The sequence below is a fragment of the Paucibacter sp. KCTC 42545 genome, from assembly GCF_001477625.1.
Taxonomy (GTDB): domain Bacteria; phylum Pseudomonadota; class Gammaproteobacteria; order Burkholderiales; family Burkholderiaceae_C; genus Paucibacter_A.
In genome coordinates this window covers 623,753-681,423 of sequence record NZ_CP013692.1, presented here as the reverse complement: position 1 = coordinate 681,423, position 57,671 = coordinate 623,753, and the positions used below count along the sequence as shown (strand labels likewise).

Below are 57,671 nucleotides of genomic sequence, written 5' to 3'. Positions count from 1 at the left end.
ATTGGCGATGCCGTTGCGGCCGTGCACATTCTTGTAGTAGTCCCAGGTCACCGCGGTGCCGTACTGGGCGTCCACGCCGATGGTGGCGGTGTCGCTCACGGTGTTGTTGCCCCAGACATTGTCAGCATCGGTGAAGATGGTGCCGCCCGAGGTGCGGTTCTTCATATTGAGGGTGTACTGATTGCCGCGCGTGGGGTCGCGCAGCTCGAAACCACTGGTGAGGGAGTTGGTGGTCAGGGCCACATTGCCGCTGAAAAAGCTCTTGCCCGTGCCGGCCGCAGCGCCGGTATGGATGTCGTCCCAAGCATCGAGCTGTGCGCCAGTGTGGGCATCGACGATGACATGCATCTCGCTGGGCGTGCCATCGGCCTTGGTGCTGAAAGCGCGCACTTCCCAGGCCAGGCGGGGCTGGTCGCCGCGCGCGTAAATCATCAGCTCAGGGCTTTGGCCCTGGTTGTCGCTGCCATGCTTGGCGCTGCTCAGGCGAAGGGCCTCGTTGGCGCTGACGCCCGGCTTGGTCGTGAGGTTGAGGTTCTGGCGCAAGGTATGGCGAATGTCTTGCAAGGCGCCTTGGCGGCCGCCATGCACGATCAGGTCGCCGCCCAAGACGCGCAAGCCTTTGTAGTGGCGATCAAAGCGGGTGTGGCTGGCGCCATCGGCGTCGATGAGCACATCGCGGATCTTGTAGCTCTGGTCGGCACCATGCAGGCTGCGGCCTTGGAAGCGCTCGATATGCGTCAGCGCGTTATTGATGACGGAGGCGGATTTCGCCGCCTCCAGGCTTTGCGATTGGGCGGCGGCGCCTGTGCCAACACCCATCATCAATATGCCAAGGGCAAGGGTGACGGCTGTTTGCTTGCTACGGGTTTGGACCTTGGGAGAAAGGGAGTTCATACGGCTGTGCTCCGGGTAGAGGGATGAAGCTTGCCGCCGCCAATGGCCGGGATAGGGTCACCGCGACGACAAGAAATAAATGTGCGACTGGCGCCCAAACGCAGACATCCAGTCTTTCCCTAGCCCGGGGCCTCCTGTTATCCAATCGACACAATTTCGTGCTGTCAGCTCTGACAGCTTGTTTGTGGCGCCGGTCTGTGCCAGGCAGCTCAGCTCCTAATTCCGATTTTTGACGGCACTTGGCGGGCTGCACAGGCCACGCCCACGGTGCGATCAGCAATCAGCAATCAGCAATCAGCAATCAGCGACCAGGGCTTTGGCCTGCACAAGCGCGCGGCCATTCACTACGCACACTTCAACAACGCCAAAGCAAAAAGCCCGAACCGTTGCCAGTTCGGGCTTGGAGGGATCAGTCAGAAAAGCTCGACTTGCGAGCAGACGAGCGATGAGGCCGCCCTGCCCGCCACGCCTCAGCGGTTAAGACGCAGTGAGCTGCTTCAGGTAGAGATGAAGCGCACGGAGATCGGTGTCATTCATGGTCTTCAAGGACGAGAACGGCATCACCGCAATCGTGCTGCCGTCCTCCCGCTTGCCGCTGCGCATCATGGCCAAGAAGACGTCTGCGCTTTGATAGAGCGGCATCACACTGCCCTCGCCCGGGGCGAGGCGCGCAGCGGCCGGCCAGTCGGGCGGCGCGCCAACGATGTTGCCGCCCCGCAGGCCAACACGATGGCAGCCCACACACATCTGGGCGATATAGGCGCCATGCTCGACGCTCACGCCCTCGGCCACCGGTGTGGAAGGCGGCAAGCTGTGGTCGATCTTCATCGCCGCCTCGGGAATCTTGCCCAGGCCGTACATCACCCGGCCCGGCAAAGGCAGCTGGATGATGCCCTGCTCACGCCCCGTCTGCGCGGGAAACTGGCGCACATAGGCGACCAAGCTGGCCAGATCCGCATCGGTCAGCCGGTTGTAGTCTTCGCTCGGCATCAGGCGCAGCGCCCGACCATCGGTGCCCACCCCGTGGCGAATGCTGCGCACCCAGTCCACCGCTTGATAGGCCGCCATGCGCGGGCTGCCCGTGGTGAGATTGGGCCATGCCAATTTGAGGCCCTTGCCGTCGTCGGCCAGCGTGGCCCCAGCACCATTGGCACCATGGCAGTCAACACAGCCACGCGAGCCATACAGATACGCGCCGCGTTCGATGGCGGCAGCATCGCTGCGCAAGGCGACCGGCGCCACCATGATGTCCAAGCGGCGGGCTGCGCGCTGCTCACCCAATAACAACCCGGCAGCCACCAAGGCCCCCAGCCCCAGCAGCAGGATCACGACCAGCCACGCACCACGTTTTAGCCATCGATTCATCAAGGCCTCCAAGGCTAGGGCAGCAATTCCGCCCGCATTCTGTGCCTTGGCGATAGCCCCGCCAAGCGAGTGTTTGCCCGTAGCCTACCCGGCGCGGCGCGCCGCCCAAGGCAGCCGAATCACGGGCAAGATCGAAGCACTCCCTTGACGCGAACACCAAAGAAAAAGCCCGAACCGTTGCCGGTCCGGGCTTTTCTGCCGCTGCGAAAAAAAGCGCGCTTACTTCTTCGCTGGTGGCAAGTCGGTGCAAGAGCCATGCGCCACTTCCGCCGCCATGCCGATGCTTTCGCCCAGCGTGGGGTGCGGGTGAATGGTCTTGCCGATGTCCACGGCGTCGGCGCCCATTTCGATGGCGAGTGCAATCTCGCCAATCATGTCGCCGGCGTGGGTGCCGACGATGCCGCCGCCCAGGATCTTGCCGTGGCCATGGGCTTCCGGCGAGTCATCAAACAGCAGCTTGGTGAAGCCTTCGTCGCGGCCGTTGGCAATCGCGCGGCCAGACGCCGTCCAGGGGAACAGACCCTTCTTGACCTTGATGCCTTGGGCCTTGGCTTGGTCTTCGGTCAGACCCACCCACGCCACTTCAGGGTCGGTGTAGGCCACGCTCGGAATCACGCGGGCGTCGAACTGGCTCTTGGACAGATGGGCGTCACCCAGGATGGCACCGGCGGCGACTTCGGCCGCCACATGGGCCTCATGCACCGCCTTGTGCGCCAGCATGGGCTGACCCACAACATCGCCGATGGCGAAGATATGGGGCACATTGGTGCGCATCTGCACATCGACGTTGATGAAGCCACGGTCGGTCACGGCCACACCGGCCTTGTCGGCGGCGATCTTTTTACCATTGGGCGTGCGGCCCACGGCCTGCAAGACCAGGTCGTAGACGCCTTCGCTCTTGGTCCCGTCCAGGCCTTCGAACTGCACCTTGATGCCCTCAGGCGTGGAGGTGGCGCCGACGGTCTTGGTCTTCAACATGATGTTGTCGAAGCGCTTGGCGTTCATCTTCTGCCAGACCTTGACCAGATCGCGGTCAGCGCCTTGCATCAGGCCGTCCAGCATTTCCACCACGTCCAGGCGGGCGCCCAGGGTGCTGTAGACCGTGCCCATTTCCAGGCCGATGATGCCGCCGCCGATGATCAACATCTTCTTGGGCGTGCCCTTCAACGCCAGCGCGCCGGTCGAATCAACGATGCGCTCGTCATCCGGAAGGAAAGGCAAACGCACAGCTTGCGAGCCGGCCGCGATGATGGCCTGCTTGAAGTGGATGGTCTTCTTGGCGCCGGTCTTCTCTTGCGCAGCACCGGTGGTTTCTTCGACTTCCACATGATTGGCGTCGAGGAAATGGCCGTAGCCGCGCACGGTGGTGACCTTGCGCATCTTGGCCATGGCCGCCAGGCCGCCGGTCAGCTTGCCGATGACCTTTTCCTTGTGGCCGCGCAGCTTGTCCACATTGACGGTGGGCGCACCGAAGTCCACGCCCAGATCGCCCAAGTGCGAGACCTCGTCCATCACCGCCGCCACATGCAGCAAGGCCTTGGACGGGATGCAACCCACGTTCAGGCAAACGCCGCCCAGGGTGGCATAACGCTCCACCAAGACGACATTGAGGCCCAGATCGGCCGCGCGGAAGGCCGCCGAATAGCCGCCAGGGCCGGCGCCGAGCACCAGCAGATCGCAATGCAGATCGGCACTGCCGCTGTAGCTGGCTGCGGCGGCGACGACAGCTGCCGGCGCAGCGACTGGGGCGGCAACAGGTGCGGCTTGCGCGGGAGCAGGCGCGGCCGCCACTGCAGGCGCAGGGGCGTTGACAGTCCCCGCAGCAGCCGCTTCCAGCACCAGGATCACGCTGCCCTGGTTGACCTTGTCGCCCAGGGCGATTTTGATCTCCGCCACCACACCGGCGTGCGAGGACGGGATTTCCATCGAGGCCTTGTCGGACTCAACCGTGATCAGGCTTTGCTCCACAGCCACGGTGTCGCCCACCTTGACCAGCAACTCGATCACGGCCACGTCTTTGACGTCGCCAATATCAGGAACGAGAACATTCACTTGTGCCATGACTCAGCCCCCGATCAAAGAACAATCCGGCGGAAGTCCGCCAGCAGCGATGCGAAATAGACGTTGAAGCGCGCGGCTGCAGCGCCGTCGATCACGCGGTGATCCCAGCTCAGGCTCAGCGGCAGCATCAGGCGCGGCTGGAAAGCCTTGCCATCCCACTTGGGCTCGATCTGGCTCTTGCACACACCCATGATGGCCACTTCAGGCGCATTGATGATGGGTGTGAAGTAGCGGCCACCGATGCCACCCAGGGAAGAGATCGTGAAGCAGCCACCGCTCATCTCTGCGGGACCCAGCTTGCCGTCGCGGGCCTTCTTGGCCAGCTCGCCCATCTCGGCGCTGATCTCGAAGATGCCCTTCTTGTCGGCATCCTTGATCACCGGCACCACCAAGCCATTGGGCGTGTCCGCCGCGAAGCCGATGTTGTAGTACTTCTTCAGCACCAACTTTTGCGCGTCGCCTTCACCTTCCAGCGAGGCATTGAACTCGGGGAACTTCTTCAAGGCAGCCACGGCGGCCTTGATCATGAAGGCCAGCATCGTGACCTTGACGGCGGCCGGGTTCTTCTCGTTTTCCTTGTTCGTTTGAACGCGGAAGGCTTCGAGCTCGGTGATGTCGGCATCGTCGTGGTTGGTCACATGCGGGATGACCACCCAGTTGCGATGCAGATTGGCGCCCGAGATTTTCTTGATGCGCGACATGTCCTTGCGCTCGACCGCGCCGAACTTCTCGAAGTCCACCTTGGGCCAGGGCAGCAGGCCGGGGAAGGCGCCGCCCGAAGCGTTGGCCGAAGCAGCAGGTGCCGCAGCCTTTTGTGCCAAGGTCTGCACCGCACCGCTCATCACGCTCTTCACAAAGCCTTGCACGTCTTGCTCGGTGATGCGGCCCTTCATGCCGCTGCCGGCAACTTCCGTCAGCGGCACACCCAGCTCACGCGCCAGGCGGCGGATGCTGGGCGAGGCGTGAGGCAACTTGCCCGTGGGGGCAACGGTGGGGTTGTGTGCAGCAGCGGGCATGGCCACGCTGGCAGTTGCTACCACCGGGGCGGCGACAGCAGCGGCAGCCGGAGCTGCAGCAGCCACGGGTGCAGCGGCTGCAGCAACAGGCGCGGCGGCCGGTGCAGGCGTAGCAGCACCCGCCACTTCCACGACAGCCAGCAGCGACCCCTTGGCGATCTTGTCGCCCAGCTTGACCTTGAGTTCGCGGATCACGCCAGCGTGCGAGCTAGGGATCTCCATGGAGGCCTTATCGCTCTCCACGGTGACCAGGCTTTGCTCCATCTTGATGGTGTCACCCACCTTGACGAAGACCTCGATGACGGCGACCGAGTCGAAGTCGCCGATGTCGGGCACCACGACTTCGATGAAGCTGCTGGCAGCTGCAGCAGCGACCGGCGCGGCGGCGACGGGCGCAGGGGCGGCAACAGGCGCTGCCGCCACGGCAGGCGCGGGCGCAGCGGCAGCAGTTGCTGCACCGGCAGCTTCCACCAGCAGCACCAAACTACCTTCATTGACCTTGTCGCCGATGGCGACCTTGATCTCCTTCACCACACCGGCGTGGGTGCTCGGGATTTCCATGGAGGCCTTGTCGCTCTCCACGGTGATCAAGCTTTGTTCCAGGGCGACCGTGTCACCCACCTTGACCAGCAGCTCAATCACTGCCACGTCTTTGACGTCACCGATGTCCGGGACCTTGACTTCTACCAATGCCATGTTTGTTCTCCACTAACTCATCGCTTGCAAGCCATGCCCGGCGAAGCCAGGGCATCCATCCAGCTGAGCCCACGGATCCGGCTCTGCCGGTCCGTGTCGGGCTCTGCCCCCTTCTTTCAAATCAGGGGGGAGGCGCGTCAGCGCTTCGGGGGTGGGTTATGCGTACAGAGGGTTGATCTTGTCAGCCTTGATGCCGTACTTCGCGATCGCTTCGGCCACCTTTGCCTTAGGCAGCTTGCCCTCGTCGGCCAGGGTATTCAGCGCGGCCACCACGATGTAGTGACGGTTGATCTCGAAGTGCTCACGCAGCTTGGAGCGGAAGTCCGAACGGCCAAAGCCGTCGGTACCCAAGACCTTGTAAGTGCGACCGGCCGGCACGTAGGCGCGGATCTGCTCCGCGTAGTTCTTCATATAGTCGGTCGAGGCAATCACCGGGCCGCTGGTCTGGCTCAGCTGCTGAGCCACGAAGGACACGCGTTGCTCGGCGGTGGGGTGCAGCAGGTTGTAGCGCTCCACATCCTGGCCGTCGCGGGCCAGTTCGTTGAAGCTTGGGCAGCTCCACACATTGGCGGCCACGCCCCAGTCCTGCTCCAGCAAGTCCTTGGCGGCCAGGCTTTCGCGCAGGATGGTGCCCGAGCCCAGCAGGTTCACCGTCAGCTTGGCATCGGCGTTAGCGGCAGCCGGATCCAGCAGATACATGCCCTTCAGAATCTGCTCTTCCGTGCCGGCACGCAGGCCAGGCATGGGGTAGTTCTCGTTCAGCAGGGTGATGTAGAAGTAGATGTTCTCTTGGTTCTCCACCATGCGCTTCAGTCCGCTGTGCAGGATCACCGCCACTTCGTGCGCGAAGGTCGGGTCGTAGCTCACGCAGTTGGGGATGGTGCCGGCCAGAATGTGGCTGTGGCCATCTTCGTGCTGCAGGCCTTCGCCGTTCAGCGTGGTGCGGCCCGAGGTGCCGCCCAGCAAGAAGCCGCGCGCTTGCATATCGCCGGCCGCCCAGGCCAGGTCACCGATGCGCTGGAAGCCGAACATCGAGTAGTAGACGTAGAACGGGATCATCACCCGGTTGTTCGTCGAGTAGCTCGTGGCCGCAGCGATCCAGCTGGCCATGCCGCCGGCTTCGTTGATGCCTTCTTGCAGGATCTGGCCGTCCTTGGCCTCGCGGTAGTACATCACCTGGTCTTTGTCGACCGGCGTGTAGAGCTGACCCTTGGGGTTGTAGATACCGATCTGGCGGAACAGGCCTTCCATGCCGAAGGTGCGCGCTTCGTCAACCAGGATGGGCACGGTGCGCGGGCCCAGATCCTTGTCGCGCAGCAGCTGCGTCAGGAAGCGCACATAGGCTTGGGTAGTCGAGATTTCACGGCCTTCGGCGGTCGCGTCCAGCACGGCTTGGAAGGTGCTCAGGGGCGGAACGGTGAAGGTCTCGTCGGCCTTGACGCGGCGCTTGGGCAGGTAGCCGCCCAGGGCCTGACGGCGCTCGTGCAGATAGCGCATTTCGGGCGTGTCGTCGGCCGGCTTGTAGTACGGCAGCTTGGGCAGCTCGCTGTCAGGAATCGGGATACCGAAGCGGTCGCGGATGTACTTGATGTCCTCATCCGTCAGTTTCTTGGTCTGGTGAACGGTGTTCTTGCCTTCACCGGCCTTGCCCATGCCATAGCCCTTAACCGTCTTGACCAGCAAGAGCGTGGGCTGACCCGAGTTGTTGTTGTGGGCCGCATGGAACGCAGCAAAGACCTTCTCGGGCTGGTGGCCACCGCGGCGCAGCTCGAAGATCTCTTCGTCGCTCATGTGCTCGACCAGCTTGGCGGTCTCGGGGTACTTGCCGAAGAAGTTCTTGCGCACAAAGGCGCCGTCATTGGCCTTCATGGCTTGATAGTCACCGTCCACGGTTTCCATCATCAGCTGCTTCAACTTGCCGCTCTTGTCGCGAGCCAGCAGCTCGTCCCAGCCCTTGCCCCAGATCAGCTTGATGACGTTCCAGCCGCTGCCGCGGAACTCGCCTTCCAGCTCTTGGATGATCTTGCCGTTGCCGCGCACTGGGCCGTCCAGGCGCTGCAGATTGCAGTTGATGACGAAGACCAGATTGTCCAAACCTTCGCGCGCGGCGAGGCCAATGGCGCCCAGCGATTCCGGCTCGTCCATCTCGCCGTCGCCCATAAAGGCCCAGACCTTGCGGTTCTCGGTATTGGCAATGCCGCGAGCATGCAGATACTTCAGGAAGCGCGCCTGGTAGATGGCCATCAAAGGGCCCAAGCCCATTGAGACGGTGGGGAACTGCCAGAACTCGGGCATCAGCTTGGGATGCGGGTAGCTGGACAGGCCTTGGCCGTCCACTTCCTGGCGGAAGTTGTCGAGCTGCGCTTCGGACAGGCGGCCTTCCAGGAAAGCGCGGGCATAGATGCCGGGCGCGCTGTGGCCTTGGATATAGAGCAGATCGCCGCCGTGGTTTTCACTCTCGGCATGCCAGAAATGGTTGAAGCCGGCGCCCAACATCGAAGCCAGTGAGGCGAAGGAGCCGATATGGCCGCCCAGGTCGCCGCCGTCAGCCGGGTTCAGGCGATTGGCCCGCACCACCATGGCCATGGCATTCCAGCGCATATAGGCGCGCAGGCGCTTTTCGATTTCGATATTGCCGGGGCAACGCACTTCCTGGTTGGCAGGAATGGTGTTGACGTAAGCCGTATTGGCCGAGAACGGCACGTCGATGCCGGCTTGGCGGGCATGATCGATCAGGCTTTCGAGCAAGAAATGCGCACGCTCACCACCCTCTTCACCAATCACGGCGGACAGCGCGTCCAACCATTCCTTGGTTTCCAGCGAATCGGTGTCAGTGGCGGCTGCGCCTAGAAAAGACTGTGGCTGCGCGGACATGCATGTCTCCAAACTTTGGGGTATCGGGCCAGTTGCGCCAGCTTCTTTGCTGGCCACATTCTCGCCATTTGACAAACCGCTTGGCCGGGCAAATTCAGGCCGGACCAAGCGCCAAGGGCAAACGTCTCTTGCTTTTGGCTTTTCGCGTTTGCGCGCAGTGTCTCACAACTTTGCGCCACTCTCAAATTGTGCGAGAGCATTTCGTAATGTGGAATTACGTACGTAAAACCCGCCATGGATCGCACAGGCTGCCGGGCTCGCTTTAATCTCGATCGGCACTTCAAGGGCTCTGATAATCGCGCCATGCCCTTCCCGTTCAAACTGAAAAACTATCGCAGCCCCCTGGTGGGCCCACTGCAGCAAAAGGCCATGGTTTGGTGGCGCCGTCAGTCGCCCTCGCGGCAAGACCGCTTCGCGACCTTAGGCCCGCTGATTTCGGTGCTGCTGTTCCTGATGGCCATCATCTTGGCCTTTTGGTATTTGCGGAACGAGGAAGTTGAGCGCGAGACTGAAGCCGTTAAGCGCGACACCGAAATTGCCCAGCAGCAAATTCGCCTGCGTTTGATCGAGAACCAAGAGCAGTTGGTGCGCATCGCCCGCGAGATCGCGACCCGCGCCACGGACGCGCAAGAGTTCTCGACCCAGGCCGCCACCTTCGCCCGCGAGCGCCCCGAGATCACCCATGTGACCTGGTTGTCTAGCCGGCGCGATCGCCGCGCCAGCGTCAGCGCCGCCGGCTTTCAGGCCGACAGCCTGATGGTGCCGGACGGCAATGACCCCTCCATGCCCATGGCCAACCAGTCCAATGCGCCAACGCTGGCCTTCGAGGCCGCACGCGAACGCCGGGCACCGGTCTACTCGGCCCCTTTCCGCGACGCCAACAACACCACCGTGTTCCAGATTCAGGTGCCTTTGCTGGATCGCAATGGCTTCTCAGGCGTGGTGATTGCCGAGTACTCGGTAGAGGCCTTGCTGCGCTATTACATCCCCAGCGAGGTCGCCTCGCGCCATGTGGTCAGCGTACTGGACTCGGGCGAGCAAGTGGTCTCCAGCACCGTCACCCCCATGCCGGGCAAACCGACCAAGCTGCCGTCCATCCTGCATGAGGTGCCGCTGGCCCCGGCGCTGAACGGCTTGGTGCTGCGCGGCGAGGGCTATCGAAGCAGCTTCGGTCTGATCAGCAACACCTTGTTCTGGATGGTGGTGGCGCTGTCGACCCTGACGGTGTGGATGCTCCTGGGCACCTGGCGCCATATGCGCCGGCGCCTGCAGATTCAGAACGCCTTGAGTTCGGAGATGAACTTCCGCCGCGCGATGGAGAATTCCATGCTGACCGGCATGAGGGCCATGGACATGGAGTCACGCATCTCCTACGTCAACCCGGCTTTTTGCGCCATGACCGGCTTCTCGGAAGCCGAGTTGGTGGGCCGCAAGCCGCCCTTCCCTTTCTGGCCGCCGGACCGCTTTGAAGAAAACGGCCGCCTGCTGGCGCAAGAGATCAACGGCCGCAGCCCGGCAGGTGGCGCCGAGGTCAAGATCATGCGCAAGGACGGCAGCATTTTTGACGGCCGCATCTACCTCTCACCCCTGGTGGATGCCAAGGGCAAGCAAAGCGGCTGGATGACCTCGATGACCAATATCACCGAGGCCAAACGCGTGCGCGATCAGCTTTCCGCCTCGCACGAACGTTTCACCACGGTGTTGGAAGGCCTGGACGCGGCCGTGTCGGTGCTCTCAGTGCAGCAGGGCGAGTTGCTCTTCGCCAACCGCAGCTACCGGCTCTGGTTCGGCGCCGACCCGGCCGGCCACGCCCAGCTCTCCGGCAGCCAGCTGGGCCGCAGCGCCGGGCCGGATGTGGATGAGGAGGTGGACGACTACTCCGGCCTGCCCGCCCAGCATCTGACCGAAACCGGCTCCGACCCGCGCGAGGTCTATGTCGAGTCGCTGGAGATGTGGTTCGACGTGCGCAGCCGCTATCTGCAATGGACCGATGGCCGCTTGGCGCAGATGCTGATCGCCACCGACATCACCACCCGCCGCAAGGCCGAGGCCCTGGCCGCCAGCCAGGCCGAGAAGGCGCAGATGACCAGCCGCCTGATGACCATGGGCGAGATGGCGTCCAGCGTGGCGCATGAGCTGAACCAGCCGCTCACCGCCATCACCAATTACTGCAACGGCATGGTCAGCCGGGTGCGCAACGACGCGATTCAAAAAGAAGACCTGCTGGCCGCGCTGGAGAAAACCGCCAAGCAAGCGGCGCGCGCCGGGCAGATCATTCACCGCATCCGCAACTTCGTGAAGCGCAGCGAGCCCAAGCGCGAAGCGGCCAATGCCTACGACATCGTCGAGGACGCGGTCGAGTTGGCCGGCATCGAGCTGCGGCGCCGCAATGTCGCCATCCACACCTATATCGCGCAGCGCCTGCCGCAGCTGATGGTGGACCCCATCCTGATCGAACAGGTCTTGATGAATCTGCTGAAGAACGCGGCGGAAGCGATCGACAACGCCGGCCTGCCGGCCTCGCGCCGCCACATTGAGCTGCGCGTGGTGCCCAAGCACACGCCCGAATTGGGCGGGCACATAGACTTCAGCGTCACCGATATGGGCCCGGGCATGCCCGAAGAAGTGATCTCCAGAATGTACGAGGCCTTTTTCTCCACCAAGTCCGACGGTTTGGGCATCGGCCTAGGGTTATGCCGGTCTATCGTCGAGTCTCACCAGGGTCGGATCAGGGCTGAGAACTTATACAATGGGGACGCAGTTGTAGGCTGCAGGTTCGCCTTCAGCATTCCAGTAGACATCTCACGCACTGAGGTCCCCACAGGGGCATCGGTCAGCGGCACAAACCAAATAGCGACACCATGAGTCTGATTCCGAAAAAGGGTAATGTCTACGTTGTCGATGACGACGAGGCCGTACGCGATTCCTTGCAATGGCTGCTCGAAGGCAAGGATTACCGCGTCAAGTGCTTTGACTCCGCCGAGTCCTTCCTGAGCCGCTACGACCCCCGCGAAGTTGCCTGCCTGATCGCCGACATCCGCATGGAAGGCATGAGCGGCCTGGAGTTGCAAGACCGCCTGCTCGAGCGCAAGAGCCCCCTGCCCGTGGTCTTCATCACCGGCCACGGCGATGTGCCCATGGCCGTGCAGACCATGAAGAAGGGCGCGATGGACTTCATCGAAAAGCCCTTCAAGGAAGACGAATTGGTCAACCTGGTTGAGCGCATGCTGGACCAGGCCCGCAACGCCTTCTCCACCCACCAAGAAGCCGCCAGCCGCGACGCCCTGCTGTCCCGCCTGACCACGCGTGAAGCCCAGGTGCTGGAGCGCATCGTCGCCGGCCGCCTGAACAAGCAGATCGCCGACGACCTCGGCATCAGCATCAAAACGGTGGAAGCGCACCGCGCCAACATCATGGAAAAGCTCAATGCCAACACGGTGGCCGATCTGCTCAAGATCGCACTCGGCGCCCCGGCCAAGGCCTGAGCCCCACCCGCCCCGCCAAAACGGCCGCTGATTGTTCAGCGGCTTTTTGCATTTTCAAAGTCCAAGTTTTTACGTCCAGCATCACCGGAGTCCACAGCCATGACAGCCCAACTCATCGACGGCAACGCCCTGTCCCAACAAGTCCGCGCCGAAGTGGCGCAGCGCGCTGCGGCGCTGACCGCCAAGGGTGTGAAGCCCGGCCTGGCCGTGGTGCTGGTGGGCGACAACCCGGCCTCCCAGGTGTATGTGCGCAACAAGGTCAAGGCCTGCCAAGACGCCGGCCTGCACTCGGTGCTGGAGAAGTACGAAGCCACGATGAGCGAGGCCGAACTGCTGGCCCGCATCGACGCACTCAACAATGACCCCAGCATCCACGGCATCTTGGTGCAACTGCCCCTGCCCAAGCACATCGACGACCACAAGGTCATCGAAGCCATCTCTCCGGCCAAGGACGTGGACGGCTTCGCGATTGAGAGCGCCGGCGCACTGATGGTCGGCGAGGCTGGCTTCAAGGCCTGCACCCCTTACGGCTGCATGAAGATGCTGGAGAGCATCGGCATGATGGACCTGCGCGGCAAGCACGCCGTGGTGATCGGCCGCTCCAACATCGTCGGCAAGCCCATGGCCATGATGCTCTTGCAGGCCAATGCCACCGTAACGGTCTGCCACAGCGGTACCACTGACTTGGCCCACCACACCCGCCAAGCAGACATCGTCGTAGCCGCCGTGGGCAAGCGCGATGTGCTGACCGCCGATATGGTCAAGCCCGGCGCTGTGGTCATCGATGTGGGCATGAACCGCAATGATGAAGGCAAGCTCTGCGGCGACGTCGACTTCGCCGGCGTCAAGGAAGTGGCCGGCTGGATCACCCCGGTGCCCGGCGGCGTTGGCCCCATGACCATCACCATGCTCCTGGTCAACACCATGGAATCGGCTGAACGAACTGCAGCCTTGGCCGGCTAAAGCTAGACTGGCCCAGCCCCACCTCGCCCGCTCAAAGCAAGCAAGCAGGCACGCCCCACGACCATCCCGAAAGCATCGATGAGCAACCCACTGCTGAGTACCGCCGCCCTGCCCGCCTTCGCCAGCATCCGGCCCGAACATATCCAGCCCGCCATCGAACAATTGCTGGCCGAGGCCGATGCGGCGCTGGCCCTGGCCACCTCCGAGCAAACCCCGGCGGACTACGACGCTCTGTCGGCCTGCTTGGGCGTGGCCACCGAGCGCCTGGGCGCGTCCTGGGGGGCGGTGAGCCACCTGAATGCCGTGGCCAATAGCCCCGAGCTGCGCGAGGCCTACAACGCCGCCCTGCCCGCCGTCACCGAGTTCTTCACCCGCCAGGGTTCGGACGAAGCCTTGTACGCCAAGTACAAAGCCATCGCCCAAAGCCCGGCTGCGGCGCAGCTGAACCCGGCGCGCAAGCAAGCACTCAAGCTCTGGCTGCGCGACTTCGTGCTCTCAGGCGCCGAGCTCAGCGGTGCGGCCAAGGAGCGCTTTGCCGCCATTCAGGAGCGCAGCGCCGAGCTGGCGCAAAAGTTCTCCGAGCATGTGCTGGACGCCACCGATGGCTTTGCCTACTACGCCACGCTGGAAGAGCTGGCCGGTGTGCCCGCCGACGCAATCGAGGCCGCGCGCAGCGCCGCCGAGGCTGAGGGCAAGCCAGGCTACAAGCTCACCCTGCACTTCCCCAGCTATTTGCCAGTGATGCAGTACGCCGAGAACCGCGCCCTGCGCGAGCGGCTCTACACCGCCTATGTCACCCGCGCCAGCGAGCTGGGCGACAAGCCCGAGTGGGACAACAGCGCCATCATCGAAGAGCTGCTGCAACTGCGCCAAGAAGAAGCCGTGCTGCTGGGCTTCAAGAACTTTGCCGAAGCCTCGCTGGCGGCCAAGATGGCCAGCTCCCCCGCGCAAGTGCTGGAGTTCTTGCGTGACCTGTCCGCCCGCGCCCGCCCCTATGCCGAGCAAGACCTGGCCGAGCTGCGCAACTTTGCCGCCGCCGAGCTGGGCCTGGCCGAGCTGCAAGTCTGGGACAACGCCTACGCCTCCGAAAAGCTCAAGGAAGCCCGCTACGCTTTCAGCGACCAGGAGCTGCGCCAGTACTTCACCCTGCCGCGCGTGATGCAAGGCCTGTTCGACATCATCGAGCGCCTGTTCAACGTCAAAATCGTTGAGCAAGCCGCCGAGGTCTGGCACGAGTCCGTCAAGTTTTACCGCTTGGATCGCGGCGGCGAGCTGGTCGGCCAGTTCTATTTGGACCTCTACGCCCGCGCCGGCAAACGCCCCGGCGCCTGGATGGACGAAGTGCGCAGCCGCTGGGCCCGCCCGGAAGGCAGCCAGCAAACGCCGGTGGCGCAGCTGGTGTGCAACTTCTCTTCGCCACAAGGCGACAAGCCCGCGCTGCTGAGTCACGACGACGTTACTACCCTCTTCCACGAATTCGGCCACGGCCTGCACCATCTGCTGACCCAGGTGGATGAACTGGGCGTGTCCGGCATCTCCGGCGTGGAGTGGGACGCGGTGGAGTTGCCCAGCCAGTTCATGGAGAACTTCTGCTGGGAATGGGAAGTCTTGCAGCAACTCACCAGCCATGTGGACAGCGGCGAGGCGCTGCCGCGCGCGCTGTTCGACAAGATGCTGGCGGCCAAGAACTTCCAGAGCGGCCTGCAAACCCTGCGCCAGATCGAGTTCGCTTTGTTCGATATGCGCTTGCATGCCGAGCCGGGCACCGAGAAGGCCGTGCAAGCCGTGCTGGACGAAGTGCGGCAAGAGGTCTCCGTGATCCCAGCGCCCGCCTTCAATCGCAGCCAGCACAGCTTCTCGCACATCTTCGCGGGCGGCTACTCGGCCGGCTACTACAGCTACAAATGGGCCGAGCTGCTCAGCGCCGATGCCTGGAGCGCGTTCGAAGTGGAAGGCGTTTTCAACGCCGCCACCGGCGCACGCTATCTGCAAAACATTCTGGAAGTGGGCGGCTCACGCGAGGCGATGGAAAGCTTCAAAGCCTTCCGCGGCCGCGAGCCACAGATCGACGCCTTGCTGCGCCATCAAGGCATGGCCTGAGCGAGGCCTGCTTTGCGCGGTACGCTGAAACTGCGGCTTAGCGCCGCAGCGGCAGCCGCGCTCTGACCTGATGGCGCTGGCCTTCTTGAGCGAACGAAAGCTGGCCGCCCAGGCGCACCACCGTTTGTTGCACGATGGCCAGCCCCAAGCCAAAGCCCGGCAGATTACGGCTGGCATCCCCCCGGGCAAAGGCTTCCAGCAAATGGCCGCCCCCACCCGGCGGCAGACCCGGCCCCGCATCCGAGACAAGCAGCATGGCGGCATCGTCGCCATGCCATGCGATCACCACCACCACCGGTATGCCGCCATGCTTGAGCGCGTTGTCGATCAAGTTGACGATCAAGCGCTCAATCAACAAACCATGGGCACGCTGCAACAGCAAGGTGGGCGGCGCCCGAAGGGCCAGTTCAGTCACCGGCCGCTCAAAGCCAGCCACCGCCCGCTGCGCCACAGCAACCAAATCAACCACCTCATCCAAGTCGACGGCACTGGCGCGCACAAACTCCAGAAAGCTGGCGGTGAGGCGGTCCGCATGATCAACATTGCGCGTGATGCTGGCCACGCCGTCGGCATTGTCGGCCGACTCCGGCAGCATCTCGGCGGCCAAACGGATGCGGCTCAAAGGGCTGCGTAAATCATGTGAGACCCCCGCCAACAGCAGTGCACGCTCGCGTTCATTGCGTTGCAGGCGTTCGGCCAAGGACTGATAGGCCGTGGCGATCGCCACCAACTCCGGCGGCGCGCGACCGGCTTGCGGGCTGAGCTGCAAAGCCGCCGGCTGATGCCCGCTCTCGGCATGCGCCTGCATGCGCTCCCGCAGTTGCGCTAGCGGCCCGGTCAGATTGCGCGCCAAGCTACGGCTGAGCAAGGCAATCACCGTGATGAGCATGAGCATGCCAACCGTCATGCGCGGGGCCCAATGCGGTAGCGCTGTGGCGGCCAGCCCGCTCAACCAGACGCCCTCCGTGTCGGCCAGACGCGCGTGGATCCAAAGCCTGGCATGGCCCTCGCTGTGGTTCAACCTGACTTGATCAACGGCGATCCCGAGGCGGGCCAACTCCCGCACAAACTCACCTACTGCCGGCAAGGCCGTCACCTGCAGGCTGAAGTCCTCGGGTGGCCCGGCATGCCTGTGGATGCCCGACACCAAACCGTAGGCGGGCACGATCTCCCGATCGGGGGAGCGGATCGTTTCGACAATCTGCGGCGCCAGCAAGGCGGCAAATTGAGGTGCCAGCACCTGATTGCGCTCCACCACGAGCAGGCCACCAAAGACCAGCACAAAACTGCCCAGCAACAAGACCTGGGCCAGCAGCAGACGCAGGAACAGCGAGTCGATGCGCTCAGGAAGCATCGTCACCTGCGCCCTGCCCCAGCACACCGCGAGGCACGAAGGCATAGCCCTCACCGCGCACGGTTTCGATCCAATCGCTGCCGGGGATGGCCTGCGCGAGACGCCGGCGCAGGCGCCCGACCTGCACATCCACCGTGCGGTCTTGCGGCCGGTAGCGCCCCGCCTGCACCGCATCACTGAGCTGCTCCCGCGACACCGCTTGGCCGGGCGTGCGAATCAGCTCCAGCAAGAGCCTGAACTCAATGCCCGTCAACGCAATCACCTGCTCATTCACCAGCACTTCGCGGCGCAGCAAATTGACGCTCAAAGGGCCAAAGTTCCAATGCGTGGGCGGCTGGGCCGCGACGGGCGTTTGCCGCCTGATCAAAGCGCGCAAGCGCGCGACCAGCTCGCGCTTCTCAAACGGCTTGGCCAGATAGTCATCCGCCCCCAACTCCAAACCCAGCACACGGTCAAAAGGATCGCCGCGCGCCGTCAACATCAAGATACCCAAACTCGGATAAGCGGCTCGCCAGCGCCGGCACAAGTCCATGCCGCTGGCGTCGGGCAACATCACATCGAGCAAGACGACAGCCGGCAAACCGGCCGCCAGGGCTTGCTCCGCCTGCGCAGCGTTGAGAGCGGCCCGCACCGACCAGCCCTCGGCCTGCAAGAGGCGCAGCAACATGGCGGAGAGCTCGGCGTCGTCATCGACAAGGAGCAAAGAAGGTTGCGACATCAAGTGCGCCGGCTGAGTGAATAGGAATGCGTGCAGTGACTGCAAGGCGCCCGATCGTAAGCCAAATGGCCCACAAGTCCGCATGACATTGCCGCAGCAAATGCGACAGCGCTGTCATGAATCGTCGCCTTATGTCGCACACGCGGGACGCGATTCTTCAGACACTGCCTTCGCTGCGTACCCACGCCTTGCTTGCCCAAAGTCAAGACCGATTCAGGCGCATTCACCGGGCGAATCAGCAAGCGCCATCAATCGCAGCGCCCGCGAACGGGCTGCCATCCAGACATACACATCCAGGGATTCGATATGAACAAGCACGCATGGCCCATTCCTCATCAAGCAAAACCGTCGCGGCACATAGCAGCAGGCAAGCTGCGTGTGTTGCCCACCTGCTTGGCCATTGCAGCGATGTGCAGCGCGGGCCTTGCGCAAGCCAATGACTTCACCTGGAAGGGCGGCGCAGGGTCGGGCACGCAAAACATGAGCAATGCCCAGAATTGGACGCCGAGCTTCCGCCCACCCGGCCGTAGCGACGTCATCCACTTCGGCACATCGACTTTCACGACGGTCGTGAGTGACCTGTTTTCCTGCTGCAACCAAGTTGTCTTTGACGTGGGTGCGAACGCCTTCACGCTTCAGGGCGCGAGCAACACCCTTTGGAACCTCGACAACGGCATTGTCAACAAGAGCAGCAAGGTGCAAACGATTGATTGGGGAAGCAAGGTGGGCTTCGCCATCCAAGCGGATCAGACCTGGGACGGCGGCACGGCCGGCATGCTCATCACCGGTGACATGATCCAGCGAAGGAATCTGACACTGTCCAACAAGGTCGTCTACAAGAATTTCGCCTCCGCCTCCATCAGTGACGACGCCAATTCGACCGTCGGCTTGACCATCAATTCCGGCAGCAGCTACAGCACAGCGGGGACCTTCACCGTTAGCGGCGGCTTCCCGACCAGCAGCGGCTCCATCCAGGTGCAAGGCGTGGGCAGCAGCTTGCTCGTCGGCACAGAACTGAACCTGGGCGACGTCGGCAGCGGCACCTTGCTGATCGACTCCGGCGCCAGCGCCTCCAGCAAGAACCTGACCTTGGGTAGGACCGGGACCGCAAAGATGACGGTGGACGGCGCCGGCTCGAGCTTCGAGGCTGGCAATGTGGCACTCAGCAACAGCGACTTGATCGTCTCGGGCGGTGGCACCTTCACCACCACCGGCAATATGGGCTCCGGCCAGACCAATGTGAATTTCAGCATCACGGTCAAGGACAAGGGCACGCTATTCAAGGCAAACACAGACCAAAGAGGCCTCTATCTGGGCGGCCAAGGCAATGGGCTGATGCAGCTCAGCAATGGCGCCGCTGCCGACATCAACGCCCTTTTTATGGGTCAAAAAGGCAATGGCGGTTTTGGCGTCATTGAAGCGACAGGACTTGGAACCACATTGAAAACCGGCTTCGTCGAGGGCAACGCGGGCCTTCTGAACGTGTCCAACGGCGCCAAGTTTCAAGTCTTGAATTCGATGACGATGGGGCTGGCAGGAGACTCCAGCTTCGTGGCTGCGGTGGCAGGCAGCGGCGCGCTTTTGAGCGTGGCTCAGGCCATCACCGTGGGCGCCGATGGTGCCGGCCGGCTGGATGTTCTGGACGGCGGCGTTGTCGATGTCGGGCAACTGGTGATTAACAATCTTGGCGTCGTCAATCTGCAGGGCGGCCTCCTCAAGCTGGGGTCGGGCAAGATAGCCGGCAGCTTGAACTGGGAGTCCGGCACGCTCAATTTCAAGTCGAACTACGCCACGGGCGACTTCCTGGGCCACGACATGGTGCTCAGCGCCGGCCAGATCCTCAAGGGTGACGCCCAAATCCGTGTGGGCGCGGGCGATAGCCTCACCTTCGCAGGAGGGGCGCTGCAGGCGATTGATTTCCAAATGGATGTGAATGCCTCCGCCACCGTGGGCCGCGCCAGCAGCCTGGCGGCCAACACCGTCAAGAACTACGGGCGCCTGATGCTGGACGGCGGCTCGGTGAACGGCGCCGTGCTCAACGCCGGCACCATGACCGGCTCGGGCACTATCCGCGCCAACGCGGCTCAGGCAGGCTTCACCAACAGTGGCCGGTTTGACCAGGGTGACTATGTTGAACTGGCCAATTCAGGCAGCAACGTCAATACCGGCGTTTGGGCCTTGAGCAGGGGCGGCGCCCTCCAACTGAGATCAAGCAACCTGAATAACCAGGGCTTGCTGACCTTGGCCGGCGCCAGCATCGGCGCTTTTGATGCCACCAGCGTCCTGAGCAATGAGGCGAGCGGCACGATCAGCGGCAATGGCGTCATCAGCGCCAAGTTTGCCAACCAGGGCAGCCTGATCGTCGATGGCGGCAAGCTCGCCATCGACAAGAGCTTTGCCAACGGCGGCCAGATCCTCTTGACTTCGCCCATCGCCAGTCTGAGTGGCGGGGCGATCGACAACACGGGCCGCATCGAAGGTCTGGGCCAGATCGGCAATGCCATCAACAACCAAGGCTTTGTCAGCGCCAAGGGCGGCACCTTGACGCTCGCCGCTGCGGTGAGCAACGGCGGTACGCTGACCGTGGGCCGCGACGCGACCCTGCTCCTGACCCAGGGCCTGCAGCCGAACATGGGCAAGATCCAGCTCGCCGGCGGCAGCTTCGACAACAACGGCAAGTCCCTGCTCAATCAGGCCTCCGGCGTGATCAGCGGTTTCGGTGAAGTGCGCAGCGGCCTGCTCAGCAATAACGGCAAGGTTTTGCTGAGCGGCGGCAACTCGACGATCTACGCTGACGTGCTCAGCACCGCTGCCAGCCAGATCATTCTTTCTGGCAATAGCAATAGCACCTTCTACGGCAATGTGGATGTGCAAAACGGCGCCGAACTGCGCGTGTCGACCGGCTCGGTCGCGACCTTTTTCGGCACCGTTCAACAGCGCACCGGCGCCAAGTTCAGCGGGGCGGGCGCCAAGCGATTCGAAGGCACGCTGACTGTGGGTGCATCGCCGGGCCTGGGCAGCGATGAGGGCGATGTGGAGTTCGGCGACAGCAGCACCTACTTGGCCGAGATTGGCGGCATCACCGCTTGCACCTTGCGCTGCGGCAGCGATGAGGCGTTCAAGAACAGCAGCTTTGACAAGTACATCGTGGCCGGCAATCTGAGCCTGAACGGCACGCTCAAGCTGACTTCTTGGAACGGCTTTGTGGCGCAAAAGGGCCAGAGCTTTGACCTGCTGGACTGGGGCACGGTGACCGGAACTTTCGCCGACATCGATGCCAGCGGTTTCAAGCTCGCTGCGGGGACGGCCTTGGACTACAGCCAGCTCTACACGAACGGCGAAATCAAGGTGGTGGCCGCTGCGGTGCCCGAGCCCGAGAGCTATGCCTTGATGTTGGCCGGGCTGGTGATGCTGGCTTGGCGCCGCCGCAAGCTGAGCTGAGCTGATGCTCAGTTGAAGTCCAGGGCCGGCAGCCGGCCCATCCATCCCAGACAACCCTTGCCAGCCAGGAGCTGCCATGCTTTCACTTTCAACAAGCCCTGCCGCGCGCAGGCTGAGCGCGCCCTTGCTGGCGGCGCTGAGCTTGGCGCTGCCGGGCGGCGCGGCCATCGCGCAGACCGGCGCGCCAGCCAATTCAGCCCCATCCACTCAGGCCATCGAGCAAGTCGTCATCAAGCTGCTCAAGAGCCGGCCCGAGCTGGTGCGCGAAGCGCTGGACGAGTTGCAGCGCCGCGAGCTGGCTGGCCATGCCCAGCAGGAAAGCAAGGCCCTCGCCGCTTCTGCCAAAGCCATTGCCGACGCATCCGACGCCACGGTCTTAGGCAACCCGGCCGGCGATGTGACGCTGGTGGAGTTCATCGATTACCACTGCGGCTACTGCAAGAAGCTGGCCCCCAGCATCGAGGCCTTGATCCAGCGCGATAGTCAGCTGCGCGTGCTGGTCAAGCACCTGCCCATCCTCGGGCCTGAGTCGATTGCGGCGGCGCAGCTGGCCTTGTCGGCAGGCCAGGGCGCCACGGCGCAGCAGGTGCACAAGGCCTTGCTGAGCGCTGATGCCATTGACGCCGCCAGCCTGCAGGCCATCAGCCGCCAGTTCGGCCTCAAACCGGTGGACGTGGTGGCAGTGAACCGCCAGCTCGGTGAGGTACGCGTGCTGTCGGAGCGGCTGGGTATCCAGGGCACGCCGGCCATCGTCGTCGGCGATGTGATGTTTCGGGGGGCCGTCGGCACCGAGCAACTCGCCGCAGCGATCGACGCGGCACGGCGAGCTCAGTCTGCCAAGTCAGCCAAGGCGGGAAGCAAGCCGGGGGCTGAAATCCGCCGCGTGGCGCGCCCCACTTGATCGTCACCCTCTTGCCCTCATCGGAGTCATCACCATGAATTGGTTTTCTCGCTTCTTGATCACGCTGCTGACGACCGGCGCCTTCGCGTCGGCGCACGCCGCTGATACCTCCTACAACGTCGTTGCCAGCAATGGCCAATGCCTGGACAGCAGCGGCGTTCTCAGCCCATGCGGCAAGACCGAGCAGCGCTTCGTCTTCGGCGCTGACGACACGGTCTATCTGCCCGGCAGCGACGGCAAGCGCTATTTGCAGGGCAATCTGTTTGCGAGCAAGACGGTCAGCTTCAGCACCGCGCTGTCCACCGGCAACGCCAGCACCTACTGGAGCCGCCCCGGCGGCAATCAACTGCAACTCAGCCAATCCCGGGCGATGTCGGCCATGTGCTTGTCATGGCAGTTGGTGGGCACTGTGAAGCCAGGCGTGCTGAGCGCCGAACTCGCGCTGTGCTCGGCCACGGCAGCCAACCAGAAGTGGAGCTTGGCCAACCCCTTACCCGTCGATTTGGCCGACGCCAGCAAGACCCAGGTCAGGAGCAGCACGCGCAACTGCTTGCAGCAGGTGGATTTCACATCGCCGCTCTCGACCAGCAAGTTGAACGTGTCGGCATGTACGGGGACGGCAAAGAGCGAGTACTTTCGCTTCACCAACCAGGGCGCCATCGTGTTGAATGGCTATTGCCTGACGACATCGGGCGATGCGGGCTCCGCCGTCGGCCTGGGCAGTTGTGGCGAGACCGGTGTGCCGCCCGCACCCAATCAGAAGTGGAAGCGTGGCAGCAACTCCAGCATTGTGTCGCCCAGCGGCCTGTGCCTGAGTCAAAAAGGGACCGGCGTCGTCCTTCAGACCTGCGATGCCGGAAATGTGTTCCAGTACTGGAGCACCAGCAGCGTCGTGGCCAACAACTGGCCGCAGGGCCTGGCCGACAAGCCCACCACCTATGTCAAGGACCAAACCTTGAGCGCTGGGCAGGTGACGACGATCGTCAACTGGATTCAGGGCGAAACCTCGATCAGCAGCACCCCGTTCTGCTACAAGACCGCTGCCTACGACCGAGGTGTTGGCATCTTGCCCGGTTGTGCCGACGGCCAGTATCAGGACGGCGCTCTGTGCTATTCCAACTGCCGCAGCGGCTACCACCCCGTCGGGTCGGTGTGCTGGAGCGACCGCAAGCTCTCCTACCAGCCGGGCAACCACTGCACGGCGCGAGACGCGTTGGGCACCTGCTGGGCCTGGGCGATGAACAGCTGCGACGAGGGCTATACCGGTGACCGGATTGCCACCTGCTGGCTCAACAAGCCCTCGTATCAAAACGGCGCCGGCAGCTTGCTGAAATCGTGCAAGTCCAATCGCGAGTTGCAAGCCGGTCTGTGCTATCTCAAACCCCGCGATGGCTATCAGTGCAACGTCACCAACTGCAACCAGCGTTGCGCCTCGGGCCTCGCCGATTGCGGCGCGGCAGCTTGCGCCAGCAACGCCAACCAATGCGTCAACACCATCAGCAATATGGTGGTCAGCACGGCCATGATGATTGGCAGCTTTGCCACGGCGGGCGCGATGGGCGAGGCCAAGGTTGGGGCGATGACCGCCAAAGAGGCCTACAAAATTGCCGACACCGCTGAGAAGTTGGCGAGTGCCACCGTCGCGCTGTCGAGCAACATCAACAATTTCATGAACCTGGCAGAGAAGAATTTGGCTTCGATTTCGAGCACCGACATCGAGGCCAAGATTGCCGCCAGGTACCCACGAGATTCGGCCGACTATCGGCACATCGCCCGTGAATGGGCGGCGCGGCAGATGCTGTTCTACATCTCCGACTTGATCAAGGATCTCGACACCATCATCATCACCTCGGTGGACCCGAGCGGCATCACCGGTGTCGTCGATGCCTTTGCCAAGCCGCCCTGCAAAGACCACACGCCCATGCCCTGATGGATGAGCGCCATGCGCCCGACTTCAGGGTGCATGGCCATTGCACAGGGCTGCAGGTCCGACGCCGAAGCGCGGCATTCAATGCCAACAAGGGGACGCCATGGACCTTGTGCCCGAAGCCTTGCCCTGGTTGCTAGCCCTGGCCGGCTTGGTCTTGTTCTGCGCGAGCCTGGAGGGCCTGCTGCGCAGCTATGTGCTGCAGCTGCCCTACGACTGGCGGGCTTTTGCAGCGTCCATGGCCGATTTTGCGGGCCGTCGCTTGATCGATGGACTCGGCCTGACCTTGGCTGCGCCGCTGCTGAACTGGGCCTATGTGAACCGGCTGCAGACGCTTGAACTGGCCGGACCGCAGGCCTACCTGCTGCTCTTTATCGGACAAGAGTTCTGCTACTACGGCTACCACCGCGCAGCCCACCGCGTGCGCTGGTTCTGGGCCACGCATGCGGTGCATCATTCATCCAACGAGCTCAACCTCTGCGCCGCGGTACGCCTGGGCTGGACCGGCAAGCTCAGCGGCACGGCGGTATTCTTTGCGCCCTTGATCTGGCTGGGCTTTGCACCGATGGCTGTGGCGGCGGCGGTGGCGGCCAATCTGCTCTATCAGTTCTGGCTGCACGCCAGCTGGATACCCAAGCTGGGGCCGCTTGAGTGGGTCTTCAACACGCCCTCTCACCACCGCGTGCACCACGGCAGCAATACCGAATACCTAGACGCCAATTTCGGCGGCGTGCTGATCGTGTTTGACCGCTTGTTCGGCAGCTTTGTGGAAGAGCGGGCCGATATCGCCATCCGCTATGGGCTGAACCCTCCGCTGCTCAGCCACAACCCCGTTCACATCGCCACCCACGCCTGGGTGGCCTTGGCCCGAGACCTATGGCACGCCGGCAGTTGCTGGCGCGCTGTGAAGATGCTTCTGGGGCCGCCGGGAGGCCGGCCCAAGCCTTGAATCCCCTCAGTGACCGCCGCCCAAATACGCCGCCTTCACCGCCGGGTCATCACGCAGCTTTTCTGCCGGGCCGTGCAGGGAGATGCGGCCGTTTTCCAGCACATAGCCGTAGTCGGCCACGCCTAACGCGGCTGCGGCGAATTGTTCGACCAGCAGCATGGTCACGCCCTGCTCCTTGAGCCGCGCGATGATGCGAAAGACTTCCGCCACCAGAATCGGCGCCAAGCCCATCGATGGCTCGTCCAACAACATAACGTCCGGGTTCAACATCGTGGCGCGGGCCATGGCCAGCATTTGCTGCTCGCCACCTGAGAGCGTGCCGGCGAGTTGCTCGCGGCGCTCTTTCAGGCGCGGAAAGAGTTCCATCGCGCGTTCCAGATCGGCCGCCACATCGCCCTTGGGCCGGCTGCCGGTGTAGCGCGGGAAGGCGCCCAGGCGGAGGTTGTCGGTCACCGTCATGGTGGCAAACACGCGCCGGCCTTCGGGTGAATGGGCCAGGCCGCGGCGGGCGATGTCGTAGGACTCCATACCGTCGATGCGCTTGCCGTTCAGGCTGATCTCACCCGCCGTGGGCGCGATCATGCCGCTAACGGCACGCATGGTGGTGGTCTTGCCGGCGCCGTTGGAGCCGATCAGCGTAACGACCTTGCCCTTGGGTACGTGCATGGAAATGCCGTGCAGCACTTGCACCTTGCCGTAGCCGGCGCTGAGGTTCTTGATTTCAAGCATGTCAGAAGTCCTTCAACTCACGAGGCTTGGCCGCCGAGGTAAGCCTCGATGACTTTTTCGTCCGCTTGCACCGCAGCGGGCAGGCCCTCGGCAATCTTCTGGCCGAAGTCCAGCACCGAGACGGTGTCGCACATGCTCATCACCACATCCATATGGTGCTCGATCAAGATCACGGTCACGCCATGCTCGCGGATCTTGCGGATGATGGCGATCAGCTCCTTGATGTCGGGCGCGGTCAGGCCGGCCGCCGGCTCGTCCAGCAAGAGCAGTTGCGGGTCCAGCGCCAGCGCGCGGGCAATTTCCAGCAGGCGCTGCTTGCCGTAAGGCAGGTTGCGGGCCTCTTCGCCGGCCAGGTCGGCCAGGCCCACAAAGCGCAGCAGGCCCAGCGCACGCGCGGTGTTCTCGCGGTTCTCACGCAAGTAACGCGGCAGGTGCAAGGCCACATCGAGCAGATTGCTCTTGAAGCTGTGATGCAGGCCGACCAGCACGTTCTGCAAGGCGCTCATCTCACCAAAGAGCTGCACGTTCTGGAAGGTGCGCGCAATGCCCGAGAGCGCGATGTCTGACGAGGTGCGCCCGCCCAGGCTGCGGCCACCGAAGCTCACGGTGCCAGCGGTGGGCACGTAGATGCCGGTCAGCACATTCATCATCGTGCTCTTGCCCGAGCCATTCGGGCCGATCAGGCCGTGGATGGTGCCGCGCTTGATCGACAGGTCCACATTGTTCAGCGCCTTCAGGCCGCCAAACTGCATCAGGATCTCCTTGGCTTGCAGCAACTCGTCACCGGCGGTGCCGCCGGGATGGCTCAGCGCATCGCCCTTGTTGGGCAGGTTGACCGCGTCATCCGCATCGCTGGCGGCGTGGCCGCGCAGGTTCAGCGCGTTGCGCACAAAGCCGACGATGCCGTCTTGCAGGTAGTACACAACGAACAAGGTGATCAGGCCGAACACCGACAAGCGCCAGTCCGTCATGGTCTGCAGCTTGAAGGACAGCGCCGCCAGCGCCACGCTGCCCACCACCGGAATGGCAGCCGCCTGCAGCGTGGACTTGCCACGCTTGAGCGCCACGCCCGAGGCCACCATCACAATCACCGCCAGCACCACCGAGACGATGCGGAACAACTCCAGGTCATCCAGCAGCTTGGGCAGCATCACGATAATGGCCGCACCTAAGAGCGCACCTGTGCGGGTCTTGCGTCCGCCCATGATGATGGCCAACAGGAACAGCACCGTCTGCTCAAAGTTGTAGGTATTGGGCGAGATGTACTGCTCGGAGTAGGCATACAGCGCGCCCGCCAAACCGGCTAGGCCCGCGCTGATCACAAAGGCGTACACCTTGTAGAGATACACCGACACGCCCATGCAGTCCGATGCCACCGGGCTACCACGCAAGGCCTCAAACGCCCGGCCCAGGTGCGAGCGCAGCACGCGGTGCACAAACACCAGCGAAGCCAGCAGCATCACCGCCACCACCCAGTAGTACTCGGTCTCATCCAGCTGATGGCCGAAGAGGCTGGGCTTGGTCAGCGTGATGCCCATCGGGCCTTCGGTCAGGAAGGTCATCTCGTTGATGAGGATCTGAATGATGGTGCCGAAGGCCAAAGTGACCATGGCCAGATACGGCCCCATCACCCGCAGCGCCGGCAACGCCAGCAAGGCACCAAAGCCCGCCGTCACCAGAATCGCCGCCGGCAGCGTGATCCACAGTGGCGCCGCCAGCTTGAACACCAGCACACCGGCCGTGTAGGCGCCGATGCCGAACAGGCCCGCATGGCCCAGCGACACCTGCCCCGTGTAGCCCACCACAATGTCCAGGCCGAACAGCACGATCGCGTAGATCATGATGGTCTCGACCAAATGGATGTAGTACGGGTTGCCGGAGATCAGCGGGAAGGCAGCCAGGGCCGCGATGGCCACGGCGCCGGCAATGAATTTCTTAGCATTCAACATCGCGTCAGACCTTTTTGATCGCTGTCTTGCCGAACAGACCCGCCGGCTTCACCGCCAGCACGATCAAGAGCAGCACCAAGCCCGGCACATCCTTGTAGCCGGTGGACAGGTAGAAGCCCGTGGTGGTCTCCACCACGCCGAGAATCACGCCGCCAACGATGATGCCCATGCCGCTGGTCAGGCCGCCGATGATGGCCACCGCAAACGCCTTCAGGCCCAGCACCGCGCCCATGGTGGCGCCGGTCAGCGTCAGCGGCGCAATCAACACGCCGGCAAAGGCCGCCGTCATCGACGACAAGGCGTAGGAAAAAGTGATCACCAAGCCGGTGTTGATGCCCATCAGCTTGGCCGCATCGCGGTCATTGAAGGTGGCCACCACGGCCTTGCCGTAGATGCTGCGGCGGTTGAACAACTCCACCGCCAACATCATCAAGAGCGCGCCCACCACCACCAAGATTTCCATCGGCAGCACATTGGCGCCCAGGAAGTGCAGAGGCGACTCAGGCAGCGGCGAAGGGAACTTCAAGTCGTCGCGGCCCCAGACGTTTTCGGCCACGTTCTTGAAGATGATGCCCAGCGCGATGGTGGACATGATCCAGCCAAACTCCGACTTCATCTTGATGGCGGGCCGCACACCGATGCGTTCCACCACCGCGCCTTGCAAAGCGCCGAACAGGCAAACCAGCGGAATCATCATCCAGTAGTTCACGCCCCAACCCACCAGCGACAAACCCACCAACGCGCCCAGCATCAGGGCGTCGCCCTGGCCGAAGTTGAGGGTGTCAGAGGTCGCGAAAGTGAGCTGATAACCGAAGGCGATGACGGCGTAAATCATGCCCAGGGCAATGCCGCTGAACACGAGTTGGGTCAAGATTTGCATGGCGTGGCCTTGCGTTGAAGAAAAGGGATCTGAAAGAGATTCAAAGCTGAGCAAGCAAACAGATACAGCCGAAAACTTAGCCAGCGGCGGCAGCGATGGGCTTCTGAAACCCACGCTGCACACCGGCTAGCCTTCAACTGATTGACTGCCTACTTGCTCGCTTGCTGACTCAGCACCGCGCTTGCGTCAGCGCGAGCGGGCTGACTCATCACTTCTTCTGGCTCAAAGCGCCCTTGGCGTTGACGTCTTTGACGCGCACTTCGGAGGCCTTCTTGAAGTCAGCCTCGTAGGCGTAAACCACGCGCTGGCCCTTGACCTCGCCGAACACCGGGATGTTGGCGGTAATGGCTTCATGGTCCGTCTTGGTGAAGGGCTTGTTGTAGGTGGTGACCACACCTTCCACCGGCGCCTTCAAGTCTTCCAGCGCGGCCTTGACCTTGGGGCCTTCGGTGCCGCCGGCCTGCTTGATGGCTGCGGCCAGCAGGTAGATGGAGTCGTAACCCTGCGCGGCCGAGACCGGCGAGTCGATGCGCGCGTTCTTGGGGTTGAAGGTCTTCAGGTAGTTGATGATGAAGCTCTGGCGCTTGGGCGTTGTGGGCTCCTGGATGAAGGTTTGCGGCATGCGCGCGCCTTCTCCGCCGGGGCCGGCGTTGTCGATGAAGTTGGCCATCGACAAGGTCCAGCTGCCGATCATCGGCACCTTCCAGCCCAGCTTGGTCATGCCGTTGGCAATCTGCGCCAGCTCAGGGCCAATGGCGTACGTCAGGATGGCTTCCGCACCCGCTTCCTTGGCCTTGAGCAGCTGGGCGGTCATGTCCACATCCTTGATGTTGAACTTCTCCACCGCCACTGGCTTCACGCCCTTCAGGTCCAGCGCCTTTTCCAAGTCAGCGCGGCCAAGCTGGCCGTAGTTGGTGGAGTCCGCCAGGATGGCCACTTTCTTGTAGCCGCGGCGGCCAATCGCCTCTTCCACAATCATCGGCGCCTGAATGCTGTCATGCGCGGCATTGCGGAAGATGTAGTTGTCCGGCTGGTTGGCAAACTGCTGGGTGATCAAGGAGCCGGTGGCCACATTGTTCATCACCGGGATCTTGGCTTCTTGGTAGAAGCGCTGCGAGGCCAGGGCCACGCCGGTGTTGATGTAACCCACCGTGGCGGCGACCTTCTCTTTGTTGATCAGCTCTTGCGCGATCTGCACGCCGCGTTCGTTCTTGGCCTCGTCGTCGCGCTCCACCAGCAGCAGCTGGCGGCCCAGCACGCCGCCGGCCTTGTTGATTTCATCGGCGGCCAGGCGCACGCCGTCGCGCATGCTCACGCCCATCGACGAAGAGCCGCCGGTGAACGGGCCGGACACACCGATCTTGATCGGCTCCGCAGCCAGGGCTGAGAAACTGAAGGCCGCCAAGGCCACAGCGGTCAATGTCTGAGTGATGTGTTTGCTCATGGTGCTTGTCTCTTCCGTGTTGATCTATAGCGCTTCGCAAACGGCCCGCAACAACCGGGGCGGCGGATGCTAGGCAAAGTATGAGCCCGCGGCTTTCAGCTAGCTGACACTGGGCTTGCTGCTTCGGTACAAACCATGCCCAGACAAACCCTGATGGAGCCTGCAGGGACAATGCGCCAATGAAGACACCCAAAAGACTGCAGTCCCTCCTGGAAGAGGGTTTGATCGACAGCGTGCAACGCCAACTGATGAGCGGCAAGGAAGCGCAGGTGTTCGTGGTGCGCTGCGGCGATGAAACCCGCTGCGCCAAGGTTTACAAGGAAGCCACCCATCGCAGCTTCCGCCAAGCGGTGGACTACACCGAGAACCGCAAGGTCAAAAACAGCCGTGAAGCCCGCGCCATGGCCAAGGGCAGCAAGTTCGGCCGCGAAAAGCAAGAAGAAGCCTGGCAAAACGCCGAGGTCGATGCGCTCTACCGCCTGGCCACCGCCGGCGTGCGCGTGCCCAAGCCCCACCTCTTCTTTGAAGGCGTGCTGCTGATGGAACTGGTGTGCGACGCCGACGGCGCCGCCGCCCCGCGCTTGAACGACAGCCAGTTCACGCCCGAGCAGGCACACCAACACCACGCCAGCCTGATCCGAGAAGTGGTGCGCATGCTGTGCGCGGGCGTGGTGCACGGCGACTTATCTGAATTCAACATCCTGCTGGCCGCAGACGGCCCGGTCATCATCGACCTGCCCCAAGCCGTGGACGCCGCCGGCAACAACCACGCCCAACGCATGCTGCTGCGCGACGTAGAAAACCTGCGCAACTTCTTCGGCCAGTTCGCCCCCGACCTGCTGCAAAGCGACTACGGCAACGAGATCTGGGCGCTGTACCAGCGCGGCGCCTTGACCGTCGAATCCCCCCTGACCGGCCGCTTTGAGCGCAATGCCAAACCCGTGGATCTGCGTGGCGTGATGCGCGAGATTGACGACGCGCGGGATGAGGATGCGGCGAGGCGGTTGAGGATGCAGACGAGGGAGTGATTGAGTGGCCTGGCGGGCTCGGGTGGCTGATGCGGGATGGCAGTTGCCGGGCCGGATTGAAGTGGATTGAAGACCAACTCCGGCACGCTAGACCTTCAACCGCTAGGGCAGCCCGTCCAGGCGACAGCCCCACTCAACGACACGGCACCTGTCCCACCTAGGGAAAGCACCGAGAAAAGTACGCGCGCGCCATAACGTTTTATTGCAGCGGTACTGGCAACATGCTGCCAGTTGCGGCTCACATGCATTTTCAATGCATGTGCCACTTTTGCTGGAAATTCAATGCCAATTGAGTTGCGCAAAAAATTGCTTCTCCAATTTTCCAACAATCTCTTACTTGCCCGACAGCACGGACTTAAACGGCAGCATTCCGACTTAAGAAGCAATGACTGTCGCCACAGAACACGTTAGATCTAGCAAAAATTATCTGCATCCTCTAAATGAAATAAGAAGGATGCAATAAGTTATGGCAAAAACAATATGTCAGATGTGAATTACCAAAAACAAGCACAGGACTATTACAGTAAGGCCCCACTTATCATCCTGGGCAGCGGTGCATCTGCTGCCCATGGCATGTCTGGCATGTGGGGGCTTGCAAGACACTTAGTTCTAAATACGGACACGTCAGAATTATCCGAAGGCGAGGTAGAAGCCTGGAGGAAATTCTGTGAGGTCTTAGATGCCGGCGTTGATCTGGAATCAGCGCTGCATCAGGTGGCTGTAACAGATGAACTGACTTCCAGAATTATCAAAGCAACCTGGGAGCTCATCAACGCTGAAGACATTAAAATATTCAAAGAATGTCTACAGAACCAGGGGATGTTTCCGCTTAGTCGACTGCTACGCCACATGTTCAAGAGCAGCCTTACTAAATTAAACATCATCACTACGAACTACGACAGACTGGCCGAATATGCCTGCGACCAAGAGCGAATTCACCATTATTCGGGCTTCACGCACGGTTTTTTTCGGCAACTAGCTGCACCGAATGAGATAAATTCCACCCGCAGGGTAAACATCTGGAAGGTACACGGTTCGCTAGATTGGTTCAAATCGCCACTCGAAGACATTGTGGCGATTTCAAATATTCAAGGCATCCCTATCAACTACAAGCCAGAAATCGTAACCCCAGGCACACAAAAATATCAAACAACGCACTTAGAGCCATATCGCTCAATCATCAACAATGCTGACCTAGCCATTACTGCAGCGAACTCCTACCTGTGCATTGGCTACGGCTTCAATGATGAGCACATTCAGCCAAAACTCATGGCCAGATGTCAGCGCCAGAATACCCCGATCACGATTATCACATATGGTCTTTCAGATGCTGCCAGGAGGCTAATTACTGACGGCAGAGCACGAAATTACCTAGCAATAGAGCGGGGAGCAACAGACGACCAGTCGATTGTCTACTCATCTTTGGATAAGACTCCGGTAACTGTTGAGAGAAACTTATGGAGCCTTGACGGTTATCTGTCACTCATCATATAGGAAGAAGAAATGCCGATATTTAATTTCAAGGATGAGGACGCGCTTGGGAAGGTAGCCTCCGTCGATACGACAAACGTTATTGTGGACGTAGAAAATATCGACCAACTTAAAAGGTTGCAAGTCAACCATTTGGCCGTACTCCAGAGCAGCAGGCCTGGGCAGCATCTCATAGGGCTCATTACCCAGGTGACCCGAAAGCGGGGTGTCGAAGACATTGCCAACGACGGTATCAGCGAGCAGACCTCAGAATTGAATCTGTGCAAAATCGCCTTGATTGGCACCATGCTGGATCGTGATGGAGACAGAGAAAAAGTTTTTCGCCGCACTCTTGAAAGCGTCTCAGAAATTGACGCAAATTGCTTTTCTCTAGAGGGCGAAAATCTAACCGCCTTTATGCGTACGCTCTCTAGTGTTTCAGCAGATGGCAATGCCCTGACTCTGGGAAAATACACACTGGACGAACACGCGGTTGCCTATCTCAACGGTAACAAGTTTTTCCAACGCCACGCCTTCATCGGCGGCAGCACCGGGTCGGGTAAGTCCTGGACGACAGCCAAGATTATTGAGCAGATGGCAGGACTCTCTACGGCCAACGCCATTGTTTTTGATCTTCATGGTGAATACTCGCCATTGGTGGGTGATGGTATTCAGCACTTCAAGGTGGCCGGACCCGCAGACGTGGAGGCAAACCGTACTATTCAAGATGGTGTGCTTTACCTGCCATATTGGCTGCTTTCGTATGACGCGCTCGTATCGATGTTTGTTGAGCGGAGTGATCAGAATGCGCCCAACCAAGCCATGATCATGTCCCGCGAGATCAACCAGGCCAAAAGAAAGTACCTAGAGGATGGCGACCAAAAGGAAATTCTCAAGCACTTCACCGTAGATAGCCCGGTTCCATTTGATCTGGATGTTCTGATGGGCAGGCTCAATGATATCAACGTGGAAATGGTTCCGGGGGCTTCTGCTGGTAAGGAAAAGCAGGGTGATTTTTTTGGAAAGCTCGCCCGAATGATTTCTCGCCTTGAGAACAAAATCTCGGATCGACGTTTGGGTTTTATGTTCAATGGCGGCGGAGACGTTCTAGATTTCTCCTGGCTTGAAAAGTTCACCACCGCCGTGCTCGGCAGTTCAGGAGAAAACGGCAAAGCCGGTATCAAGATCATCAATTTCTCCGAAGTACCATCAGACGTTCTTCCGCTGATCGTTTCCCTTGTTGCACGGGTTACGTTTTCCATCCAACAGTGGACACCTTCCGAGCTACGCCACCCGATAGCACTTTTGTGTGACGAAGCGCATCTTTATATGCCTCAGCGAAACATGGCAGAGTCAGCCGACGATATCTCCTTAGATATTTTTGAGCGCATTGCCAAGGAAGGCCGCAAGTACGGCGTCAGCCTTGTCGTGATAAGCCAGCGTCCGTCCGAGGTGAATAAGACAATGCTCAGTCAATGCAGTAACTTTGTTTCTATGCGGCTGACCAACGCAGAGGATCAGGGCGTTATCAAGAGGCTTCTTCCCGATAGCCTAGGTGGATTCAGCGATATCCTGCCGACCCTAGATACAGGAGAGGCCTTGGTTGTTGGTGATGCGAGCTTGCTGCCAAGCAGAATTAGGATCGACGAACCAAAAAACAAGCCGAATAGCGGAACTGTCAATTTCTGGGATGAATGGCAGAAACCAGTCAAGGACAAGCGCCTGTCAATTGCCGTTGATAACTGGCGCAAACAGAACATTCAATAGCAAGAGTCACGGCCTTCGCCGCGGACGCTCATACTTCGTAATTCCCCGGTAAGGCCAAATGGGCGTTCGCTAACACTGCGTTAGGTGTTGCGTCCCGTGTGATCATTTTCAATTCCAGCCCGGAGATCTGATGCCCTTGCCCTCCCACCTTGCCGCCAGCGCAGTACTGGCCTTTCTCTGCTGCACAGGCAGCGCATTGGCGCAATCTGGCGAAACTGCGGTGGACTTTGTCCTTTCCGAGGCGGTGCAGGAACGCTTGCGAGCCCATGTGCCTGCGCAGCGCCCGCCCAGCCCGCTCGCCTCACTGTCGGCTCAACAGGTGATCGATCACAAAGGGAACTTTGGCAGAAAGGTCGGCGTCAAGATCGAGTTCGTGATGAGCCGTCTGGAGAATGGCCTGACGGGTTCGCAATCCTCGGTGGTCATGGATGGCGGCAAGGGCATGGGCCGAGGCACCGGTCTGTCGCTGTGCGGGCTGATTGGCCTCTTGAGCGACTCGCAGTCCACGACGGACACGTCTTTGACCAGCGCCATACCGATTGGCAAGGTCATCTTGCCCTTTGGCATCAAGTCGAGCGTGGACTTCGCTAGCCGGCGCCGCATCGTGGCACTTGAAACCAATGCGCCCTCGCTCTGCATGCCGACGAGCGGGCTGGAGTTCACTTTCAAGACCGAGGAAGAGGTAACGATCAAAACATCGGGGCTGTTCGGCCGCACGAATCAGATCAAGCGCGTGCAAGAGTCCAAGTGCCGCGCCGCTGTGGACTTGCAACCCGCGTCGCAACTGGGGGCCGCACTCGTGGGCGACTACCGTGAGGTGAGCTGCGAAACTGTCTCAGGGGATGGCAAGCTGAGCAAGACCCGCTACGCCCATTTGCTGGCCTCCAGCTTTTACTTACCCATCGAAGAAATCGATGAGTGGCAAACCGCAACGACGCTCTATCCGAAGGTGTCGTACACCCAGGCTGAGTAAGGGGCCATATCGCCTAACTCGAACTAGCTGCCAGTGAGCATGCAGTCGCATGCCCAGAGTGCGGATTTCAGCGATCCCGGACAGTCATTTCAGCGTGATGGCGGACAGCGTTTCAAACTGATCGCGGACAGTTTGGGTGCGCGCAAGTGCCTGGGTTGATGGTAGCTCAGGTGTCCGCGATCAGCCTGAATTGGGCTGGCCCGGACGGTTCTGCGGTGGTTGGTTTGGTGCTCATACCGAGTCCTGTTTCTTGCGCAGCGACTCGCCCTTGAGCGCGATCTTTTGTGCCGAATGGACGATCCGGTCCAAGATGGCATCGGCCAATGTCGGGTCATCCAACCATTGGTGCCAGTTTGAGACGGGTAGCTGACTGGTGATGAGCGTCGAGCGGCTGCCGACCCGGTCGTCGAGCAACTCCAGCAGGTCGTTACGGTCGGCCGCCGTGACCGGTGCAATCGCAAAGTCATCGATGACCAGCAGGTCAATGCGCGCCAGTTGTGCCAGGCGCCGGCCGAAGGAGCCGTCGCCGTGGGCCACCCGCAGCTCTTCCAGCAGCCTCGGCGCCCGCGTGTACAACACCGCGAATCCCTGGCGTGCCGCCTGCTGGGCCAGCGCGCATGCGAGCCAGGTCTTGCCGCAACCCGTGGCCCCGGTGAGCAACACGTTGTGGCCGTGGCGCAGCCAGTCGCAGCCCGCCAGTTGGGTGATGAGGCTGCGATCCAGCCCGCGCGAGCCTCGCCAGTTGATGTCCTCGATGCAGGCGCTGCTGACCTTGAGCTTGGCCGCCTTGAGCAGCCGGGCCAGGCGTTTGCCGTCGCGCCAATCGACCTCGCGTTGCACCAGCATGGCCAGCCGCTCCTCGAAGGACAGCTCGGCCGCTGCCGTGCGGGTGGCGCCATCGGTAAGCGCCTGCACCATGCCGTCTAGGCGCAGGCTGCGCAGTTGATCCAGGGTGTGTTCGTTGAGCAAGAGCTTCTCCTTCTTCAGTGGGGTCAGTGGTAGTAATCGGGGCCGCGCACGTTGTCATGCAGCGGGAGTGCGGCCTGCGTGGCTTGGGCCGGCGCGGCTTGCCGGTCCAAGCCGGTGGCCAGGATCGACTTGACGCTTTGGTAGGTCGGCGAGCGAATCGACATGGCGCGAACGCAGGCCGCTTCCAGCCGCTCGTGGCCGAACTGGCGCGCCAGGCTTTGCAGGCCGAGGCAGGAGCGGTAGCCTTGCTCGGGGTGCGGCCGGTGTTCCATCTGCCAGCGCACCACGGCGGCTGTGGCCACGCCGATGTGCTCACCCCAAGCGATGAGCTTGGCTGGGGTCCACTCTCGGTGCGCCCGGTGGGAGGCCGGCATGTGCTCGGGCGCCGTCGTGTGCGCCCCGCGCCGGACGCTGTAGGCGTGCACGGCCACGCGTTGCTGGCCCGCCAGAATCTCCACCGTGGTCGAAGTGATGCGCAACTCGACCTGCTCGCGCACCAGCCGGTGCGGCACGCTGTAGTAATGGCCATCGAGTTCAACGTGATAGTCAATATTGACCCGGGCGCGCTTGAAGCGGGCGATGGGCATGCGCGCTGCCGGCAGGGGTTTGAGCAGCGGCCGATCCAAGGCCGCGAAGGCGCTGGCCCGACAGCCGGGTAGCTTCTTGAACGGCCGAGCGTTCAGGTCCACCAGCAACTCCCGGACAGCGGCGTTGAGCTCAGCCAGGGTGAAGAAGCGCCGGTGCCGCAGCCGCGCCAGAATCCAACGCTCGACGATTTGCACGCCGACCTCCACCTTGGGCTTGTCGCGGGGATGAGCAGGACGCGCGGGCAGCATCGCCACGTCGTAGTGGTCGCAGAACTCTTCGACCAGACGGCTAGGCGTGGCCTCGTAGCGGTCGGGCCGGGCGATCAGGGCGCGCGCCTGATCCGGCACGATCAGCCGGGGCACGCCACCCATGAACTCCAGCGCATCCATGATGGCGCCGACCCAGTCGGCTGCTGTCTGTGTCGGCGTGGCGCAGGCGAAGGTGTAGTTCGAGGCGCCGAGGACGGCCACGAAGATCTGCGCTTGCCGGATCTCGCCGGTGGCAGCGTCCACCAAGGGCACAGTCTGGCCGGCGTAGTCAATGAACAGGCGCTCGCCGGCCGGGTGGACCTGGCGCATCGAGCGCTTGAGGCCGGTGACCCAGGCGCGGTACTTCACGCAGAAGCTGGTGTACTTGTAGGCTTGCGAGCCGGCGTCGGTCAGACCGCGCTGGTACTCCTCCCAGAGCAATTGCAAGGTGACGCCGGGGCGCTTGAGTTCCTGGTGGACGAGGGCGAAGTCGGGCTCAAGCTGGGTGCTGGACCGAGGCACAGCGGGGCCGTACAAGCGAGCCTCCAAGGCGGCATCGTCCAGCGTCTGGGCGGCGGCCCAGTCCACACCGGCGGCGCGGGCCTTCATAACGACGCTATTGACGGTCGACTTGGCGATGCCAAGCACGCGCGAACACTCGCGCATGCTCAGGCCAGATTCAAGGTGAAGTCGAAGGGTTTGTCGAAGTTGGCGCATGTGAATCCTGGGAGTGGGCATGACGGACCGAAAAATCGGTCAGCATGCCTACGGCTCAGGTCACTTGCGCGCGCCAGGGGTGTCCGGGATCAGTTTGAAACGCTGTCCGCGATCAGCCTGAAATGGTGTCCGCCTTCGTCTGAAACGCTGTCCGCGTTCCGCTGAAATGGGTGGCCGGGATGGGCTGAAATACGCACCCAGAGGAACGCGGAATAGGGTCTGAGGAAACACAGAAACACAGGATCAGCCCTTAAATCTGCAGCGATGCTGGCGCAAGGCCGCCATCACGCCAGCCCGACATCCCGGCATCCGTGAGGCTGATCTTGCTCGTGCTGCGGTGGAGCAAGCGCGCACCAAACCAGTCCTCGATGGCGGTGAGATCGCGGCTGAGCATCGCCACCGACCTCCTCAGAGGCCCAGCGGTCTGAGTCAGGCTCCTCGATCCGCGACTTCGACAAACAAACACATGCACAGCGGTCGGTCGGTCGGTCCATTCGATCGATTCATGCAACAAACAATCAATGATCGGCGGCTTTATCTGCGTTTAGCGAAAAACTAAAGTTCATCCTGTCCCAAGCAAGCAAACAAGCAAGCTTCCATTCACGGAGAACTCCATGTTTAAGCTCAACAGCATCGCCCGTTTAGTTTTGCCAGCCCTGACGCTCGGCGTTTTGGCAGCCACCGGCGCTGCGGCGCAGACCTCGGCGCCCTTGGCGGTAAAGGTCTACAACGCCGACGGCAACAGCTTCAACGTCAATGCCGTGGTCGTCAGCGGCCAGACCGAAGCCCTCGTGATTGACACCGGCTTCACCCGTGCCGACGCCCTGCGCGTGGCCGCCAATGTGCTCGACAGCGGCAAGACCCTGAAGACCATTTTCATCAGCAATGCCGATCCTGACTTCTACTTCGGCGCCGAAGTGCTCAAAGGCATCTTCCCCAATGCCCAGGTGCTGACCACCCCGGCGGTGCGCGAGAAGCTGCAGGAGAAGCTGGCAGGCAAAGTGGCCTTCTGGTCGCCCAAGATGGGTGCCAATGCGCCGCAAAAGCCCATCGTTCCCGATCTCCTGCAGGGCACGACCCTGAAGGTTGACGGCGAGACCATCGAGGTGCGCGGCACAGTGGGTGAACTGGCCCATCGTCCCTATGTGTGGATCCCGTCCATCAAGACCATTGCCGGCAACATCGCCATTTCCGGCAACAAGCATGTGTGGACGGCGGACACGCAAAAGGCCAGCGAGCATGCGGCCTGGTTGGCTCAGTTGGATGAGATGGAAGCGCTGAAGCCCGCGATGGTCGTGCCCGGCCATATGGCGCCCGGCACCGCACTGGATAGCAGCGCCATTGCCTACACGCGCAGCTATCTGCTGCGCTTCAACGCCGAGACCATCAAAGCCAAAACCGGCGCTGAGCTGATCGAGGCGATGAAGAAGGCTTACCCCCAAGCGGCCCCTGGCGTTGCGCTCGACATCAGTGCCAAGGTCGCCAAGGGCGAAATGCAGTGGTGATCGGCTGAGCGTCCCTAGCGCCGCATTCACCGAGCTATCCACTGACCCACCCACACCGAACCGTTGTTGAATCATGAACAAGACCCGCTTGCATTACATCCATGACCCTTTATGTGGCTGGTGCTACGGCGCCGCCCCCTTGGTGAAGGCGGCCCGCGAAGTCATCCCCGTGCTCCCGCGGGGCGGCGGGATGATGACGGGCGCGCGGCGCCAGCGCGTGACGGCCGAGTTGCGCAGCTTCGTGATGGCGCACGACGTGAGTGTGGCGCAAGCCAGTGGCCAGCGTTTCGGCGAGGGCTACCAAGAAGGCTTGCTGCGCGACGCGACGGCCGTGTTCGATTCCGAGCCGCCGACCGCCGCCATGCTGGCCGCCGAGGCAATGGCGGGGCGCGGGCTGGACCTGCTCGCGCAGCTTCAGACGGCGCACTATGTGGACGGCTTGCGCATCGCAGACCGGGCAGTTCTGATCGAGATGGCCGCGGCCATCGGCCTGGACCCCGAGGGCTTTGCGCAAGCCTTGGACCAGCAACTGGGCGGCCCGGTGCAGGCGCACATCAAGGACAGCCGCGCCTTCATGGCACAGGTGGGCGCACAGGGCTTTCCAAGCATGGTGCTCGAAACGGAAGGCGGCTTGCAAACCGTGAATGTTTCCAGTTACTTGGGGCGCCCGCAGGACTTCCAGGCCTGGCTGCGTAGCCGCACGCCCAGCACCCAAGCGGCACCCGCGTTTGGATGTGACGCCGACGGCTGTGCCATTTGAAGACAAATCAGAGCGCTCTCATGAAAACCAATCTGCAAATCATTGCTGATCACTATGCGGCTTCGGCGCGCCAGGATGTCGTCGGCATGATGCTTGACGTTTCGCCCGATGTGGCCTGGACCGAGATGGCCGGCTTCCCCTGCGCCGGCACCTGGACGGGTGTCGATCAGGTCATCGACAAGGTGTTCAAGGTTCTGGGCAGCGAATGGGAGGCTTACACTTTTTCGCTGGACCAGTTGATCGACGGCGGCGACCAGATCGTGGGCGTTGGCAGCTATCAGGGCACTTACCGAAAAACCGGCAAAGCGATGCAAGCGCGCGTGACCCATGTGTGGCGCCTTGCTGGGGGCAAGATCGTCGGTTTCGAGCAGTTCACCGACACCTTGCTGGTCGCGCAGGCCATGCGGGGTTGATGTCACAGGGGCCTGTGCACTGGCCTAGGGCAGTGCGCAGGCTGGCCGCCAAGGCGCCGAGTTCCTCGATGAGCGTGCCTCTGCTACGGAAGTGGCGGCAGACCATTCCACACCAGTACTCCGCGTCGTCGAGGCCTCCCGAAACACAGGAACACAGCGAACACGGGGCAGTCCTCAAATCTGTAGTCTCCGCGAGACATCACTGACTTGGCACAGCGTTGCGAGCAATACATTTGGACCTGACCTTGAGTTCCCCGAGTTTCACCCTCCGCGCCGATACACGGCAGACCCTGCCCGTCGCGAGCTTCGCGCCAACTCCCTAAAGCCATTCTTCATGTCGAACTTAGAACGTAAGTGGTGGTTCTTTGCCCCAGTCACCTGCATCGGCGCCTGGCTGACCATTCAACTCCTGTCCGTCGCCGGCATGCCAATCGGCGCGCTGTCCATCAGCCAGTGGCTTGTGTTCGCGCTGTGCTTCTTTGGCATCCAGCGCGGCCTGTCGTTCGCGGGCTGGCTCATCTTCTTGACGGTGGCGCCCAAGCTGGCGAAGCAAGGCGCCTAAACGTGCGTGAGCTCGTGCGCCTGCGCCGGCACCTACGAATTCGCACACCGTTGGGCATGGCATCCATCACACCGACTTCCTCCTGCGCTCGCCGTGCCCCACCAACGCAGTCGCTCGGCATCGACATGAAAGCGCTCCGCTGCTGAGCCGGGCTTCCATCGATACCGCCATTCTTATGCCAACACTCCTGTTCATCGCCGCCCTCGTCGCCTTGCTGATTTTCATTGGCTGGGAACGCCGCCGGGCCGCGAGCGGCTCAGTCACACCATTGCCGCGTACTGCACTCAAGAATGGCTGGCGCGCGAGGCCCTTGCGAAGGTGGAAGTTCAGTGCCGCCCTCGGGATCTTGCTTGGTGTCATGGCAGTTGTTCAGTGGGTCCAGCCGACATCACCACCGTTCACCGGGCGCTTGTCGCCAGTCATGACCTTCTTCCATGCGCAGTTCGGCATCCATGGGGTGTCGTACTTTTGGGCTGCATTTGCGGCGGCCATGCTGCTCATCGCCGCTTTTCAGTTCAGGTCTGACGGTGACTAACTGAATGAACGCTCAGTCATCAAGCCGCTGCTGCAATCTGGGCGCCATCGACTGGTAATCTGGCGCCCGTTTAGTTTCTGAATGGTGAATAGCGTCGATGCGATCCGGTCTTTTACTTCTGCTGCTAGCACGCCTATTCGGACCGGCTTTTGCCAACGACAACATCGCGGCGGTTCGCGACGCTGATGTGCCAATGAATCAGGCGATCCAGAAGGCGCGGGACTCCCTGGGCGCCTTCATGCAAATCAAAGAGAACCCCAAGTCAGGAGCCGAGCGCTTCGAGCTGAAGGTCTCGTTTTCGCGCGAGCTGATGTGGGTGTCGCCCTTTCGTGTGAGTGGGGGCGTCAATGGCAAAGGCGATGGCTTTGAAGGCATTCTGAAAAGCGCACCTCAGTACAGCCCAACGCTGGCGTGGGGTAAGCAGGTCAGCTTCTCGCGGGACCAGATCGTCGATTGGGGCTACACCAAGGACGGCAAGCGGCATGGACACTTCACCACTTGTGTGCTGCTGGCGCGCATGAAGGCCGACGAGGCCGCCAAAATTCGCAAGGACATGAAGCTTGAATGCGCGCCTTGAGCCAGGGGCAGCACCGACTCAGCCCAAGCTTCCCGCATGGCCATAGCCAATTCCACGATGCCCTCAATGCCAAGCCGTGATGCCGATGCTCCACCCTACTGCATCGACCCCGACCAATTCCTCGACCTGAGCGGCGCGGTGCCGGTGGGGCGCGAGGACGTGATGGCGGCCTGGGATCGCGCGTATGCGCTTACGGAGCGACGCCTGCTTGAGCTGGGCCCCGAGGCGCATTTCTATGTGGTGTTCGGCCTGCAAGGCGCTGGCAAGTCGACCTGGGTGGCCGCGCAGAGCCAGCTGGGGCCGCGCCTGGCGGTATATCTCTCCGGCCCCCTGCCCTCGCGCCGGCACCGCGAGCGGGCCTTGCTGATGGCCGCGCGCGTGGGTTGCCGCAAGCGCATTGGCGTGTGGCTCCATGCGCCCTTCGAGCTTGCCTTGGCGCGGAATGCGCAGCGCAGCGGGCTGGCGCGAATCAAGGAAGAAGCCATGCGCCATGTCTTCGACAGCCTGGAGCCGCCGACGCTGGAGGAAGGCTTTGATGAAGTCATGGTGATCAGTTCCTCGCCCACCCCTGCATAGGCCAAGGGCGGGCAGCCCCGGTGCGCTACATTCACGCGGGCTGGTGCCGGGCACGAGCGTCGTGGCCACTCGAGTGGATGGATGGACTGTTAGGAATCAAAGCTCAAGATGCGAGTGCTGTTTGTGGACGGGATTGGCGGCGCGAAGGTCTATCGCGGCGAACTGCTGCGGCGCATGGCCCAGAGCGGGCACCAGATCGAACACTTCTCATACCTCACGGCGCGGCACAGCTTCAGCGCCCTGCAGGCCCAGGTTGAGCAACGCATTCGCACCATGGCCGCTGGCGGCGCGGACTACGCCCTCATCGGCTATTCCTTCGGCGGCGTGCTGTTGCGTGCCGCCTTGCAGCAAGCCGGGCCAGCCCTCCGGCCGCCCAGGCATTTGTTCTTGCTGGGCTCGCCCTTGCGGGCATCGAAGCTCAGCAAGTCTTTCGGCCGCTGCATTGCCTACCGGATGCTGACGGGTGACTGCGGCCAGGTGGCCGCCTCAGCGCGGCGGATGCAAGCGATCAGCCGGCCCGATGTGCCGACCACGTGCATCGTGGGCACCAAATCCATCGCTGGCCTAGCCCAGCTGGCCGGCCACCGCTCGCGCAACGACGGCATGTTGTCGGAATCAGAGACCTGCCCGCATGTTTTTGCGGACGCGCATTACCTGAACGAGAGCCACCCGCTGCTGCCCAGCCACGGCGAAGCCATCACCATCATGTTGGATCGCCTGGCTCGCATTGAGGGGCGCCCGGTCGGGGGCTGACGGCGCGCCCGGCGTACTGCGGCAAGCGCCAATGGGCAGATCTCCCTAACCGTGCAGTTCTTGTGACTGGGAAGCGCGCTGCTGCGGCACCGCAGCGTAGGATGAAGTTTTAATCGCGACACGGTCCAAACCATGCCAAGCCCAGCGAAACACCCCGCGCCCGCCAGCGCCAAGCGCGCAGCCAAGCAGGCCGCTGAGCCGAAGGCGGCGCCAAAGCCCAAGTCCGAAACAAAAGCGCCAGCCAAGCCGGACTCAAAACCCTTCTTGCGCTTCCACCACTCGCAAGCGCTGCGGGTGAAGACGCTCAAGGTGCTGCTGGCGGTGGAGGCCGCAGAACAAGCGACCGAGCACGCAGATGTGCTGACTGACTTGGTGCTGGAGCTGACCGATCAGGGGCTGGACCAGTACTTTTTGCAATCGCTCAAGGCCACCAAGGCGAACTTTCTGGTGCAGCAGTCGGCCGCGCTGGGCATGGTGGGCGTGAACAAGTTGATGGGCACGGTCATCCGCAACATCATCAGCCGCATGGACGACAAGCAGTTGCGGGTGGTGTGCGGCTCGATTCGGCAGTTCATGGCCTGAGGGCGCAAACCTCAGGCCAGCCTGGCAGCGATCAACTCACTGGCCGAGGCCTTGCAAGGCCAGTGCGGCTTTCAGGGCTTCAAAACAGCGCGCGTCAATGGCGGTGCCTACCGATTCGCCCATGATCTCCAGCGTCTTGGGGATGGGCACGGCGCCGCGGTAGGGCCGCTCGGCAGAGATGGCGTCAAAGATGTCGGCCGTGGTGATGATGCGGGTTTCCAGGCTGATGTCGGCGCCCATCAAACCCTTGGGGTAGCCGCCACCGTCCAGGCGCTCATGGTGGGCGGCGGACACACGGGCCAGCTCCGCGAAGGGCTTGATGCGGCCCAGAATCGCCTCGGTGTACTGGGCGTGCAGCTTGACCTGGCCCCACTCTTCTTCATCGAGCTTGCCGGGCTTGTCCAGAATCGCATTGCTCACGCCCAGCTTGCCCACGTCGTGCAGCAAGGCGCCACGCTTGAGCCAACGCCGGCGCCCATCATCCAGGCCCAGGGTGGCGGCGATGGCGTCCACATACTGCGCCACGCGCATGCTGTGGCCGCTGGTGAAGGGGCTTTTCGAGTCAACCACCTGGCCGAAGGCGGCGGCAATATCGTCCAGATAGTCGTCATCCAGCGGCAGGCGCTGATTGCTGGGCTCCAGCGCGCGCACCATGGCTTCAATGTCGGGCGACTCCATGCAGGCCCAGAAAGCTTCGTCGCGGGCCAGGGACTGGAAGGCCGCGCACAGCTCGGGGTCGAACCAGGTGCCGGTGCGGGCCGACACTTCCTGCAAGGCCGCCGCCGGGCCATCGGCGGTACGGAAGACGTCGATCACCTGCGACAGCAAGGCAATGCGTGAGTAGAGCGGGATTTGCGGGCCCTTGAGGCCGCTGGGCTTGCCCAGGCCGTTCCAGTGTTCGTCGAGGCCATGAATGCCGTCGGCCACGGTCTCGGGGAAGCGCAGCTGGCGGGCAATGTCGGCGCCGCGTTGGCAGCGGGTTTGAATCAGCTCATGCGCCAGCTCCGGGCCGTTGCGCATGATGTTCATGATGGCGCGAAAACGATCGGCCATGCCGGCATTCAAACCGGTATGGCTGAACACAAAGCGCAGCATTTGCGGCAGGCTATCGCCGACGGTTTTGAAGTCGCGCTTGAACTGCAGATCGTCGGTCAGATACAGCTCGCAGATGCGCGCGGCATTGCTGCTGCAGCCCAGGTCTTTCAAAAGCAAGGTGTAGTACAGCTCCCAAAGCGCTTGCTCTTGCAGGCCGATGGCTTTGCCGATGTGCATGCCGATCCAGCAGCAGCGCACGCAATGGCCTTTGGGCTGGCCTTCGGTGATGTCCAGCGCGTGGCTGAGTGAGCCGATGAGTTCGGCCATGGTCAGGCCCATGTCGGCGTCTTGCATCTGCCCTGGCTGCCCGCCGTGCGTGAGTCGTTCCATCCCAGTCCTTCCTCGGTGCGTCACTCTTGCGCCCGATTCTCAGCGAGAACGCGCATCGGCTTGCCGCTTGACGGCGCATGGCCACGCGGACTGTGTGACTTGCAGCCGAGAATGCCGCAGCGCTGCCAGCCACAGGGCCGCGTCCCCTGCCCTGGCGACGCCGAACGGCCATGGATTTGCGGGGCATCAACGCAAAGGGCTGAGATTGGTTTAGGCTGGCAGCACCCGTACCAAACTGCGGAACATTGCGAGGCCAAAGCAGTCTTTCGGCCACTTCAACGTCCACTTTCAAGGGAAGCCCATGAACACAAATGCACGATCCTTCAAACGCCTGGTGTTGCCCACCACCTTGGCCGTCAGCCTGCTGCTCAGCGCCTGCGCCAATATGAGCGCAGAGCAAAAAGGCACGGCCACCGGTGCCGGCATCGGCGTGGCCGCGGGTGCCGTGTTGGGCGGGCTGATTGGCGGGCGCGATGGCGCCACCACCGGCGCCTTGCTGGGCGGCGCGGCGGGTGCCGTCGGCGGCAATATCTGGTCCAAAAAGATGGAGGCCAAGCGCCAGGCGATGGAGCAGGCCACCCAAGGCACCGGCGTGGAAGTGGCGCGCACGGCAGACAACCAGCTCAAGCTGCAAGTGCCCAGCGATATTTCCTTTGACACCGGCCGCGCCGACCTCAAGCCCGAGTTGCGCACGGTGCTGGAACACTTTGGCAACGGCCTGAGCAATGACCCCTCGCTGCGCGTGCGCGTGGTGGGCCACACCGACAGCACCGGCAACGACACCATCAACGACAAGTTGTCGGTGGAACGGGCCAACTCGGTGCGCAACTTCCTGGTGGACCGGGGCATCAGCCCGGGCCGGATTGAGGCCGCTGGCCGTGGCTCCCACGAGCCCATTGCCGACAACGCCAGCGCCGAGAACCGCGCCAAGAATCGCCGGGTGGAAATCTTCCTGCGGGAGCAGGACAAGCCGGCCTAAGACTCAGCGAAACGGGGCGTCAGGCCAGCTTTTGCATGGCTGGCGCCCTGCCCCCTGCATCAGCAGCAACGGCCTTCGCTTGGGCTATTCCTGCGGCAGCTTGCGGATCACACTGGCCGGCCATTGCGCCAGCACCAGCAAGCCGGCCATCAGCCACATCGGTGCGGCAGCCAGCGTAACGCCTGCCAGCAGGCCAAAGCCCACCGGCATCGCAACAGTGGCGCTGTTGACCACCATCATGCGCAAGCCCAGGGCCTGACCTTGGCGGTCCGACGGCGTGACCTGATGCAGCAGCGATAAAGCCATGGGCTGCACCGAACCCAGCGCCAGACCCAGCATGGCCGAGCCCAGCATCATGCCCGCCGCGCCCGGCAGCCAGGCATAGCCCAGCAGCATCACGGTGGCCAGCAGCATGGCGGCGCGTACCGCTTTCAACTCATCGAGTGAATCCGCGAAGCGCACGATGGCCAGGCGCACGCAGGTGGCCGCCACTGCAAACGAGCCCAACACCAGGCCGATCTGCGAGGCGCTGAGGCCCTTGGCGTGGCCCACCACCGGCACCACAAAGCTGTGCGCGTCCCAGCTGGCCGACAGCACCACATTGACCAGCAGCAGATTGCGCAGCGCCGGGTCACGCAGCAAGTCCCAGGCGGGCCGCGCTTTGCTGGCAGGGCTGACCGGCTTGGGCGGGTGGCGCGGCACTTTTTGCGCCAGCGCCCAGGCAATCAGCGGCAGGGCCAGCGCCAGCACAAAAGCAGCACGAAAAGAGATGTGGTCAATCAACAGCCCCGCCGCCACCGGCGCCAGCGCATTCGACAAGGCCGGCCCCAAAGCCACCCAGCTGAAGATGCGCTTGAGCTCGGAGGGCTCATCCGCCATCAGCCCCGCCTCGCGCTGCAAGGCCACAGCGGCCACCGAGATGGCGCCGCCGCTGAGCAAGCAGCTAAAGGCAATACTCCAGAGCGACTGCCCCAGCAGCGCCACCACCGCGCCGGTGAAGGCCATCAACACACCGATGCCAACGGGGCGGTGGAAGCCATGTTTATCGGCTTGGCGCCCGGCCCACAGCGAGAGCACGATGGGTGCCATGGCGAACAGGCTCAGCAAGACACCCACCGTCCATTCACCATAGCCCTGATTGAGCGTCCACAAGCTGGCGGCCACGCGGGTGACGGCCATGCAGGCATGCACGGCCACCAGGGTGGCAATCAGCCAGGGGAAGGCACGGCGCAGATCATGCGGCGGCGGGACGGCGCCGGCAGCGTCGCCAGCTTTGGCCCCGGCGTCGGCTCCAGCGGCGGCTTCAGCGGGATCAGCATCACTCACATGTCAGCCTCATCAGCAGCGTCCAAGGCATCGGCCGGCAAACCGAGCTTAAGCAGCTTGCTGGCGGCCTCATCGGGCAGCGACTCCACGCTGCGAAGCTGGCGCGTCATCGCGCGGGTGCGGGTTTCGGCCTGGTCGATGGTGTTGCTGGCTTCTTGCAGCTTCTTCTTGGTCTTGGCCAGCACATCGCCGAACTTACCAAACTCGGTCTTCACCGCGCCCAGCACCTCCCAGACCTCGGCCGAACGCTTCTCCAGCGCCAGGGTGCGGAAGCCCATTTGCAAGCTGGTCAGCGTGGCCAGCAAGGTGGTGGGGCCCACCAGCATCACCTTGTGCTCGCGCTGCAGGCTTTCCACCAAGCCGGGACGGCGCAAGGCTTCGGCATAAAGGCCTTCGGTAGGCACGAACAGCATGCCGAAATCGGTGGTGTGCGGCGGGGCGATGTACTTCTCACGAATGGTTTTGGCCTCGGCGCGCAGGCGCAGTTCGATGGCTTTGGACGAGGCCTCAACACCGGCCACATCGGCGCGGTCCTGGGCTTCGAGCAAGCGCTCGTAATCTTCACGCGGGAATTTCGCGTCGATGGGCAGCCACAGGGGCGCGCCGTCTTCGCGCTGGCCCGGCAGGCAAACAGCGAACTCAACCCGCTCGCTGCTGCCGGGAATGGTGGCCACATTGCTGGCGTACTGCTCGGGCGTGAACACCTGCTCCAGCAAGCCGGCCAGCTGCACCTCGCCGAAGATGCCGCGTGTTTTCACATTCGTCAGCACGCGGTTGAGCGAGCCCACATCGCGGGCCAGGTTCTGCATTTCGCCCAGGCCTTTGTGCACCTGCTCCAGCCGGTCGGCCACTTGCTTGAAGCTCTCACCCAGGCGTTGCTCCAGCGTGGCGTGCAGCTTCTCGTCCACGGTGGCGCGCATCTGCTCGAGCTTTTTCTCGTTGTCTTGCTGAATCGCCACCAGGCGCTGCTCCACCGAGGCCTGCACCTGGGTCAGGCGTTGGTCCACCGTGGCGCGCATTTCGTTCAGGCGCTGTTCATTGGCCTGCGACAAGGCCTTGAGCTGAGCGCTCATGGTGTCAGACAAGCGCTGCATCGCCTCCAGCTGCGCTTGCACACTGCGCTGGGCCGCCTGGTCTTGCGCCTCACGCGCGGCCAGGGCTTGGGTGTTGAGGGCTTGCGTGGTGGCCTGCAGGCTAACGCTCAGGTCTTGCTGCATGCCGGCGAGTTGCAGGCGGAAGGCCTCGATCTGCTCGTTCTGTGCGCGGGCAATCTGCTGCATGGCGTCGAGCTGGGTCTGCGCGCTGCGCTGCTGCGCTTCATCCTGCGCCAGGCGGGCCGCCAGGGCTTGGGCATTCAGCCCTTGGGCGGTGCTCTGCAAGCTGTCGCTCAGGCCCTGTTGCAAGCTGCCGAGCTGCAGGCGGAAGCTGTCGATCTGCTCGTTCTGGGTGCGGGCCACATCGCCGCCCTGGTTCAGCAAAACTTGCTGGAACTGGCTCAGGGTCTGCAGCAGCTCTTGGCGCATGCCGCTGGCGTTCTGGCTGAGTTCGTGGCGTAACTCGCGCTCCAGGCGCTCACTCGATGCTTGCACGATGGGGCTGAGCTGGGCGCCCATATCAACACCCTTGTCCTCACCCCGGCTGCTGGCCTGCCACCACAGGCTCACGATCAGCAACACCAACACCAGCGCCAGCAGCGCCAAGATCACAATTTCAACAATGCTCATGCCACCATTGTCTCAGGCGGCACCGGCTTGGCCGGGCTAGGCCGCCAGCTCGCGCCCATTCACCGCCGTCAAGACCTGGCCCCCGGTCAGCGCCGCGATCAGGTTGTCGGCCGCCAGATTGCACATGGCCCGCCGGGTGGGCACCGAGGCGCTGGCGATGTGGGGCGTCAAGACCACATTGTTGAGCGCCAGCAGGCGCGGGTTCACCGTCGGTTCGCCTTCGAACACGTCCAGGCCCGCTGCAGCCAAGCGGCCTTCGCCCAGCGCCTGGGCCAGCGCGTCTTCATCCACCACGCCGCCACGCGCGATATTGGTCAGGGTGGCGCTGCGCTTCATCAGGGCCAGGTCTTGCGCCTGGATGAGGTGGTGCGACTCGGGCGTGTAGGGCACGACGAGCACCAGGTGGTCCGCGCGGCTCAGCAGCTCTTGCTTGCTGACCCACTGCGCGCCCAGCGGTGCTTCTTGCTCAGGGCTAAGGCGGCTGCGGTTGTGATAGATCACCTGCATGCCAAAGCCCAGGGCGCCGCGTTTGGCAATGGCCTGGCCGATGCGGCCCATGCCCAGAATGCCCAGGGTGCTGCCGTGAATATCGGCGCCGGCAAAGAGATCAACCCGCCACTGGGTCCAGTCGCCACGGCGCAGGAAATGCTCGCTCTCGCTGATGCGGCGGGCGGCCGCCATCATCAGGGCGAAGCCAAAGTCGGCGGTGGTTTCGGTCAGCACATCGGGCGCGTTAGTCAGCAGCACGCCGCGCGCCGTGCAGGCCGCCACATCCACATTGTTGTAGCCCACGGTCATCAGGCACACCGCCTTCAGCTCGGGGCAGGCGGCCAGCAACTCAGCCGTGATCTGCTCGGTGCCCGAGGCAAACAGGCCTTGCTTGTCGGCCAGGCGGCGCTGCAATTGCGCGGGCGTCAGCGGTTCGTTTTCGTCGTACCACTCCACCTCGAAATGCTCGCGCAGACGCGCCACCACGTCGGGAAAAATGCGCCGGGCGATCAGGACTTTGGGCTTCATGCGTGGCACCCGTTCAAGCCAGAAAGCGGGTGAACTCGGCCACCGCAGCGCGCTCGGTCACCAGGCTGTTTTCCACCGCGGCTGGGTCGGCAAAGCCCAGGGCCATGCCGCACACCAGCATCTGCGTGGGGGCGAGCTGCAGTTCATCCGCAATCAAGGCGTGGAACTGGGTGAAGGCAGCTTGCGGGCAGGTGTGCAGGCCGCGCGCGCGGGCCGCGATCATGATGTTTTGCAAGAACATGCCGTAGTCCAGCCAGCTGCCTTGCTGCATCACGCGGTCGATGGTGAAGATCAGGCCCACCGGTGCGTCGAAGAACTGGTAGTTGCGGCCATGCTGGTGCTGCATGCGCGCTTTGTCGGTCTTGGCGATGTCCAGCAAACCGTAAAGGTCCCAGCCCACTTTGCGGCGGCGGTCGATATAGGGCGAAGCCCATTGCTGCGGGTAGTAGGCGTATTCCTCTTGGTGCGCGGCGTTCTGGGCTGGGTCCAGATAGGTGGCCAGGATGCGGTCGCTCAGGCGCTGCTTAGCGGCACCCGTCAGCACATGCACCTGCCAGGGCTGGGTGTTGGTGCCCGAAGGCGCCCGCGCGGCCACGCGCAAGATGTCTTCCAGCGTTTCGCGCGGCACCGCCTCGGGCGTGAAGGCGCGCATGGAGTGGCGGGTTTCAATCGCGGCGTCCACAGCAGCCGTCTCGGCGGGCGTGGGCATGGCAAAACGTTGGGCTTCAGGCGTAGGCGTTGTCACAGGGTCAGTCCTTTCAAAGCACTCAAATAAGCATCAGGCAATTGGGCTACCGGCCGCCGATGTTGGCGGTCCACATAAACATGCACGAAGTGGCCGCGCGCGGCGCACAGCGCGGCGCCTTCGGCAAACAAGCCGATCTCGTAGCGCACGCTGGAGCGGCCCTGGCTGTGCACCCGCAAGCCGGCTTCGATGCGCTGCGGGTAGGCCAGGGAGTCGAAGTAATTGCAATGCGTCTCCACCACCAAGCCGATGACGGCGCCCTGGTGCAGATCCAGCGCGCCGGCTTCGATCAGGTATTGGTTGACCGCCGTGTCGAACAAGCTCAGGTAGACCACATTGTTGAGGTGGCCGTAGGCGTCGTTGTCCATCCAGCGGGTGCTCAGGGGCACAAAGCGAGCGTAGCTGTCGCGGCCGTCGGCCACGGGGCGGGGATTGTTGTTGGTGCTGCTGGGTGCGCTGGCGGTCATGGCTTGCATTCTTGCATTGGGTTCGGATTGGATGGCTCGCCTGGGCTGGCGCGCAAGGCATTGGCGGGGTTCGGCTCATCCCCAGGCTGCCACCACTGCTGCCACTGTTGCCAGCTGCGCGCCGCGGCCTCCAGCGTCGCGACCTGGCAGGCCACGGTGGTGCTGAGTTCGCGGCCGTAGCCGCCGGCCATGCTCAGGGCCACGGGGATGCGGCGCTGGCGCAAGAAGTCCAGCACCTGCTGGTCACGCGCCAGCATCCCGGCGCTGCTGAGCTTGAGCCGGCCCAGCCGGTCGCCCTCATGTGGGTCGGCCCCGGCCAGGTAAAACGCCAGCTGGAACGGCCCGGCCGCGTCGATCTGGCCCAGCGCCGCCGTCAGGGCGGCCAGATAGTCGGCATCACCGCAGCCATCAGCCAGCTCCACATCGAGATCACTGGGCTGCTTGCGAAACGGGAAGTTCTTGGCCCCGTGCATGGAGAAGGTGAACACGCTCGGGTCATCCCGAAAAATGGCCGCCGTGCCATTGCCCTGGTGCACGTCCAAGTCGATCACCAACACGCGCAGCAGCCGGGCGTTGGTGCCCTTGTTGGCATCACGGTGCCATTCCGCCTGCATCAGGCGCGCAGCCACCGCCACATCGTTGAAGACGCAATAGCCCGAGCCTTTGTCCGCCTGCGCATGGTGGGTGCCTCCGGCCATATTGGCCGCCACGCCCTCGCCTTCAAACAAGGCCGCCCGCGCCGCCATGATGGTGGCGCCCACCGAGCGGCGCGAGCGCTCCGCCATCTGCGGCGACCAGGGGAAGCCAATCTCGCGCTGCTGCGCGGCGCTCAAATGGCCCAGCAAGACGGCGTCCACATAGTCCTGGGTGTGCGCCAACGCCAGCTCGCCCTCACTGGCCGGCTCGGCAGGCTGCATGCGCAGCAGGCCCGGGCTGGCCTCGAAATGCTCACGCAGCAAACGGTATTTGGACTGCGGAAACGGGTGGCCGGGCGGCAGGGCCAAACTGAAGGCATCGGAATGAAAGGCGCGCATGGGGACAGACGATAGCCGGAACTGCGGCTGAGGGTCTGTCATGCCGGCGTCATTGGGGCGGCTGTAGCTGCAGGGGGTCCGGAAGGTCAGTGCTCACCCGTCAAGGAAAGCGCCCCTGGATCATGACAGACCCCAGGGGCGCGGATCACCGCCCTTGGCCGGGCGGTGAGAGGGCGACTGGCCTTGCGACTTACTTCTTCGCCGCAGCCTCCAGCCCCGGCACATGCTCTGCACCCGTCACGATCTGTGCAGTCGATTGGCGCACGGTTTCGCCCAGAGGCTCGACGCGGCCGCCCAGGCATTGGCCCAGGAAGCTCTCGGCCACGGCGTTGAAGCCGATGCGGTTATTGGGCTTGTTGAAGCCATGGCCTTCATCGGGGTAGAGCACATAGGTGACCGGGATCTTCTTGACCTGCATGGCCTGGACGATCTGGTCGCTTTCGGCCTGCTTGACGCGCGGGTCGTTGGCGCCTTGGCCGATCAGCAGCGGGCGCACGATCTGGTCGGCCTTGTAGAGCGGCGAGGCGGCGCGCAGGATGGCTTTGCCTTCCTCGGTCGTCGGGTCACCCATGCGGCTATACATCTGCTTCTTGCCGGCTTCCCAGTACGGGGGGATGGTGCCGAGCAGGGTTTCCAGGTTCGAGGGGCCGACGATGTCCACCGCGCAGGCGAAGGTGGTGGGCGTGAAGGCCACACCGGCCAGGGCCGCGTAGCCACCATAGCTGCCACCCATGATGGCGACTTTGTCCTGGGTGGTCACGCCTTGCTTGACGGCCCAGTCCACCGCGTCCAGCAGGTCCTTATGCATGGTCAGGCCCCACTGCTTGTTGCCGGCATTGAGGAACTTCTTGCCAAAGCCGGTGGAGGCGCGGAAGTTGACCGACAGCACGGCATAGCCGCGATTGGCCAGCCACTGGTGGTAGCCGTTGTAGCCATGGCCGTCGCGGCCCCAGGGGCCACCGTGCACGAGCAGCACCAGGGGCACGGGCTTGTCGGCCTTGCCGTCACCGTTCTTGTCGGCCTCCTTGGGCAGGGTCAGGTAGCTGGGCAGGATCAGGCCATCACGGGCCTTGATCTCCACCCCGTGCATGTCCACCAGGGGGGCGCCTTGCAGCTCGGGGCGGGCAACATAGAGCGCCTGCAGTTTCTTGGCCTTGCGGTCGTAGAGGTAGGTGGCAGCGACCTTGGACACCGGGTCGATGCCGACGATCCACTTGTCGTCGTTGCGGGTGCGGCTGGCGACATAGACCTCGCCCTTGCCCAGCTGCTTCTGCAACCAATCGAAATCGGCCTGGAGTGTCTTGTCCAGGAACTTCCATTCGCTGTTCAGGTACTCGACGGCATAGGCTTGCACCACGCCGCTGGCCGGGTCACGCAGCGTGGCGCCCAGGTCGGCGCGGGCATCTTGTGCCAGCACGGTACGCTTGCCGCTGGCCACGTCTTCGGCGATCACGGCAGTGGTGTCGGTCTCGCGGGAGTCCATCCAGTACAGGGTCTTGCCGTCGTGGGTGAAGCCTAGGGGCGAGGTGCTGCTGTTCTCCAGATTGGTACTCAGACTGGGCTTGTCTTCGACCTTGCCGTCTTGCACCTTGAAGAAGTCCATGCCGCCGGCGCCGTTGGGGCGCATGGCCAGGCGAAGGTTCAGATCGTTGTCGGCCTGGAAGCCGGCATAACCATCCGCCTGCATCACCAGCTTGAGCTCACCGGTCTTGAGGTTGAGCAGATGCACATCGTGCCAGCGCGGGTCGCGGTTGTTGATGCCGATCAGGATTTCATCGACACGACGGGTCGAGAAACCGGTGGGGCGCACGCGCACCTTGTCGAAGGGCGTGTAGTCGCGCTGGGTGCCGGTCTTGATGTCCACGCCGTAGAGGTGGAAGTTCTCGTCGCCGGCGTTGTCTTTGATGAACAGCACCTGCTGGCTGTTGCCGGACCAGAAATGACTCGGGATCGGGCGGTCCTTGGACTCGGTGATGGACTTCGCTGCCTCGGGCTTGTCGGCCGGCGCCACCCAGACGTTCATCACGCCATTCACGGGCGCCATCCAGGACAGCCATTGGCCGTCCGGGCTCAGCTGGGCGCCGCTCTTGACCGGGTTGCCAAACAAGGCAGAGCGGGCGATCAGCGGCGTCTCGGCCACCAGACCGTCGGCCTTGGCTACGGGCGCGGTGGCCGCATGCGCGGCTGCCGGCAAGGTTGCGGCCAGCGCCAGACTCAGCGGCAGCAGGGAACGGGAAGCAAGACCGAAAGCGCGAACAGGAGTCATGGATGAGCACCTCATGAGAAGGAATTGAGACCCGCAGCATAGACCTCAGAAGGAGCAGCTGGGGCGGGGTGCGACGGGCAGCGCAGGCGGTGACACCGCCTGCGCCTAGGGTGGATGAAGTGCCGCCGATGAAATGCCGCTGGGGAGCGCCGCAGGGGTGCTAGAGCGCGAACGGCGCTGCAAGCAGCATCAGGGGTGGCGCGGGCCCCGGATTGGTCCGGGGTCAGGCCCGGGGTCAGGTCCGGGCTCAGGTCCGGGCTCAGGTCCAGGCTCAGGTCTCCCATCTCGCTGGCGCTGCAGCTTCACCCGGGAACCGCTTGTGTGTGCCAACGCACAGACCTGATTTATGTGCGGTTTATGGTCAGTCGCGTGCATGCCGCTGATTCGCAGCCGGCGCATCTCACCAGCAAGGGAGTTGTCACGTGATGAACATCAATTCGAAGATCAGCATGCCGCCAAGGAGTCGCGCCTTTGGCATCAACTTTGCGACCTCGGCGCTGCTGTTGGCGATGGTGGGAGCGAATTCCGCCATGGCCTTGCCCTTGCTGGGCACTGACTTGTCCACCTTCACGGTGCTGGGCGCAGCCACGGTGACCAATGTGCCCACCAGCACCATTTCCGGCAATGTCGGTGTGTGGTCAAGTGGCGGGGCCAATGCCATCACGGGCTTTTTGTCTTCTCCGGGCCTTGCGGTCGCCGACCCGCAAGTGACGAGTGGTCTTGTCCACGCGGGGACGGCAGGCGCCGCGGCCGCGCAGGGCCAGCTCACCTCGGCCATCACCAATCTTTCCTCCCTCGGGGTCGGCACCCTGTTGGGCGCCGATCTGGTTGGCATGACCCTCACTCCTGGCGTCTACACCGTGCCGGCCGGCACGAGCAATTTGTCGGGCGTGCTCATTCTGGACGGGCAAGGCAATGCCAATGCGGCCTGGGTGTTCCAGATGGCCAGCACCCTCATTACCTCGGCAAACTCGGTGGTCAGCGTCACCAATACCGGACAGGGCGCCGGCGTCTTTTGGAACGTAGCCAGCTCGGCCACGCTGGGCAGCAACACGAGTTTCATGGGCAATATCCTTGCCGTCGCCAGCATCAGCTTGAATACAGGGGCAAGAGACAACTGCGGGCGCGTACTGGCCAAGACGGGGGCGGTGACCTTGCAGATGAATACGCTTTCCAATAGCTGCACCGGCTTGCTCAGCGGCAGCGATGGCTTGGGCGGCGGGCTTGACGTCACGACCAGCCCTGAGGGGATAACTTCAGTGGCCTTTCTGCCCTTTGCGCCTATCACCCCCAACGTCCCCGAACCGGCCAGCCTTGCGCTCTTCGGCATCGGCATTTGCGGCATTTGCGGGCTCGGCGCGTTTCGTCGCAGGCGGGGCTGAGTCGCCACGCCAAGTCGGGACGACCTTTGCACGGTGTGCACTGGCGTCTATGCAGGCGGGTCGCACGGGGGGGCTGCGAACGGGTGCCCGCACCCGCCGGATATCGGCCTCATAGGCAGCGAGCTTGGCGTTTTTCGCCGCGCGGGCGGGTTCACTCCACCCGCAAGGGTGCCACGGCGGGAATGAGGATCTCGAAGCGGGCGCCCTCGCCCGGCGCGCTGCTGACCTCGATGCTGCCACCCAACACCGAGTGCACGATGTTGTAGCTGATGTGCAGGCCGAGACCGCTGCCGCCCTGCCCTAGCTTGGTGGTGAAGAAGGGATCAAACACTCGAACGATGTGCTCGGCGCTGATGCCGCGGCCGTTGTCGCTGAAGATCAGGCGGATCCGCCCACCCTCCAAGGCCTCGGCCGACAGCTGCAACAGGCCGTCGCGCCGCCCCTCCAAACCGTGGATGACGGCATTCAAGATCAAATTGGTTAAGACCTGGCCCAGCGGGCCGGGGAAGCTGTCCAGCGTCAAATCATCAGGTACTTGCAGACGCATCTCATGGCCCTCGCGGCGCAGGCGGTTGCCCAGGGTCTGGGCGATCTCGTTGCACAAGGTGTGCAGTTGGAACTCGCGCCGCTGCTCCGAGGTCTGATCGACCGCCAACTGCTTGAAGCTGGTGATCAGCTGTGCGGCGGTATCCAGGCTGCGCACCAGCAGGAGGCTGGATTCCTCGTTGGCCTGGCAATGCTGTTCCAACTCCGACCGGCGCAAGCCCCCAAGCGCCATTTGCTTGGTGAAGGCGCGGCCGCGATCCAGCAAGGTGCTGGCCACCAACAAGCTGTTGCCGATGGGGGTGTTCAGCTCATGGGCCACGCCTGCCACCAACGAGCCGAGTGCCGCCATTTTTTCCTGCTCAACCAGTTGGGTCTGAGCCGTCTTCAGTTGCCGATAAGCTTCGGCGTTATCGAGCGCCACCGCCGCGTAAGCACCCAGGGTTTCAAGAATCGCCAGATCGCTGGCCTGGAAGGCATGGCTGCGCTCGCTGAGCATGAAGATCAGGCCCACGACCCGGTCCTTCAGCAGCATGGGCGCATAAATGCCCGAGTGCACAGGGGCCGGGTCGGCGCCACTTTGCAGCACGATGCGGGTCGGACCCTCCTGCTTGTAGAGCACCCGGCTGTCACGGTCGATTTGGTCCACCCGCTGGGAATTGCCGCTCAATACCGCTTGCACCGCCGGCATCTCCACGGCCTCCAGGCTGCGCACATAGGGCTTGCAAGCCTCTCCGCGGTGCATGACAAAGTCAAAGGCCAAGGTGCGCGCCGACCAATTGACCAAGCCGAGGCCGAAGACATCGCCCGCGATCAATTCGCCCATCTGCTGGTAGAGCGTTTGCTGGATGGAGTTCACATCCAGCGAGGCGGTGATCTGGCGGCCAATCTCGCTCAGCAAGGCAATGTCATGGCGGGCTTTTTCGGCCGACTCACTGGCCTGCAGCGCCAGCGCGCTTTGGGCTTGAGCCACTAGTTTTTCTTGCGCCAACTG

Annotated in this window: 46 protein-coding genes (2 of these 46 running past the window's edge); 23 read left to right on the top strand and 23 right to left on the bottom strand. The window is 62.8% G+C overall.

Annotation, left to right across the window (positions count from 1 at the left end; all coding sequences use genetic code 11):
- From AT984_RS02945 to aceE, 5 genes are all read right to left on the bottom strand, one after another.
- On the bottom strand, positions 1-894 hold the 5' portion of the coding sequence (locus tag AT984_RS02945) for a M4 family metallopeptidase (RefSeq protein ID WP_058718831.1). The gene continues 714 nt to the left of window position 1, outside the view; only the first 894 of its 1,608 coding nucleotides appear in the window; it begins with the start codon at positions 892-894; its stop codon lies beyond the left edge, outside the window.
- A gap of 477 nt (positions 895-1,371) precedes the next feature.
- Positions 1,372-2,259 (bottom strand): c-type cytochrome, encoded by an 888-nt coding sequence (locus AT984_RS02940; RefSeq protein ID WP_058722049.1) that lies wholly within the window; start codon positions 2,257-2,259, stop codon positions 1,372-1,374.
- A 219-nt stretch (positions 2,260-2,478) separates the two neighbouring features.
- The gene (lpdA, locus tag AT984_RS02935; RefSeq protein ID WP_058718830.1) at positions 2,479-4,320 is read right to left on the bottom strand and encodes a dihydrolipoyl dehydrogenase; all 1,842 of its coding nucleotides are present in this window, start codon (positions 4,318-4,320) and stop codon (positions 2,479-2,481) included.
- A gap of 14 nt (positions 4,321-4,334) precedes the next feature.
- Positions 4,335-6,032: a dihydrolipoyllysine-residue acetyltransferase gene (aceF, locus tag AT984_RS02930; protein WP_058718829.1), complete on the bottom strand. Its 1,698-nt coding sequence runs from the start codon at positions 6,030-6,032 to the stop codon at positions 4,335-4,337.
- A gap of 156 nt (positions 6,033-6,188) precedes the next feature.
- A complete protein-coding gene (gene aceE / locus AT984_RS02925) occupies positions 6,189-8,906 on the bottom strand; it encodes a pyruvate dehydrogenase (acetyl-transferring), homodimeric type (RefSeq protein ID WP_058718828.1) in 2,718 nt (905 codons plus the stop codon).
- 369 nt (positions 8,907-9,275) lie between these two features.
- On the opposite strand from aceE, the gene AT984_RS02920 reads away from it, so the two are divergent.
- From AT984_RS02920 to AT984_RS02905, 4 genes are all read left to right on the top strand, one after another.
- Positions 9,276-11,771, top strand: coding sequence for a PAS domain S-box protein (locus AT984_RS02920; protein WP_231741697.1), 2,496 nt, complete (start codon positions 9,276-9,278; stop codon positions 11,769-11,771).
- Positions 11,768-12,391: a response regulator transcription factor gene (locus tag AT984_RS02915; RefSeq protein WP_058718827.1), complete on the top strand. Its 624-nt coding sequence runs from the start codon at positions 11,768-11,770 to the stop codon at positions 12,389-12,391. Before AT984_RS02920 ends, AT984_RS02915 begins: the two co-directional genes overlap by 4 nt.
- Positions 12,392-12,490: 99 nt before the next feature.
- Positions 12,491-13,354, top strand: coding sequence for a bifunctional methylenetetrahydrofolate dehydrogenase/methenyltetrahydrofolate cyclohydrolase FolD (gene folD, locus AT984_RS02910; RefSeq protein ID WP_058718826.1), 864 nt, complete (start codon positions 12,491-12,493; stop codon positions 13,352-13,354).
- A gap of 78 nt (positions 13,355-13,432) precedes the next feature.
- A complete protein-coding gene (locus AT984_RS02905; protein WP_058718825.1) occupies positions 13,433-15,454 on the top strand; it encodes a M3 family metallopeptidase in 2,022 nt (673 codons plus the stop codon).
- A 37-nt stretch (positions 15,455-15,491) separates the two neighbouring features.
- Here AT984_RS02905 and AT984_RS02900 read toward each other — a convergent pair whose 3' ends face one another.
- A complete protein-coding gene (locus tag AT984_RS02900) occupies positions 15,492-16,808 on the bottom strand; it encodes a sensor histidine kinase (RefSeq protein ID WP_058718824.1) in 1,317 nt (438 codons plus the stop codon).
- Entirely contained in the window at positions 16,798-17,526 is a 729-nt protein-coding gene (locus AT984_RS02895; RefSeq protein ID WP_058718823.1) for a response regulator transcription factor, read from the bottom strand. The genes AT984_RS02900 and AT984_RS02895 overlap by 11 nt, the downstream gene beginning before the upstream one ends.
- Positions 17,527-17,904: 378 nt before the next feature.
- Between AT984_RS02895 and AT984_RS02890 the strand changes: the two genes are divergently transcribed.
- The 4 genes from AT984_RS02890 (at position 17,905) to AT984_RS02875 (ending at position 24,744) form a co-directional block, all read left to right on the top strand.
- Positions 17,905-20,967: a PEP-CTERM sorting domain-containing protein gene (locus AT984_RS02890; RefSeq protein ID WP_197418226.1), complete on the top strand. Its 3,063-nt coding sequence runs from the start codon at positions 17,905-17,907 to the stop codon at positions 20,965-20,967.
- A gap of 76 nt (positions 20,968-21,043) precedes the next feature.
- On the top strand, positions 21,044-21,868 hold the full coding sequence (locus AT984_RS02885; RefSeq protein ID WP_082679737.1) for a DsbA family protein: 825 nt from the start codon (positions 21,044-21,046) through the stop codon (positions 21,866-21,868).
- A gap of 34 nt (positions 21,869-21,902) precedes the next feature.
- Positions 21,903-23,798 carry an RICIN domain-containing protein gene (locus AT984_RS02880; RefSeq protein WP_058718820.1) on the top strand — a complete coding sequence of 632 codons (1,896 nt, stop codon included), beginning with the start codon at positions 21,903-21,905 and terminating at the stop codon, positions 23,796-23,798.
- A gap of 100 nt (positions 23,799-23,898) precedes the next feature.
- Positions 23,899-24,744 (top strand): sterol desaturase family protein, encoded by an 846-nt coding sequence (locus tag AT984_RS02875; protein ID WP_058718819.1) that lies wholly within the window; start codon positions 23,899-23,901, stop codon positions 24,742-24,744.
- Between the two features lie 6 nt (positions 24,745-24,750).
- Here AT984_RS02875 and AT984_RS02870 read toward each other — a convergent pair whose 3' ends face one another.
- The 4 genes from AT984_RS02870 to AT984_RS02855 form a co-directional block, all read right to left on the bottom strand.
- Positions 24,751-25,473, bottom strand: coding sequence for an ABC transporter ATP-binding protein (locus AT984_RS02870; protein WP_058718818.1), 723 nt, complete (start codon positions 25,471-25,473; stop codon positions 24,751-24,753).
- Positions 25,474-25,490: 17 nt separating this feature from the next.
- A complete protein-coding gene (locus tag AT984_RS02865; RefSeq protein ID WP_058722047.1) occupies positions 25,491-27,419 on the bottom strand; it encodes a branched-chain amino acid ABC transporter ATP-binding protein/permease in 1,929 nt (642 codons plus the stop codon).
- Positions 27,420-27,426: 7 nt separating this feature from the next.
- A complete protein-coding gene (locus AT984_RS02860) occupies positions 27,427-28,302 on the bottom strand; it encodes a branched-chain amino acid ABC transporter permease (protein WP_058718817.1) in 876 nt (291 codons plus the stop codon).
- Positions 28,303-28,510: 208 nt separating this feature from the next.
- Entirely contained in the window at positions 28,511-29,746 is a 1,236-nt protein-coding gene (locus tag AT984_RS02855; protein ID WP_058718816.1) for an ABC transporter substrate-binding protein, read from the bottom strand.
- 179 nt (positions 29,747-29,925) lie between these two features.
- Here AT984_RS02855 and AT984_RS02850 point away from each other — a divergent pair, with 179 nt between their 5' ends.
- The 4 genes from AT984_RS02850 to AT984_RS02835 all read left to right on the top strand — a co-directional run bounded on the left by AT984_RS02850 (position 29,926) and on the right by AT984_RS02835 (position 34,984).
- Positions 29,926-30,774 carry a PA4780 family RIO1-like protein kinase gene (locus tag AT984_RS02850; RefSeq protein WP_058718815.1) on the top strand — a complete coding sequence of 283 codons (849 nt, stop codon included), beginning with the start codon at positions 29,926-29,928 and terminating at the stop codon, positions 30,772-30,774.
- 480 nt (positions 30,775-31,254) lie between these two features.
- Complete coding sequence (locus AT984_RS02845; RefSeq protein ID WP_058718814.1) at positions 31,255-32,268, top strand: SIR2 family protein; 1,014 nt, start codon at positions 31,255-31,257, stop codon at positions 32,266-32,268.
- 9 nt (positions 32,269-32,277) lie between these two features.
- Positions 32,278-34,011, top strand: coding sequence for an ATP-binding protein (locus AT984_RS02840; protein ID WP_058718813.1), 1,734 nt, complete (start codon positions 32,278-32,280; stop codon positions 34,009-34,011).
- A gap of 130 nt (positions 34,012-34,141) precedes the next feature.
- Entirely contained in the window at positions 34,142-34,984 is an 843-nt protein-coding gene (locus AT984_RS02835) for a hypothetical protein (protein ID WP_058718812.1), read from the top strand.
- Positions 34,985-35,215: 231 nt separating this feature from the next.
- Here AT984_RS02835 and istB read toward each other — a convergent pair whose 3' ends face one another.
- The 3 genes from istB to AT984_RS23870 form a co-directional block, all read right to left on the bottom strand.
- Positions 35,216-35,953 carry an IS21-like element helper ATPase IstB gene (gene istB, locus AT984_RS02830; protein WP_058718811.1) on the bottom strand — a complete coding sequence of 246 codons (738 nt, stop codon included), beginning with the start codon at positions 35,951-35,953 and terminating at the stop codon, positions 35,216-35,218.
- Between the two features lie 23 nt (positions 35,954-35,976).
- Complete coding sequence (gene istA, locus AT984_RS02825; protein ID WP_058718810.1) at positions 35,977-37,527, bottom strand: IS21 family transposase; 1,551 nt, start codon at positions 37,525-37,527, stop codon at positions 35,977-35,979.
- A 229-nt stretch (positions 37,528-37,756) separates the two neighbouring features.
- Positions 37,757-37,900 (bottom strand): helix-turn-helix domain-containing protein, encoded by a 144-nt coding sequence (locus AT984_RS23870; protein ID WP_335338583.1) that lies wholly within the window; start codon positions 37,898-37,900, stop codon positions 37,757-37,759.
- 220 nt (positions 37,901-38,120) lie between these two features.
- On the opposite strand from AT984_RS23870, the gene AT984_RS02820 reads away from it, so the two are divergent.
- From AT984_RS02820 to AT984_RS02780, 9 genes are all read left to right on the top strand, one after another.
- On the top strand, positions 38,121-39,011 hold the full coding sequence (locus AT984_RS02820) for an MBL fold metallo-hydrolase (RefSeq protein ID WP_156421865.1): 891 nt from the start codon (positions 38,121-38,123) through the stop codon (positions 39,009-39,011).
- 73 nt (positions 39,012-39,084) lie between these two features.
- Positions 39,085-39,771 (top strand): DsbA family protein, encoded by a 687-nt coding sequence (locus AT984_RS02815; protein WP_058718809.1) that lies wholly within the window; start codon positions 39,085-39,087, stop codon positions 39,769-39,771.
- 20 nt (positions 39,772-39,791) lie between these two features.
- Complete coding sequence (locus AT984_RS02810; RefSeq protein ID WP_058718808.1) at positions 39,792-40,184, top strand: nuclear transport factor 2 family protein; 393 nt, start codon at positions 39,792-39,794, stop codon at positions 40,182-40,184.
- Positions 40,185-40,518: 334 nt separating this feature from the next.
- Entirely contained in the window at positions 40,519-40,746 is a 228-nt protein-coding gene (locus AT984_RS02805) for a hypothetical protein (RefSeq protein ID WP_058718807.1), read from the top strand.
- Between the two features lie 175 nt (positions 40,747-40,921).
- Complete coding sequence (locus tag AT984_RS02800; protein ID WP_058718806.1) at positions 40,922-41,281, top strand: hypothetical protein; 360 nt, start codon at positions 40,922-40,924, stop codon at positions 41,279-41,281.
- A 193-nt stretch (positions 41,282-41,474) separates the two neighbouring features.
- The gene (locus AT984_RS02795) at positions 41,475-41,858 is read left to right on the top strand and encodes a YegJ family protein (RefSeq protein WP_058718805.1); all 384 of its coding nucleotides are present in this window, start codon (positions 41,475-41,477) and stop codon (positions 41,856-41,858) included.
- A 57-nt stretch (positions 41,859-41,915) separates the two neighbouring features.
- The gene (locus AT984_RS02790) at positions 41,916-42,434 is read left to right on the top strand and encodes a hypothetical protein (RefSeq protein ID WP_156421864.1); all 519 of its coding nucleotides are present in this window, start codon (positions 41,916-41,918) and stop codon (positions 42,432-42,434) included.
- A gap of 108 nt (positions 42,435-42,542) precedes the next feature.
- Positions 42,543-43,187 carry an esterase/lipase family protein gene (locus AT984_RS02785; protein ID WP_058718803.1) on the top strand — a complete coding sequence of 215 codons (645 nt, stop codon included), beginning with the start codon at positions 42,543-42,545 and terminating at the stop codon, positions 43,185-43,187.
- Positions 43,188-43,319: 132 nt separating this feature from the next.
- Positions 43,320-43,769, top strand: a complete 450-nt coding sequence (locus AT984_RS02780; RefSeq protein WP_058718802.1) for a hypothetical protein — start codon at positions 43,320-43,322, stop codon at positions 43,767-43,769.
- A 36-nt stretch (positions 43,770-43,805) separates the two neighbouring features.
- On the opposite strand, the gene AT984_RS02775 is transcribed toward AT984_RS02780, so the two are convergent.
- The gene (locus AT984_RS02775; RefSeq protein WP_269465249.1) at positions 43,806-45,194 is read right to left on the bottom strand and encodes an HD-GYP domain-containing protein; all 1,389 of its coding nucleotides are present in this window, start codon (positions 45,192-45,194) and stop codon (positions 43,806-43,808) included.
- 301 nt (positions 45,195-45,495) lie between these two features.
- Here AT984_RS02775 and AT984_RS02770 point away from each other — a divergent pair, with 301 nt between their 5' ends.
- Positions 45,496-46,173: an OmpA family protein gene (locus tag AT984_RS02770; RefSeq protein WP_058718801.1), complete on the top strand. Its 678-nt coding sequence runs from the start codon at positions 45,496-45,498 to the stop codon at positions 46,171-46,173.
- 84 nt (positions 46,174-46,257) lie between these two features.
- On the opposite strand, the gene AT984_RS02765 is transcribed toward AT984_RS02770, so the two are convergent.
- The 7 genes from AT984_RS02765 to AT984_RS02735 form a co-directional block, all read right to left on the bottom strand.
- Positions 46,258-47,499, bottom strand: a complete 1,242-nt coding sequence (locus AT984_RS02765; RefSeq protein WP_058718800.1) for an MFS transporter — start codon at positions 47,497-47,499, stop codon at positions 46,258-46,260.
- Entirely contained in the window at positions 47,496-49,223 is a 1,728-nt protein-coding gene (gene rmuC, locus AT984_RS02760) for a DNA recombination protein RmuC (protein WP_231741504.1), read from the bottom strand. The genes AT984_RS02765 and rmuC overlap by 4 nt, the downstream gene beginning before the upstream one ends.
- Before the next feature lie 36 nt (positions 49,224-49,259).
- Positions 49,260-50,240, bottom strand: coding sequence for a 2-hydroxyacid dehydrogenase (locus AT984_RS02755; protein WP_058718799.1), 981 nt, complete (start codon positions 50,238-50,240; stop codon positions 49,260-49,262).
- A 13-nt stretch (positions 50,241-50,253) separates the two neighbouring features.
- On the bottom strand, positions 50,254-50,949 hold the full coding sequence (locus AT984_RS02750) for a nitroreductase (protein WP_058718798.1): 696 nt from the start codon (positions 50,947-50,949) through the stop codon (positions 50,254-50,256).
- Positions 50,950-50,981: 32 nt separating this feature from the next.
- Entirely contained in the window at positions 50,982-51,452 is a 471-nt protein-coding gene (locus AT984_RS02745; RefSeq protein ID WP_058722044.1) for an acyl-CoA thioesterase, read from the bottom strand.
- Complete coding sequence (locus AT984_RS02740; RefSeq protein WP_082679734.1) at positions 51,449-52,486, bottom strand: histone deacetylase family protein; 1,038 nt, start codon at positions 52,484-52,486, stop codon at positions 51,449-51,451. The genes AT984_RS02745 and AT984_RS02740 overlap by 4 nt, the downstream gene beginning before the upstream one ends.
- Positions 52,487-52,676: 190 nt before the next feature.
- The gene (locus AT984_RS02735; RefSeq protein WP_082679733.1) at positions 52,677-54,752 is read right to left on the bottom strand and encodes a S9 family peptidase; all 2,076 of its coding nucleotides are present in this window, start codon (positions 54,750-54,752) and stop codon (positions 52,677-52,679) included.
- A 425-nt stretch (positions 54,753-55,177) separates the two neighbouring features.
- Between AT984_RS02735 and AT984_RS02725 the strand changes: the two genes are divergently transcribed.
- On the top strand, positions 55,178-56,134 hold the full coding sequence (locus AT984_RS02725; RefSeq protein ID WP_082680285.1) for a DUF3494 domain-containing protein: 957 nt from the start codon (positions 55,178-55,180) through the stop codon (positions 56,132-56,134).
- Between the two features lie 151 nt (positions 56,135-56,285).
- On the opposite strand, the gene AT984_RS02720 is transcribed toward AT984_RS02725, so the two are convergent.
- Positions 56,286-57,671: the final stretch of a two-component regulator propeller domain-containing protein gene (locus AT984_RS02720; protein WP_058718795.1), read on the bottom strand. Its footprint extends 2,580 nt past the window's final position; the window shows 1,386 of its 3,966 coding nt (coding positions 2,581-3,966); the start codon falls outside the window, past its right edge — the gene reads right to left on this strand; its stop codon occupies positions 56,286-56,288.

What these genes read in the sequence shown, in the direction of transcription:
- AT984_RS02875 (WP_058718819.1), top strand. Translation starts at nt 23,899, where the DNA reads ATGGACCTTGTGCCCGAAGCCTTGCCCTGGTTGCTAGCCCTGGCCGGC.
- aceF (WP_058718829.1), bottom strand. Translation starts at nt 6,032, where the DNA reads ATGGCATTGGTAGAAGTCAAGGTCCCGGACATCGGTGACGTCAAAGAC.
- AT984_RS02835 (WP_058718812.1), top strand. Translation starts at nt 34,142, where the DNA reads ATGCCCTTGCCCTCCCACCTTGCCGCCAGCGCAGTACTGGCCTTTCTC.
- AT984_RS02795 (WP_058718805.1), top strand. Translation starts at nt 41,475, where the DNA reads ATGAATCAGGCGATCCAGAAGGCGCGGGACTCCCTGGGCGCCTTCATG.
- AT984_RS02790 (WP_156421864.1), top strand. Translation starts at nt 41,916, where the DNA reads ATGCCCTCAATGCCAAGCCGTGATGCCGATGCTCCACCCTACTGCATC.
- AT984_RS02850 (WP_058718815.1), top strand. Translation starts at nt 29,926, where the DNA reads ATGAAGACACCCAAAAGACTGCAGTCCCTCCTGGAAGAGGGTTTGATC.
- AT984_RS02840 (WP_058718813.1), top strand. Translation starts at nt 32,278, where the DNA reads ATGCCGATATTTAATTTCAAGGATGAGGACGCGCTTGGGAAGGTAGCC.
- AT984_RS02735 (WP_082679733.1), bottom strand. Translation starts at nt 54,752, where the DNA reads ATGACTCCTGTTCGCGCTTTCGGTCTTGCTTCCCGTTCCCTGCTGCCG.
- AT984_RS02745 (WP_058722044.1), bottom strand. Translation starts at nt 51,452, where the DNA reads ATGACCGCCAGCGCACCCAGCAGCACCAACAACAATCCCCGCCCCGTG.
- AT984_RS02880 (WP_058718820.1), top strand. Translation starts at nt 21,903, where the DNA reads ATGAATTGGTTTTCTCGCTTCTTGATCACGCTGCTGACGACCGGCGCC.
- AT984_RS02800 (WP_058718806.1), top strand. Translation starts at nt 40,922, where the DNA reads ATGCCAACACTCCTGTTCATCGCCGCCCTCGTCGCCTTGCTGATTTTC.
- AT984_RS02815 (WP_058718809.1), top strand. Translation starts at nt 39,085, where the DNA reads ATGAACAAGACCCGCTTGCATTACATCCATGACCCTTTATGTGGCTGG.
- AT984_RS23870 (WP_335338583.1), bottom strand. Translation starts at nt 37,900, where the DNA reads ATGCTCAGCCGCGATCTCACCGCCATCGAGGACTGGTTTGGTGCGCGC.
- AT984_RS02845 (WP_058718814.1), top strand. Translation starts at nt 31,255, where the DNA reads ATGTCAGATGTGAATTACCAAAAACAAGCACAGGACTATTACAGTAAG.
- AT984_RS02725 (WP_082680285.1), top strand. Translation starts at nt 55,178, where the DNA reads ATGAACATCAATTCGAAGATCAGCATGCCGCCAAGGAGTCGCGCCTTT.
- AT984_RS02900 (WP_058718824.1), bottom strand. Translation starts at nt 16,808, where the DNA reads ATGCTTCCTGAGCGCATCGACTCGCTGTTCCTGCGTCTGCTGCTGGCC.
- AT984_RS02915 (WP_058718827.1), top strand. Translation starts at nt 11,768, where the DNA reads ATGAGTCTGATTCCGAAAAAGGGTAATGTCTACGTTGTCGATGACGAC.
- aceE (WP_058718828.1), bottom strand. Translation starts at nt 8,906, where the DNA reads ATGTCCGCGCAGCCACAGTCTTTTCTAGGCGCAGCCGCCACTGACACC.
- AT984_RS02750 (WP_058718798.1), bottom strand. Translation starts at nt 50,949, where the DNA reads ATGCCCACGCCCGCCGAGACGGCTGCTGTGGACGCCGCGATTGAAACC.
- AT984_RS02855 (WP_058718816.1), bottom strand. Translation starts at nt 29,746, where the DNA reads ATGAGCAAACACATCACTCAGACATTGACCGCTGTGGCCTTGGCGGCC.
- istA (WP_058718810.1), bottom strand. Translation starts at nt 37,527, where the DNA reads ATGCCCACTCCCAGGATTCACATGCGCCAACTTCGACAAACCCTTCGA.
- AT984_RS02905 (WP_058718825.1), top strand. Translation starts at nt 13,433, where the DNA reads ATGAGCAACCCACTGCTGAGTACCGCCGCCCTGCCCGCCTTCGCCAGC.
- AT984_RS02870 (WP_058718818.1), bottom strand. Translation starts at nt 25,473, where the DNA reads ATGCTTGAAATCAAGAACCTCAGCGCCGGCTACGGCAAGGTGCAAGTG.
- AT984_RS02940 (WP_058722049.1), bottom strand. Translation starts at nt 2,259, where the DNA reads ATGAATCGATGGCTAAAACGTGGTGCGTGGCTGGTCGTGATCCTGCTG.
- AT984_RS02895 (WP_058718823.1), bottom strand. Translation starts at nt 17,526, where the DNA reads ATGTCGCAACCTTCTTTGCTCCTTGTCGATGACGACGCCGAGCTCTCC.
- AT984_RS02820 (WP_156421865.1), top strand. Translation starts at nt 38,121, where the DNA reads ATGTTTAAGCTCAACAGCATCGCCCGTTTAGTTTTGCCAGCCCTGACG.
- AT984_RS02770 (WP_058718801.1), top strand. Translation starts at nt 45,496, where the DNA reads ATGAACACAAATGCACGATCCTTCAAACGCCTGGTGTTGCCCACCACC.
- lpdA (WP_058718830.1), bottom strand. Translation starts at nt 4,320, where the DNA reads ATGGCACAAGTGAATGTTCTCGTTCCTGATATTGGCGACGTCAAAGAC.
- AT984_RS02885 (WP_082679737.1), top strand. Translation starts at nt 21,044, where the DNA reads ATGCTTTCACTTTCAACAAGCCCTGCCGCGCGCAGGCTGAGCGCGCCC.
- rmuC (WP_231741504.1), bottom strand. Translation starts at nt 49,223, where the DNA reads ATGAGCATTGTTGAAATTGTGATCTTGGCGCTGCTGGCGCTGGTGTTG.
- AT984_RS02860 (WP_058718817.1), bottom strand. Translation starts at nt 28,302, where the DNA reads ATGCAAATCTTGACCCAACTCGTGTTCAGCGGCATTGCCCTGGGCATG.
- AT984_RS02785 (WP_058718803.1), top strand. Translation starts at nt 42,543, where the DNA reads ATGCGAGTGCTGTTTGTGGACGGGATTGGCGGCGCGAAGGTCTATCGC.
- AT984_RS02805 (WP_058718807.1), top strand. Translation starts at nt 40,519, where the DNA reads ATGTCGAACTTAGAACGTAAGTGGTGGTTCTTTGCCCCAGTCACCTGC.
- AT984_RS02740 (WP_082679734.1), bottom strand. Translation starts at nt 52,486, where the DNA reads ATGCGCGCCTTTCATTCCGATGCCTTCAGTTTGGCCCTGCCGCCCGGC.
- folD (WP_058718826.1), top strand. Translation starts at nt 12,491, where the DNA reads ATGACAGCCCAACTCATCGACGGCAACGCCCTGTCCCAACAAGTCCGC.
- AT984_RS02920 (WP_231741697.1), top strand. Translation starts at nt 9,276, where the DNA reads ATGGTTTGGTGGCGCCGTCAGTCGCCCTCGCGGCAAGACCGCTTCGCG.
- AT984_RS02755 (WP_058718799.1), bottom strand. Translation starts at nt 50,240, where the DNA reads ATGAAGCCCAAAGTCCTGATCGCCCGGCGCATTTTTCCCGACGTGGTG.
- AT984_RS02780 (WP_058718802.1), top strand. Translation starts at nt 43,320, where the DNA reads ATGCCAAGCCCAGCGAAACACCCCGCGCCCGCCAGCGCCAAGCGCGCA.
- AT984_RS02810 (WP_058718808.1), top strand. Translation starts at nt 39,792, where the DNA reads ATGAAAACCAATCTGCAAATCATTGCTGATCACTATGCGGCTTCGGCG.
- AT984_RS02775 (WP_269465249.1), bottom strand. Translation starts at nt 45,194, where the DNA reads ATGGAACGACTCACGCACGGCGGGCAGCCAGGGCAGATGCAAGACGCC.